At 71.0% G+C, this 57,063-nt stretch carries 51 protein-coding genes, 1 tRNA gene and 1 pseudogene (2 of these 53 running past the window's edge); 33 read left to right on the top strand and 20 right to left on the bottom strand.

Features of this window, described 5'->3' with window-relative positions; genetic code table 11:
• Positions 1-341 carry the 5' portion of an NUDIX domain-containing protein gene (locus tag D581_RS01000000137590; RefSeq protein ID WP_018959566.1) on the bottom strand. The gene continues 208 nt to the left of window position 1, outside the view, so 341 of the gene's 549 nt are visible here — the first part of the coding sequence; it begins with the start codon at positions 339-341; its stop codon lies beyond the left edge, outside the window.
• 143 nt (positions 342-484) lie between these two features.
• Between D581_RS01000000137590 and D581_RS0123090 the strand changes: the two genes are divergently transcribed.
• A complete protein-coding gene (locus D581_RS0123090; protein ID WP_018959565.1) occupies positions 485-2,140 on the top strand; it encodes an FAD-binding dehydrogenase in 1,656 nt (551 codons plus the stop codon).
• Between the two features lie 63 nt (positions 2,141-2,203).
• On the opposite strand, the gene D581_RS0123085 is transcribed toward D581_RS0123090, so the two are convergent.
• Positions 2,204-2,629, bottom strand: coding sequence for an ASCH domain-containing protein (locus tag D581_RS0123085; protein ID WP_018959564.1), 426 nt, complete (start codon positions 2,627-2,629; stop codon positions 2,204-2,206).
• A 203-nt stretch (positions 2,630-2,832) separates the two neighbouring features.
• Between D581_RS0123085 and D581_RS0123080 the strand changes: the two genes are divergently transcribed.
• A complete protein-coding gene (locus D581_RS0123080) occupies positions 2,833-3,804 on the top strand; it encodes a hypothetical protein (protein ID WP_018959563.1) in 972 nt (323 codons plus the stop codon).
• Between the two features lie 91 nt (positions 3,805-3,895).
• The gene (locus D581_RS0123075) at positions 3,896-5,467 is read left to right on the top strand and encodes an APC family permease (RefSeq protein WP_018959562.1); all 1,572 of its coding nucleotides are present in this window, start codon (positions 3,896-3,898) and stop codon (positions 5,465-5,467) included.
• Positions 5,468-5,553: 86 nt separating this feature from the next.
• Here D581_RS0123075 and D581_RS0123070 read toward each other — a convergent pair whose 3' ends face one another.
• Together D581_RS0123070 and D581_RS0123065 are read right to left on the bottom strand one after the other, a co-directional pair.
• Positions 5,554-6,951, bottom strand: coding sequence for a GntP family permease (locus tag D581_RS0123070; RefSeq protein ID WP_018959561.1), 1,398 nt, complete (start codon positions 6,949-6,951; stop codon positions 5,554-5,556).
• Positions 6,952-6,962: 11 nt separating this feature from the next.
• On the bottom strand, positions 6,963-7,493 hold the full coding sequence (locus tag D581_RS0123065) for a gluconokinase (protein WP_026290817.1): 531 nt from the start codon (positions 7,491-7,493) through the stop codon (positions 6,963-6,965).
• A gap of 132 nt (positions 7,494-7,625) precedes the next feature.
• On the opposite strand from D581_RS0123065, the gene D581_RS0123060 reads away from it, so the two are divergent.
• The 3 genes from D581_RS0123060 (at position 7,626) to D581_RS0123050 (ending at position 10,112) form a co-directional block, all read left to right on the top strand.
• The gene (locus D581_RS0123060) at positions 7,626-8,327 is read left to right on the top strand and encodes a FadR/GntR family transcriptional regulator (RefSeq protein WP_026290816.1); all 702 of its coding nucleotides are present in this window, start codon (positions 7,626-7,628) and stop codon (positions 8,325-8,327) included.
• 70 nt (positions 8,328-8,397) lie between these two features.
• Positions 8,398-9,483, top strand: a complete 1,086-nt coding sequence (locus D581_RS0123055) for an S-(hydroxymethyl)mycothiol dehydrogenase (RefSeq protein WP_018959558.1) — start codon at positions 8,398-8,400, stop codon at positions 9,481-9,483.
• Complete coding sequence (locus D581_RS0123050; protein WP_018959557.1) at positions 9,483-10,112, top strand: MBL fold metallo-hydrolase; 630 nt, start codon at positions 9,483-9,485, stop codon at positions 10,110-10,112. The genes D581_RS0123055 and D581_RS0123050 overlap by 1 nt, the downstream gene beginning before the upstream one ends.
• Before the next feature lie 12 nt (positions 10,113-10,124).
• Here the strand turns inward: D581_RS0123050 and D581_RS0123045 are convergent, their stop codons facing one another.
• On the bottom strand, positions 10,125-11,063 hold the full coding sequence (locus D581_RS0123045) for an RluA family pseudouridine synthase (protein ID WP_020679235.1): 939 nt from the start codon (positions 11,061-11,063) through the stop codon (positions 10,125-10,127).
• Positions 11,064-11,125: 62 nt separating this feature from the next.
• A tRNA-Leu gene (locus D581_RS0123040) sits at positions 11,126-11,213 on the bottom strand.
• Positions 11,214-11,396: 183 nt separating this feature from the next.
• Between D581_RS0123040 and D581_RS0123035 the strand changes: the two genes are divergently transcribed.
• The 3 genes from D581_RS0123035 to D581_RS0123025 all read left to right on the top strand — a co-directional run bounded on the left by D581_RS0123035 (position 11,397) and on the right by D581_RS0123025 (position 14,082).
• Entirely contained in the window at positions 11,397-12,731 is a 1,335-nt protein-coding gene (locus D581_RS0123035; protein ID WP_018959555.1) for a M20/M25/M40 family metallo-hydrolase, read from the top strand.
• Positions 12,732-12,884: 153 nt separating this feature from the next.
• Positions 12,885-13,118 (top strand): chaplin ChpH, encoded by a 234-nt coding sequence (chpH, locus tag D581_RS0123030; RefSeq protein WP_018959554.1) that lies wholly within the window; start codon positions 12,885-12,887, stop codon positions 13,116-13,118.
• Between the two features lie 139 nt (positions 13,119-13,257).
• Positions 13,258-14,082 (top strand): chaplin, encoded by an 825-nt coding sequence (locus D581_RS0123025; RefSeq protein ID WP_018959553.1) that lies wholly within the window; start codon positions 13,258-13,260, stop codon positions 14,080-14,082.
• Positions 14,083-14,153: 71 nt separating this feature from the next.
• Here the strand turns inward: D581_RS0123025 and D581_RS0123020 are convergent, their stop codons facing one another.
• On the bottom strand, positions 14,154-14,342 hold the full coding sequence (locus D581_RS0123020) for a DUF5703 family protein (protein WP_003970138.1): 189 nt from the start codon (positions 14,340-14,342) through the stop codon (positions 14,154-14,156).
• 47 nt (positions 14,343-14,389) lie between these two features.
• Here D581_RS0123020 and D581_RS0123015 point away from each other — a divergent pair, with 47 nt between their 5' ends.
• The gene (locus D581_RS0123015) at positions 14,390-15,055 is read left to right on the top strand and encodes a hypothetical protein (RefSeq protein ID WP_018959552.1); all 666 of its coding nucleotides are present in this window, start codon (positions 14,390-14,392) and stop codon (positions 15,053-15,055) included.
• A 92-nt stretch (positions 15,056-15,147) separates the two neighbouring features.
• On the opposite strand, the gene D581_RS0123010 is transcribed toward D581_RS0123015, so the two are convergent.
• Positions 15,148-17,496, bottom strand: a complete 2,349-nt coding sequence (locus D581_RS0123010) for a helix-hairpin-helix domain-containing protein (RefSeq protein ID WP_018959551.1) — start codon at positions 17,494-17,496, stop codon at positions 15,148-15,150.
• A complete protein-coding gene (locus tag D581_RS0123005; RefSeq protein ID WP_026290815.1) occupies positions 17,493-18,476 on the bottom strand; it encodes an aldo/keto reductase in 984 nt (327 codons plus the stop codon). The genes D581_RS0123010 and D581_RS0123005 overlap by 4 nt, the downstream gene beginning before the upstream one ends.
• 138 nt (positions 18,477-18,614) lie before the next feature.
• Here D581_RS0123005 and D581_RS0123000 point away from each other — a divergent pair, with 138 nt between their 5' ends.
• Together D581_RS0123000 and D581_RS0122995 are read left to right on the top strand one after the other, a co-directional pair.
• Positions 18,615-19,664, top strand: a complete 1,050-nt coding sequence (locus D581_RS0123000) for an LLM class F420-dependent oxidoreductase (RefSeq protein ID WP_018959549.1) — start codon at positions 18,615-18,617, stop codon at positions 19,662-19,664.
• 238 nt (positions 19,665-19,902) lie between these two features.
• On the top strand, positions 19,903-20,691 hold the full coding sequence (locus tag D581_RS0122995; RefSeq protein WP_018959548.1) for a hypothetical protein: 789 nt from the start codon (positions 19,903-19,905) through the stop codon (positions 20,689-20,691).
• A gap of 108 nt (positions 20,692-20,799) precedes the next feature.
• On the opposite strand, the gene corA is transcribed toward D581_RS0122995, so the two are convergent.
• Positions 20,800-21,792, bottom strand: coding sequence for a magnesium/cobalt transporter CorA (corA, locus tag D581_RS0122990; protein WP_018959547.1), 993 nt, complete (start codon positions 21,790-21,792; stop codon positions 20,800-20,802).
• Between the two features lie 55 nt (positions 21,793-21,847).
• On the opposite strand from corA, the gene D581_RS0122985 reads away from it, so the two are divergent.
• The 4 genes from D581_RS0122985 to mshC all read left to right on the top strand — a co-directional run bounded on the left by D581_RS0122985 (position 21,848) and on the right by mshC (position 25,385).
• Positions 21,848-22,570: a histidine phosphatase family protein gene (locus tag D581_RS0122985; RefSeq protein WP_026290814.1), complete on the top strand. Its 723-nt coding sequence runs from the start codon at positions 21,848-21,850 to the stop codon at positions 22,568-22,570.
• Positions 22,571-22,640: 70 nt separating this feature from the next.
• Entirely contained in the window at positions 22,641-23,231 is a 591-nt protein-coding gene (locus D581_RS0122980) for a DUF3090 domain-containing protein (protein WP_018959545.1), read from the top strand.
• Positions 23,195-24,034 (top strand): SCO1664 family protein, encoded by an 840-nt coding sequence (locus D581_RS0122975; RefSeq protein ID WP_018959544.1) that lies wholly within the window; start codon positions 23,195-23,197, stop codon positions 24,032-24,034. Before D581_RS0122980 ends, D581_RS0122975 begins: the two co-directional genes overlap by 37 nt.
• A 121-nt stretch (positions 24,035-24,155) precedes the next feature.
• Entirely contained in the window at positions 24,156-25,385 is a 1,230-nt protein-coding gene (gene mshC / locus D581_RS0122970; protein WP_018959543.1) for a cysteine--1-D-myo-inosityl 2-amino-2-deoxy-alpha-D-glucopyranoside ligase, read from the top strand.
• Between the two features lie 113 nt (positions 25,386-25,498).
• Here the strand turns inward: mshC and D581_RS01000000137585 are convergent, their stop codons facing one another.
• The 6 genes from D581_RS01000000137585 to D581_RS0122940 all read right to left on the bottom strand — a co-directional run bounded on the left by D581_RS01000000137585 (position 25,499) and on the right by D581_RS0122940 (position 33,008).
• Positions 25,499-26,551: a PAC2 family protein gene (locus D581_RS01000000137585; protein WP_018959542.1), complete on the bottom strand. Its 1,053-nt coding sequence runs from the start codon at positions 26,549-26,551 to the stop codon at positions 25,499-25,501.
• Positions 26,552-26,685: 134 nt separating this feature from the next.
• Positions 26,686-27,744 carry an LLM class flavin-dependent oxidoreductase gene (locus tag D581_RS0122960; RefSeq protein WP_026290813.1) on the bottom strand — a complete coding sequence of 353 codons (1,059 nt, stop codon included), beginning with the start codon at positions 27,742-27,744 and terminating at the stop codon, positions 26,686-26,688.
• Between the two features lie 143 nt (positions 27,745-27,887).
• Complete coding sequence (locus D581_RS0122955) at positions 27,888-29,498, bottom strand: glycerol-3-phosphate dehydrogenase/oxidase (RefSeq protein ID WP_018959540.1); 1,611 nt, start codon at positions 29,496-29,498, stop codon at positions 27,888-27,890.
• 14 nt (positions 29,499-29,512) lie between these two features.
• Positions 29,513-31,057: a glycerol kinase GlpK gene (gene glpK, locus D581_RS0122950; protein ID WP_018959539.1), complete on the bottom strand. Its 1,545-nt coding sequence runs from the start codon at positions 31,055-31,057 to the stop codon at positions 29,513-29,515.
• A 53-nt stretch (positions 31,058-31,110) separates the two neighbouring features.
• Complete coding sequence (locus D581_RS0122945; RefSeq protein WP_018959538.1) at positions 31,111-31,902, bottom strand: MIP/aquaporin family protein; 792 nt, start codon at positions 31,900-31,902, stop codon at positions 31,111-31,113.
• A 341-nt stretch (positions 31,903-32,243) separates the two neighbouring features.
• Entirely contained in the window at positions 32,244-33,008 is a 765-nt protein-coding gene (locus D581_RS0122940; RefSeq protein WP_032752890.1) for an IclR family transcriptional regulator, read from the bottom strand.
• A 240-nt stretch (positions 33,009-33,248) separates the two neighbouring features.
• On the opposite strand from D581_RS0122940, the gene metH reads away from it, so the two are divergent.
• The 3 genes from metH to D581_RS0122925 all read left to right on the top strand — a co-directional run bounded on the left by metH (position 33,249) and on the right by D581_RS0122925 (position 39,543).
• The gene (gene metH / locus D581_RS0122935; protein WP_018959536.1) at positions 33,249-36,767 is read left to right on the top strand and encodes a methionine synthase; all 3,519 of its coding nucleotides are present in this window, start codon (positions 33,249-33,251) and stop codon (positions 36,765-36,767) included.
• 143 nt (positions 36,768-36,910) lie between these two features.
• Entirely contained in the window at positions 36,911-37,621 is a 711-nt protein-coding gene (locus D581_RS0122930) for an HAD family hydrolase (protein ID WP_018959535.1), read from the top strand.
• A 323-nt stretch (positions 37,622-37,944) separates the two neighbouring features.
• Positions 37,945-39,543: an ABC transporter substrate-binding protein gene (locus D581_RS0122925; RefSeq protein ID WP_018959534.1), complete on the top strand. Its 1,599-nt coding sequence runs from the start codon at positions 37,945-37,947 to the stop codon at positions 39,541-39,543.
• A 121-nt stretch (positions 39,544-39,664) separates the two neighbouring features.
• Here D581_RS0122925 and D581_RS0122920 read toward each other — a convergent pair whose 3' ends face one another.
• Both D581_RS0122920 and D581_RS0122915 read right to left on the bottom strand, forming a co-directional pair.
• Complete coding sequence (locus D581_RS0122920; protein ID WP_018959533.1) at positions 39,665-40,336, bottom strand: response regulator transcription factor; 672 nt, start codon at positions 40,334-40,336, stop codon at positions 39,665-39,667.
• A 9-nt stretch (positions 40,337-40,345) separates the two neighbouring features.
• Positions 40,346-41,191, bottom strand: coding sequence for a RecB family exonuclease (locus tag D581_RS0122915; RefSeq protein ID WP_026290812.1), 846 nt, complete (start codon positions 41,189-41,191; stop codon positions 40,346-40,348).
• A 177-nt stretch (positions 41,192-41,368) separates the two neighbouring features.
• On the opposite strand from D581_RS0122915, the gene D581_RS0122910 reads away from it, so the two are divergent.
• From D581_RS0122910 to D581_RS0122900, 3 genes are all read left to right on the top strand, one after another.
• Positions 41,369-42,619, top strand: a complete 1,251-nt coding sequence (locus tag D581_RS0122910; protein WP_018959531.1) for a site-2 protease family protein — start codon at positions 41,369-41,371, stop codon at positions 42,617-42,619.
• 95 nt (positions 42,620-42,714) lie between these two features.
• Positions 42,715-43,632 carry a tRNA (adenine-N1)-methyltransferase gene (locus tag D581_RS0122905; protein WP_018959530.1) on the top strand — a complete coding sequence of 306 codons (918 nt, stop codon included), beginning with the start codon at positions 42,715-42,717 and terminating at the stop codon, positions 43,630-43,632.
• Between the two features lie 181 nt (positions 43,633-43,813).
• Entirely contained in the window at positions 43,814-44,395 is a 582-nt protein-coding gene (locus D581_RS0122900) for a hypothetical protein (RefSeq protein ID WP_018959529.1), read from the top strand.
• Positions 44,396-44,446: 51 nt separating this feature from the next.
• Here D581_RS0122900 and D581_RS0122895 read toward each other — a convergent pair whose 3' ends face one another.
• Complete coding sequence (locus D581_RS0122895) at positions 44,447-44,758, bottom strand: ferredoxin (RefSeq protein WP_018959528.1); 312 nt, start codon at positions 44,756-44,758, stop codon at positions 44,447-44,449.
• A gap of 240 nt (positions 44,759-44,998) precedes the next feature.
• Between D581_RS0122895 and arc the strand changes: the two genes are divergently transcribed.
• From arc to prcA, 6 genes and pseudogenes are all read left to right on the top strand, one after another.
• Positions 44,999-46,765, top strand: a complete 1,767-nt coding sequence (gene arc, locus D581_RS0122890) for a proteasome ATPase (RefSeq protein WP_026290811.1) — start codon at positions 44,999-45,001, stop codon at positions 46,763-46,765.
• 234 nt (positions 46,766-46,999) lie between these two features.
• Positions 47,000-48,511: a depupylase/deamidase Dop gene (gene dop / locus D581_RS0122885; protein WP_026290810.1), complete on the top strand. Its 1,512-nt coding sequence runs from the start codon at positions 47,000-47,002 to the stop codon at positions 48,509-48,511.
• Positions 48,512-48,641: 130 nt separating this feature from the next.
• Positions 48,642-48,860, top strand: a complete 219-nt coding sequence (locus tag D581_RS0122880; protein WP_003970166.1) for a ubiquitin-like protein Pup — start codon at positions 48,642-48,644, stop codon at positions 48,858-48,860.
• Positions 48,861-49,020: 160 nt separating this feature from the next.
• A pseudogene (locus tag D581_RS1000000142220) lies at positions 49,021-49,213 on the top strand (endonuclease domain-containing protein); the annotation flags it as partial.
• A complete protein-coding gene (prcB, locus tag D581_RS0122875; RefSeq protein WP_026290809.1) occupies positions 49,165-50,010 on the top strand; it encodes a proteasome subunit beta in 846 nt (281 codons plus the stop codon). The pseudogene D581_RS1000000142220 and the gene prcB, both read left to right, overlap by 49 nt.
• 56 nt (positions 50,011-50,066) lie before the next feature.
• Positions 50,067-50,888: a proteasome subunit alpha gene (prcA, locus tag D581_RS0122870; protein WP_018959525.1), complete on the top strand. Its 822-nt coding sequence runs from the start codon at positions 50,067-50,069 to the stop codon at positions 50,886-50,888.
• A 57-nt stretch (positions 50,889-50,945) separates the two neighbouring features.
• Here the strand turns inward: prcA and D581_RS0122865 are convergent, their stop codons facing one another.
• The gene (locus D581_RS0122865) at positions 50,946-51,980 is read right to left on the bottom strand and encodes a LacI family DNA-binding transcriptional regulator (protein WP_018959524.1); all 1,035 of its coding nucleotides are present in this window, start codon (positions 51,978-51,980) and stop codon (positions 50,946-50,948) included.
• Between the two features lie 135 nt (positions 51,981-52,115).
• Here D581_RS0122865 and D581_RS0122860 point away from each other — a divergent pair, with 135 nt between their 5' ends.
• The 5 genes from D581_RS0122860 to D581_RS0122840 form a co-directional block, all read left to right on the top strand.
• On the top strand, positions 52,116-53,375 hold the full coding sequence (locus tag D581_RS0122860; RefSeq protein WP_018959523.1) for an MFS transporter: 1,260 nt from the start codon (positions 52,116-52,118) through the stop codon (positions 53,373-53,375).
• A 9-nt stretch (positions 53,376-53,384) separates the two neighbouring features.
• A complete protein-coding gene (pafA, locus tag D581_RS0122855; protein WP_026290808.1) occupies positions 53,385-54,746 on the top strand; it encodes a Pup--protein ligase in 1,362 nt (453 codons plus the stop codon).
• A gap of 149 nt (positions 54,747-54,895) precedes the next feature.
• Positions 54,896-55,834 (top strand): FKBP-type peptidyl-prolyl cis-trans isomerase, encoded by a 939-nt coding sequence (locus D581_RS0122850; protein WP_018959521.1) that lies wholly within the window; start codon positions 54,896-54,898, stop codon positions 55,832-55,834.
• A 44-nt stretch (positions 55,835-55,878) separates the two neighbouring features.
• On the top strand, positions 55,879-56,253 hold the full coding sequence (locus D581_RS0122845) for an FKBP-type peptidyl-prolyl cis-trans isomerase (protein WP_018959520.1): 375 nt from the start codon (positions 55,879-55,881) through the stop codon (positions 56,251-56,253).
• Positions 56,254-56,416: 163 nt separating this feature from the next.
• Positions 56,417-57,063, top strand: partial view of a helix-turn-helix transcriptional regulator gene (locus D581_RS0122840; RefSeq protein WP_018959519.1) — the 5' portion only. 307 nt of this gene lie beyond the right edge of the window; only the first 647 of its 954 coding nucleotides appear in the window; the start codon lies at positions 56,417-56,419; the stop codon falls past the right edge of the window.

Below are 57,063 nucleotides of genomic sequence, written 5' to 3'. Positions count from 1 at the left end.
GACCACCAGGTGTGCTCGGCGCCGGTGTAGAGGAACCGGAACAGCGGCTCGGGCTGCGGCAGCCCCGAGACCCCCAGCTCCTCCTCCGCCTCGCGCAGCGCCGCCTCGTCGTAGGACTCGCCCGCGCCCACGACCCCGCCGACGAACATGTCGTAGCGGGAGGGGAAGAGCAGCTTCGTGGGTGTACGCCGGTGGACGAAGACCCGCCCGTCCGCATCGCGCGCCTCGATGAACACGCAGCGGTGGCGCAGCCCCCGTGCGGTCGCCTCGCCGCGCGGGGCCTGCCCGATGACCTCGTCGTTCTCGTCGACGATGTCCAGGATCTCGTCAGAGGGCGTCATACGTCTCATCCAACAGCACCCGGACGGTTGACGTGGCCCCGGCGGGTACCCAAGATCTGACGCACGGGTAACTTGAACGTTTCGCCGGTCCGGTGGGCCGACCTTCCCCGCCCGCCCCGAGCCACCCCGACAGGACGGAACCCATGGCGTACGACGCTGATGTGATCGTGATCGGGGCAGGACTCGCCGGGCTCGTGGCCACCGCCGAACTGGTCGACGCCGGCCGTTCCGTGATCCTCCTCGACCAGGAGCCCGAGCAGTCCATCGGCGGCCAGGCGCACTGGTCCTTCGGCGGCCTCTTCCTCGTGGACTCGCCCGAACAGCGCCGGCTGCGGATCAAGGACAGCCGGGAACTGGCCCTCCAGGACTGGTACGGCACGGCGGGCTTCGACCGGGAGACCGAGGACCGCTGGCCGCGGAAGTGGGCCGAGGCGTACGTCGACTTCGCCGCCGGCGAGAAGCGCTCCTGGCTGCACCAGCAGGGGCTGCGCATCTTCCCGGTCGTCGGCTGGGCGGAGCGCGGCGGCTACGACGCGATGGGCCACGGCAACTCCGTACCCCGCTTCCACATCACGTGGGGCACCGGCCCCGGCGTCGTCGCCCCCTTCGAACGGCGGGTCCGCGCGGGCGTCGCCAAGGGGCTCGTCCAGCTGAGGTTCCGCCACCGCGTCACCGGCCTCGCCCGCACCGCAGGGGCGCTCGACACGGTCACCGGCGAGATCCTGGAGCCCAGCGCGGCCGAGCGCGGAACCGCGAGCGGCCGAGCGGTCGCCGGCGCCTTCGAACTGAAGGCCCAAGCGGTGATCGTCACCTCCGGCGGCATCGGCGGCAACCACGACCTGGTCCGCGCCCAGTGGCCCGAGCGCCTGGGCATCCCGCCCGAGAAGATGCTGTCCGGGGTGCCCGCGCACGTCGACGGACTGATGCTCGGCATCGCCGAGAAGGCGGGCGCGCACCACATCAACCGCGACCGGATGTGGCACTACACCGAGGGCATCGAGAACTGGAACCCGATCTGGGCCCGGCACGGCATCCGGATCCTGCCCGGCCCCTCGTCGCTCTGGCTGGACGCGCGCGGCAAGCGCCTGCCGGTCCCGCTCTTCCCCGGCTTCGACACGCTCGGCACCCTCGAACACATCATGGGCTCCGGCCACGGCTACACCTGGTTCGTGCTCAACCAGCGAATCATCGGCAAGGAGTTCGCGCTCTCCGGCTCCGAGCAGAACCCGGACCTGACCGGCAAGTCGGTCCGCGACGTGATCGGCAGGGCCCGCGCGGACGTGCCCGCACCGGTCAGGGCGTTCATGGACCACGGCGTCGACTTCGTGGTCGAGAAGGACCTCGGCGCCCTGGTCCGGGGCATGAACGCGGTCACCGGCGACGACCTCATCGACGAGGCGAGCCTGCGCCGCGAGATCACCGCCCGTGACCGGGAGATCGCCAACCCCTTCAGCAAGGACCTCCAGGTCACCGCGGTCCACGGGGCCCGGGCTTACCTGGGCGACCGCCTCATCCGCACCGCGAAACCGCACCGCGTCCTGGACCCGGCGGCGGGCCCGCTGATCGCCGTCCGGCTCAACATCCTCACCCGCAAGTCCCTGGGCGGTCTGGAGACCGACCTGTCCTCCCGCGTCCTCGACTCCGAGGGCGCCCCGCTCCCCGGCCTGTACGCGGCGGGCGAGGCCGCGGGCTTCGGCGGCGGCGGAGTCCACGGCTACCGCTCCCTGGAGGGCACGTTCCTGGGCGGCTGCATCTTCTCCGGCAGGGCGGCGGGCCGGGCGGCGGCGCAGGCCCTGTAGGCGGGCCTGTATCCCAAGCCCCTCCGGCGATCGAGGAGCGGGGCCCGGGGCGGAGCCCCGAAGTCACCCCAACCGCTCCACCACCCGGAACCGCTCCGCGACGATCAGCGTCCCGTCGTTCACCGTGAACCCCGGATCCCCCAACGCCTCCCGCATCTCCTCGCTGTGCCAGAACCGCTCGTGCCCCGCCCGCCATTCGGCCACCGACCGGTATCCCTCGCCCTCGTCGAGCGCATGCTGGAGATCCACCTCCCCCAGGGGCAGTACCCGTACGTCGATCAGCTCCAGCACCGCCACCTCCCGCCCTTCCGAGTCGATCAGCGCGGACCGTTCGCCCACGGGGGGAAGCTCCTCCTGCTCCCGTTCGTACTCGGCCAACAGCCCGGATGTGGACACCTTCTCGCCGGAGAGGACCGCCGCCACCAGCTGGTCGCGCAACGGCCCCGGAAAGGCGAGAAGGAAAGGGCTGAGGGGTTCGCGAGGTTCCATGTCCTCAGTGTGTCAGGCGCCACTCCGCGCCCCCCGACCCCGCCGCACGCTGCGCGAACACCGCACCCGATGGGGCGCAATCCAGCCAAGTAGCGGAAAAGTGCACAGAGTTGACATCAAGCGCCCCTTGACGGGGAGCATTGCCTACCGCTTTGCTGTGCGCGATCATCCGCTCGCACACCGCATCGAAAGAAGCCTGCGGCATGCCCCCGCCTCCGCCGCCCCTGGGCCGCTCCCGCCGTCGGGGCAGCCGCTCGGACCACGTCTTCGACCTGGCCCTCGACGACGATGAACTCATCGCCGCGCGAGGCCGGTTCGTCCAGGGCAGATGGTCCGAGGCCCGCACCCTGCTCGTGGGCACCGGGCGGGACTGGGACCGCCGCGGACACCGCGTGCTGGCCCTCGCCGAGACCCCGTCCGCCGTTGACTGGGCCGGTGACTGGCTGCTCGTCGAACCCGAGAGCGCCGACGCCGCCACCCTCCTCGGCTGCGCCCGGGTCGCCCGCGCGCTGCGGCCCAAGGCCAAGGCGAACGACGCCGCCCGCGCCCGTGAAGCCTGCCTGGCCGCCGCCCGTCTCCTCCCCGACGACCCCACCCCCTGGCTCGCGCTGCTCCTCCTGGACCGGGGCCGCGACGACGGGGCGGACGAGACCGGCCGGCTCTTCGAGGAGGTGCGCTCCCGCCACCCCGACCACCATCACGCCCACCACGTGATGACCGCTCTGCTGGCCGAGAGCAACCCCGCCAGCGGCCACGACCCCCTCCACGAGGTGTACGACTTCGCCGCCTGGGCCGCCGAACTGGCCCCCGCCGACTCCCCGTTGTCCGTTCTCCCGGTCATCGCCCACGCCGAGCGCTACCGCGTCCTGGTCGCCGCCGGCATCGAGCCCGGCGACCCGGCGCTCTCCGGGCACTGGTCCGGACGGCGGGCCCGCCAGGTGATGAAGGCCGCCTTCGACTGGTGGCTGGAATGGGAGCGCGAGGACCATCCGCGTCACCGCCTCGACCTGAACTTCCTGGCCCACGCCAAGGTCTGCGAGGGCCGCCACGCCGAGGCCGCCGCCCTGTTCCACCGCATCGGCCCGTACGCCACCGCCGCGCCCTGGTCGTACTCCGGACGGGAGCCCCACGCCGCGTTCGTCGCCGCGCGCGCCTACGCGCTCGGCACCCCGTGAAGCACCCGCGAAGTACCCGCGAGGCGCCCGTGAAGCACCCCGTGATCCACGAAAGGCACCACCCCACCACGAAGAAGGGACCCATCCCGCCATGTCGAGGGGCAGTTCGATTTCCAGCGAGACCGGCAGCACGAGGGCGCCGGCCGATACCGGCGGGATCAACACCTACAAGGGCGAGGAACGAGCCCTGCGGGCGAACCGGCTCGGCACCCCCGGACTCCTGCTGTCGGTGATCGCGGCCAGCGCCCCCCTGATGGTGGTCGCCGGAGTGATGCCCACGGTCTTCGGCGTGATGGGCATCGTCGGCCAGCCGCTGCTCTACCTCATCCTGGGCGTCGTCCTGATGCTGTTCAGCGTCGGCTACGCGGAGATGAGCCGGCACGTCCACAACGCCGGCGCGTTCTACGCGTACATCGCCCGCGGGCTCGGCCCGACCGCCGGCGCCGGAGCCTCGTTGGTGGCGCTGGTCGCGTACAGCGCGATGCAGGTGGGCATCTACGGAATCCTCGGCTTCGAGGTCTCCGGCATCTTCGCCACGTATCTCGACATCGAGCTGGCGTGGTGGATACCCGCCCTGGTCGCGGCGGCCGTCGTCGGCGTCCTCGGCTGGCTGAAGATCGATCTCAACGCGAAGGTGCTCGGCGTCCTGCTGGTCATCGAGTGCGCCCTCGTCGTGATCTTCGACATCGCCGCCGTGAGCAAGCCCGGCCCCGAGGGCCTGTCGCTGCACGCGTTCAACCCCGAGACCCTCACCGGCGCCGGGCTCGGCACCGCGCTCTGCTTCTGCATCGCCGCGTTCGTCGGCTTCGAGCAGGCCCCCGTGTACGCGGAGGAGACCAGCCGCCCGCAGATCGTGGTCTCCCGGGTGATGTTCCTCGCGGTGGGCTACGCCGCGCTGTTCCTGGCGATCAGCTCCTGGGCCCTCACCGTCGCCGCCGGACCGGGCTCCATCGCCGACACCTCCCTCAAGGAAGGCCCCGGCATGCTGTTCGGCCTCACCGAGGCGCGGCTCGGCTCCACCTTCACCGACGTGCTGCACGTCCTCTTCGTCACCGGGATGTTCGCCGCGCTCCTCAGCTTCCACAACGTCGTCGCCCGCTACGCGTTCGCGATGGGCCGCGAGGGCCTGCTGCCCGCCCGCTTCGGCCGCACCAACCGGGCGAGCGGCGCCCCCGGCACCGGCTCGCTGCTCCAGACCGTCGTCTCCGTGGTGATCATCCTGGCGTTCGCGTTCACCGACGACAAGCCGGTCGGCGACCCCACCGCCCCCGTCCTGCGGCTGTTCACCTGGATGGGCAACGTCGGCGCGCTCGGCGTCATCCTGCTGATGGCCGCGGCCTCCTTCGCCGTCATCGCCTTCTTCGTCAAGCGCGGCGCCGGCCGCGCGCAGGCCCCCCGCCTGGTCGCCTCCGGCCTCGCCGGGCTCGCGCTCCTGACGATCGCCGTCTTCACCGTCCGCGACTTCGACGTCCTCGTCGGCTCCGGCCCCGGCTCGGCCCTCAGTTGGCTGCTGCCGGGCGTGATCGTCCTCGCGCTCGTCGGAGGCCTCGTGTACGGGGCGGTGCTGCGCTCGGTCAAACCCGAGGTGCACGCCCGGATCGGCCTCGGCAACGAGGCGTTCCAGCTGGAGAAGGCGGCCGAGAGCGAGTCGGCCCGCCGCTGACGACTCCCGTACGTACGTACGTACGCAAAACGCCCGCCCCGGAGCCGTACCGGGGCGGGCGTTTCGTCATCGCCGTACGGGAAGGGCTACAGCAACAGCGAGAGCAGCAGGATGAAGGCCATGGCCACCACGGAGATGATCGTCTCCATCACCGACCAGGTCTTCACGGTCTGGCCGACGTCCATGCCGAAGTACTCCTTCACCAGCCAGAACCCGGCGTCGTTGACGTGGCTGAAGAAGAGCGAACCGGCGCCGACGGCCAGCACCAGCAGGGCCGCGTGCGAGGTCGACATATCGGCGGCCAGCGGGGCGACCAGACCGGCGGCCGAGATGGTGGCGACGGTGGCCGAGCCGGTGGCGAGGCGGATCGCGACGGCGATCAGCCAGCCGAGCAGCAGGGCCGGGATCGACCAGTTCTCGGAGAACTCCAGGATCATCTGACCCACCCCGGCGTCGATCAGCGTCTGCTTGAAGCCGCCGCCCGCGCCGACGATGAGCAGGATTCCGGCGATCGGGGCGAGGGACTTCTCCACGGTGCCGGCGAGCCGGTCCCTGGTGAACCCGGCGGCCCGGCCGAGCGTGAACATCCCGACGAGGACAGCCGCGAGCAGGGCGATCAGCGGCGAGCCGATGACCGCGGTGACCTTCTGGAGACCGTTGTCGGGGTTGTCGACCACGATCTCGACGAGCGCGTTCAGCAGCATCAGGACGACCGGCAGCAGGATGGTCGCCAGGGTCGCGCCGAAGCTCGGCCGGCGGTCCAGGTCCTCGGAGGGGCGCTGCGGGATCATGTTCTCCGGCGGCTTGATGTCCACCCAGCGCGCGGCGTAACGGGAGAAGACCGGACCGGCGATGATCACCGTCGGGATGGCGACCAGCACGCCGAGCGCCAGCGTCACGCCGAGATTGGCGTCCAGGGCGTCGATCGCGACCAGCGGGCCGGGGTGCGGCGGGATCAGTCCGTGCATCACGGAGAGCCCGGCCAGCGCGGGGATGCCGATCCGCATCAGGGAGTAGTTGCCGCGCTTGGCGACGAGCAGCACGACCGGGATCATCAGAACGATCCCGACCTCGAAGAACAGCGGCAGACCGATGATCGAGGCGATCAGCACCATCGCCCAGGGCATGACCCGGCCGCTGGCCTTCGCGAGGATGGTGTCGACGACCTGGTCGGCCCCGCCCGAGTCGGCGAGCAGTTTGCCGAGGATCGCGCCGAGCGCGATCAGGACGCCCACGCCCGCGACGGTGGAGCCGAGGCCCGCGGTGAAGCTGAGGATCGTGTCGGCCGGGGCGGCTCCCGCGAAGGAGCCGAGCGCCAGCGAACCGATGGTCAGCGCCAGGAACGCGTGCATCTTGAGCTTGGTGATGAGGAGAACGATGACGGCGATGCCCGCCAGGACGGCGATGCCCAACTGAGCGTTGCCTGCCGAGGTGATCGGTTCGGCGGCTTCCGCTGCCAGCATCTCGACGCTGAGACTGGTCACGGTGATGGTCCTTAACTATCGAGCCGGCGCAGCGCGGCGACGGCTCGGCTGGTGATTTCCTCGGGAGTGCCGGACACGTCGACGCTCACCCCGGCCTCGTCGGCCTGGAGCGGCTGCAACGTCGCGAACTGCGAGTCGAGCAGCGCGGTGGGCATGAAGTGGCCCTTGCGGTCCGCCATCCGCTCCTCGATCAGCGCCCGGTCACCGGTCAGATGCAGGAAGACGGTGTCGGGCGCCCCGTCCCGCAGCCGGTCCCGGTAGACGCGCTTGAGCGCGGAGCTGGAGACGACCCCGCCGAGCCCCGCCCGCCCGTGCGCCCACGCGCCGATGGCGTCCAGCCAGGGCCACCGGTCGTCGTCGTCCAGGGGGGTACCGGCCGACATCTTGGCGATGTTCGCCGGGGGATGGAAGTCGTCGCCCTCGGCGTACGGAACGCCGAGCTCGGCGGCGAGCAGGGGACCGATCGTGGTCTTGCCGGTGCCTGCTACGCCCATCACCACGACGACGTGGGGGGTGGTGCTCATGGGGGGTGCCGTGTTCATGGAGGTGTCTCGCTGTCTTCTTCGACATCGGTCCGTCGCGCTACTGAAACCTATTAGGTACGACTTATTCAAGAGTCTGTGACGTAAACGTCGTACTTATTGTTCCCGAAGGGTGCCCCGTAGGCTTGACCCATGACCACACAGAGCCAGGGGCTGCATACACATGTGCTGGACACCCTGGGTCTGGAGATCTCCTCCGGCCAGTGCCCGCCCGGCAGCGTCCTACGCACCGACGAGCTCGCCCAGCGCTTCGACGTCTCCCGTACGGTCGTGCGCGAAGTGGTCCGGGTCCTGGAATCGATGCACCTGGTCGAATCACGCCGCCGCGTCGGCGTGACGGTCCGCCCCACCGAGACCTGGAACGTCTACGACCCCCAGGTCATCCGCTGGCGTCTCGCCGGCGCCGACCGCCCCCGCCAGCTGCGCTCGCTCACCGTGCTGCGCTCCGCGATCGAACCGGTCGCGGCGGGCCTCGCCGCCCGCCACGCCACCGCCGCCCAGTGCGCCGAGCTCACCGAACGCGCCCTCGGCATGGTCGCCACCTCGCGCGGCCAGCAGCTGGAGGGCTACCTCGAACACGACATCGCCTTCCACCGGATCGTCCTCAACGCCTCCGGCAACGAGATGTTCGCCCGGCTCGGGGACGTCGTCGCCGAGGTCCTCGCGGGCCGCACCCACCACCAGGTGATGTTCGAGGACCCCGACCCGGCCGCCGTCACCCTCCACGTCCGCCTCGCCGAGGCGGTCCGCGAGGGCGAGGCGGAGGCCGCCGAACGGATCACCAAGGAGATCGCCGTCGGAGCCCTGCACGAACTGGACGTCCTCGCGCCGTAGCGGACCGCCCAAGGCGTACGGTGGTCCGCGATCGATCTTCGCGAAGCGCGGGAGCAGGGAGAGCAGGGCTATGGCACAGCAGGTGCAAGCAGTCATCGCACCGGGAAAGAACGAGCCGGTCAGGGTCGAGACGATCCGGATCCCGGACCCCGGCCCCGGCGAGGCGGTCGTGAAGATCCAGGCGTGCGGCGTCTGCCACACCGACCTGCACTACAAGCAGGGCGGCATCAACGACGAGTTCCCCTTCCTCCTCGGTCACGAGGCCGCGGGCGTCGTGGAGTCGGTCGGCGAGGGCGTCACGGACGTCGCCCCCGGCGACTTCGTCGTCCTCAACTGGCGTGCCGTGTGCGGCCAGTGCCGCGCCTGTCTGCGCGGCCGCCCCTGGTACTGCTTCGACACCCACAACGCCAAGCAGAAGATGACCCTGCTCGACGGCACGGAGCTGTCGCCCGCGCTCGGCATCGGCGCGTTCGCCGAGAAGACCCTCGTCGCCGCCGGCCAGTGCACCAAGGTCGACCCCGAGGTCTCCCCGGCCGTAGCCGGGCTGCTCGGCTGCGGCGTCATGGCGGGCATCGGCGCCGCCATCAACACCGGCCAGGTAGGCCGGGGCGACTCCGTCGCCGTCATCGGGTGCGGCGGCGTCGGCGACGCGGCGATCGCCGGGTCCCGGCTGGCCGGCGCGGCGAAGATCATCGCGGTCGACATCGACGACCGCAAGCTGGAGACGGCGAAGAAGATGGGCGCCACCCACACCGTCAACTCCCGCTCCACCGACCCGGTCGAGGCCATCCGTGCCCTCACCGACGGCAACGGCGCCGACGTCGTCATCGAGGCAGTCGGCCGCCCGGAGACCTATCAGCAGGCCTTCTACGCCCGCGACCTCGCCGGAACGGTCGTCCTCGTCGGCGTCCCCACCCCGGAGATGAAGCTCGAACTGCCGCTCCTGGACGTCTTCGGCCGCGGCGGCTCGCTCAAGTCTTCCTGGTACGGCGACTGCCTGCCCTCCCGCGACTTCCCGATGCTCGTCGACCTCCACCAGCAGGGCCGCCTCGACCTCGCCGCCTTCGTCACCGAGACCATCGGCCTGGGCGACATCGAGCAGGCCTTCGCCCGGATGCACGACGGTGACGTCCTCCGCTCGGTGGTGGTCCTCTGATGTCCGCCCGCATCGACCACCTGGTCACCTCCGGCACCTTCGCCCTCGACGGCGGCGAGTGGGACGTCGACAACAACGTCTGGATCGTCGGTGACGACACCGAGGCGATCGTCATCGACGCCGCCCACGACGCCGCCGCCATCGAGGCCGCGCTCGGCGGCCGGACGCTGCGCGCCATCGTCTGCACCCACGCGCACAACGACCACATCGACGCCGCCCCCACCCTCGCGGCAGCCACCGGCGCCCCGATCCTGCTCCACCCGGACGACCTGCCGCTCTGGCAGCAGACCCACCCGGACCGGGCCCCCGACGGCACCCTGGCCGACGGCCAGGAACTGGAGGTGGCGGGCACCACCCTCAAGGTTCTCCACACCCCGGGCCACGCCCCCGGCGCGGTCTGCCTGTACGCCCCCGAGCTGGGAACGGTCTTCACCGGCGACACCCTCTTCCAGGGCGGCCCCGGCGCCACCGGCCGGTCCTTCTCGTCGTTCCCGACGATCATCGACTCGATCCGGGACCGGCTGCTCACCCTGCCCGGCGACACCGCCGTCCGCACCGGCCACGGAGACCCCACCTCCATCGGCGCGGAGGCCCCGGGGCTCGACGAGTGGATCAAGCGCGGCCACTGAGCGCCGCGCGCCTCACCCCTCCGGCCAGGCGGAGAGCCGCAGGCCGCTCTCGAAGCGGCGCGGCTCCCCGCCGACCGGATCGGTGAACTCCAGCACCCGGGCCAGCAACTGCAACGGCCGCGAGAAGTCGTCGGCGGCCCCTTCCTCCTCCACCACCGGATACAGCGGATCGTCGACGATGGGCACCCCCAGCGCGTTCATGTGGACGCGCAGCTGATGCGTGCGCCCGGTAGCGGGCAGCAGCCGGTAACGCCCGGTCCCGCCCCGGTGCTCCACCAGCTCCACCCGGCTCTCGCTGTTCGCCTCACCCGGCTCCTCGCGGGCGGCGAGCACCCCGCGCTCCTTCACGATCCGGCTCCGCACGGTCCGGGGCAGGACGAGCTCCGGGTCGTACGGGGCCACCGCCTCGTACTCCTTGCGCACCAGCCGGTCCCGGAACAGCGTCTGGTACGCGCCCCGGTCCCCGGGCCGCACCACGAACAGCACGAGCCCCGCGGTCAGCCGGTCCAGCCGGTGCGCCGGTTGCAGGGCGGGCAGGTCCAGCTCCCGCCGCAGCCGCGCCACCGCGGTCTCGGTGATGTGCCGCCCCCGGGGCATGGTCGCCAGGAAGTGCGGCTTGTCGGCGACCACGAGCCGCTCGTCCCGGTACACGACGCCGACCGGGAAGGGCACCGTCTCCTCCGGCGCGAAGTCCCGGTGGAACCAGAGACACCGCCCCGCGGCATACGGCTCGTCGCCCCGCACGGCGACCCCGTCGGCCCCCACGAACCGCCCGGCCTCCACCATCTCCGCCACCCGGGCCGCCCCGATCGCCCCGCCGAACCGCCCGGCCAGATGGTCCCCGACGCGGCCCCAGAGCCCTTCGGGATCCTCCGGCAACCGCACCCGCACCGCGTCGATCCCGTTCCGCTGGGGGAGCGGCGCGGGAGGCGGCTTCCTGCGCCCTCGCATCGTCGCCCCTCTCCGTGGTCGCCCGGTGACGCAAAAGAGCCCCACCGAAGTGGGGCTCCTGCTGGTGTCCGAGGGGGGACTTGAACCCCCACGCCCGATAAAGGGCACTAGCACCTCAAGCTAGCGCGTCTGCCATTCCGCCACCCGGACAAGGTGTCTGTCTCGCGGGCCGTGCCCGTTCCGACGTGGAAAACCATAGCAAACATTCGAGGGTGCTCGATCACGCCCCGATCGCTGTGAACGGTGCGTGACGGGGGGTGCGCGGCCTTGGGCGCGGGCCGTGGGCGCGGGAGGATGAGGGGGAGCACCACAGCGACAGTGGAAGGAACCAGCGTGAGCGAGAGCAGCACGGGCAAGGCCGTCACCGGCGGCAACGCCGAGAGGGAGGTCGTCGACCTCTGTCGTGACCTGATCCGGATCGACACGAGCAACTACGGCGACCACTCCGGCCCCGGCGAGCGGCTCGCGGCCGAGTACGTCGCGGAGAAGCTCGCGGAGGTCGGCCTGGAGCCGAAGATCTTCGAGTCGCACAAGGGGCGGGCCTCCACGGTCGCCCGGATCGAGGGCGAGGACCCCTCCCGCCCGGCGCTCCTGATCCACGGGCACACCGACGTCGTCCCGGCCAACGCGGCGGACTGGACCCACGACCCGTTCTCCGGGGAGATCGCGGACGGCTGCGTCTGGGGCCGGGGCGCGGTCGACATGAAGGACATGGACGCGATGACCCTCGCGGTCGTCCGCGAGCGCATGCGCACCGGCCGCAAGCCCCCGCGCGACATCGTGCTCGCCTTCCTCGCGGACGAGGAGGCCGGCGGGACGTACGGGGCGCGCTACCTCGTCGACAACCACCCGGGGCTCTTCGAGGGCGTCACCGAGGCGATCAGCGAGGTCGGCGGCTTCTCCTTCACCGTCAACGAGAACCTGCGGCTGTATCTGGTGGAGACGGCCCAGAAGGGCATGCACTGGATGAAGCTGACCGTGGACGGCACCGCCGGACACGGTTCGATGATCCACAAGGACAACGCCATCACGGAGCTGTCCGAGGCGGTCGGCCGGCTGGGCCGGCACAAGTTCCCGGTGCGGGTCACCAAGACGCTGCGGCACTTCCTGGACGAGCTCTCCGACGCGCTGGGCACCGAGCTGGACCCGGAGAACATGGACGAGACGCTCGCCAAGCTCGGCGGCATCGCCAAGCTCATCGGCGCCTCCCTCCAGAACACCGCCAACCCCACGCAGCTCGGCGCCGGCTACAAGGTCAACGTCATCCCGGGCCAGGCGACCGCCCACGTCGACGGCCGGTACCTCCCCGGGTACGAGGAGGAGTTCCTCGCGGACCTGGACCGGATCCTCGGGCCCAACGTCCGGCGCGAGGACGTGCACGCGGACAAGGCCCTGGAGACCACGTTCGACGGCGCGCTGGTCGACGCCATGCAGACCGCGCTGGTCGCCGAGGACCCCATCGCCCGTGCCGTGCCGTACATGCTCTCGGCCGGCACCGACGCCAAGTCCTTCGACGACCTCGGCATCCGGGGCTTCGGGTTCGCCCCGCTGAAGCTGCCGCCGGAGCTGGACTTCGCGGGGATGTTCCACGGCGTCGACGAGCGGGTCCCGGTCGACGGTCTGCAGTTCGGCGTGCGGGTGCTCGACCGGTTCATCGACCACTCCTGACCGCTCCCTGACCGATTCACCATTGATTCGTCCACCTGTACGGACATGTCCGAACGAGTGAAACGAGCCGTTCACACGTAGCCCCGCCACATTCTCCTCGTTACAAGGTTTGCGGTCCGCGGCTGGGACCGCATTTTCCAACTAGGAGGAATCATGATCAAGAAGGTCGTCGCAGTTGCGGCTGCTACGGGTGGCCTCGTTCTCGCGGGTGCGGGCATGGCTTCCGCCGACGCGGGCGCCCAGGGTGCTGCCATCGGCAGCCCCGGCGTGCTCTCCGGCAACGTCGTCCAGGTTCCGGTCCACGTGCCGATCAACGTGTGCGGCAACACGATCTCCGTGATCGGTCTGCTGAACCCCGCCTTCGGCAACACCTGCGTCAACGCCTGACGTTGAAGGTCGACCCGTAAGGGTTTGAGCTCGACCGGTCCCGGAGTGCACTCCATGCGCTCCGGGACCGTTCGGCATTCGGCTCCCGCACGGTCATGTCCGGGGGTTTTTCGGAAGCCAGAAGGCAGGAAACGAACCTATGCGACAGGTCACTCGTAAAGGCCTGATCACCATGGCGGCTGCGGGCGGAGTGCTCGCGCTGAGTGGCGGATACGCCCACGCCGACTCGGGGGCGGCCGGTACCGCCTCCGGCTCACCGGGCGTGCTGTCCGGCAACTCGGTCAGCGTCCCGATCGACATCCCGGTCAACGTCTGCGGCAACTCCGTCACCGTCGGCGGACTCATCAACCCGGTGTTCGGAAACGACTGCGAGAACGGATCGGCAGAGTCCGACCGCTCCGGAGACCGCTCGGCAGCTCCCCAGGAGCGCTCGGCCCCGGGCGGCTCCGGAAACGGCGCCCGGGCCGGCGACACCACCGCATCGGACGGGCACACCGACACGTCGGACCGGCACTCCGAGCCCGGCACCGGCCGTCACCGGGCCCCGGGCGGCGGCGCCGCGGCCGAGGGGACCGCCCAGGGCTCGCCCGGCATCCTCTCCGGTAACACGATCCAGGCTCCGATCAGCGTCCCCGTGAACATCTGCGGCAACAGCGTCTCCGTGATCGGGCTGCTGAATCCGACCTTCGGCAACAGCTGCTCCAACGACGCCGAGGTTCCGCCCCCGCCGCCCGAGCAGCCGGTGAAGCCCCCGGTCACGCCGGAGAAGCCGGTCGCCCCACCGGTCACCCCGCCGGCCAACCAGCCGCCCGAGCCGAACGCTCCCGAGACCCGGCACATCCCCGGGGAGCAGCTCGCGCAGACCGGTGGCGGCGGGCTCGAACTGCTCATCCCGGCCGGCGCCGGACTGCTGCTCGCCGGTGCGGGATCGGTTCTCTACCGCCGCTCGCGCAGCGCCGCCTGATCCGGGCGAGCGCAGCACGGCGTAGCCCGGACAGGAGAGCGGGCCCCGCGACCGCGGGGCCCGCTCTCCTGTCACCAGGTGGCCCGTAGCTGACGGATGATCCGTCTGCGCAGCCGCACCCTGCGGCTGCCGTCCCTGCGGAGCGTCAGGCGGTCCAGTTCCCAGTGTCCGTACTCGGCGTGGTCGGTCAGGAGTCGGGCCGCTTCCTTGCGGGAGACCCCGCGCGGCACGTACACGTCGACGAATTCGTATTCCGGCATCGCATCTATTGTGCGGGCAGAGCCCCGGTACGGATAGCGTCTGCACTATGTCTGATGCTGCGCAGCCCACCGCTGCCGAGGTACGTGCCGCCGCCGAGGCGGTCAAAGCCGCGATCGACCGTCACCTCGACGCGGTCGAACGCCGCACCGGGGACGACGACCCCGCCGTCTACGACGCGTTCAACGCCCTTGCCGCTGCCGCCGAGGTCTACGACGAACTCCTCTACGAGCGCTACGACGAAGTCACCCCCTTCGAGATCCCGGGCGCCGACGACTCCCTGCCTCCCTATGCCGGTCCCGCCGAGCCCAGCGCGCTCAGCGTCCTGATCCGGCGCGACTACCTGGTCGCGGAGCCCCCGCGGCTGCTCGCACAGGCGCAGCGCCTCGCCGACCTCGACGCGGGTCCGGGCGACGGACAGGACACGGCCCCGGTGGTCGGCACCAGCGTCCACGCCGCGCTCGGTGTGCTCTTCGGCGAGTACGAACCGGACGAGATCGCCTCCCGGCACAAGGAGTTCGGCCTGGAGGAGGGCGACTCCACCCTCTGGGTCTCGGCCGCGGAAGCGCCGCCGGAGCCGGGGGAGTGGCTCGGGAGCCCGTTCGAGGACGCCGACCCCGAACTGGTGGTCTGCCGCTTCGACGTCAGCGCGGTCTTCGACGAGGAGGACGAGTCGGACGAGGACTTCGCCGGCCCCTCGGCGGGCGGCCTCTGACCCCTCTCCCTCCTCCCGCACCGGACGTGACGGTGGGGCCCCGGCGCACAGCGCACCGGGGCCCCACCGTCACGTCCGGGTCAGCTCAACGCTCAGGGCGACGCGTCGGGCGTCGGGAGCGTCTCCAGCAGCGCGCGCAGCCGTGTCGTCCGCTCCTGGGCCGGAACCTGCGCCACCGCCTGCGGGAGCGCCTGGTCCACCCCGTGCACCACGGACAGATGCCGCTCGCCCCGGCCGAACGCGGTGTACACCCAGGGTCTGCTCAGCCCCTGCGCGGCGTCGCCCGGCAGCACCACGACCGCGGCGGGCCAGCGCATCCCGGCCGCCTGATGGGCGCTGAGGGCCCAGCCGTGCCGCACCGACGACTCCACCCGATCCTGCGGTACGAGGACGGGGACGCCCCCGCAGTCCAGCCGCAGCCCCTCGGCGTCGGCCGAGCGCACCACCCCGGGCACCGCCCGGCCGGGCGCGGGCACATGGACCACGCGGTCGCCCGGGTCGAAGCCACCGAACCGGCCGGGGCCCGGGTTGAGCCGCTGCTTCAGCGCCTCGTTCAGCGCCCTGGTCCCGGCGGCCCCGCCGTGGCCCACGGTGATCACCTGGGTCTCCTCGGCGGGGATGGAGAACGCCCGGGGCACCGAGTCGGCGACCAGCTGCACGGTGCGGTGGACGGCCTCGCCCGCCTCGCGGACCGGGACGATCACCACCTCCTTGCCCGGAGCGTCGACCTGATGCAGCTCGCCGATGCCGATACCGGAGACCAGCTCGCCGATCGGCCCGGGGTCCGGGGTGCGGGAGACGACCTGCGGGCAGGCGTGGGACGCCAGCACATCGGCGAACACCCGCCCGGCGCCCGCCGAGCCCAGCACGCCCGGGTCGCCGCTCAGCACCAGCCGGGCACCGTCGGCCAGCGCCTCGACCAGGACCGCCGCACCCTCCACGTCCAGCTGCGGGGCGTCCAGCACGACCAGCAGATCCAGGGCGAGCGCCCCGTCCTCGTCCCGGCCGGGGCCCTGCCCACCGGAGAGCAGGCCGGCCAGCGTGACCGCCGTGTCCGGATCACCGGTGGCCGCCGCGAGCCTCCGGCGGCCGTCCTCGCTGTGGGTGGCGCCCAGGGCCCGCAGCCCCAGGCCGCGCGCCGCCGCGATCAGGGCGGCGGGCTCGGCCCTGGCCGCCTCGCCGCCGCTGTGCGCGACCAGTCCGGCCGCGGCGGTCGTACGGATCAGCTCGGCGGCCGACGGGCTCGGGGCGGAGGCGGCCGCCTCCGTCCAGTCGGCGGCCTTCTCGCAGGCGTTGACCAGCCGGGCCAGGCCGTCGGCGAGGCTCTCCTCGGCCAGGGCGTAGCGGTCCAGGCCGAGCAGCACCTGGACCGGCTCCCGTACGACGTCGGTCTCCTCCGCGAGGCCCGCTCCGTCCGCTTCGCCGTCCGCCGGGCCGGCGTCGTCCTGCGCCGGCTCGTCGGCTTCCCCGAAGACCAGGGCGACGCCCTCCTCGACGGCGTCCCGCACCGCCGCGTCCGGGTCGCCGACCGCACGTTCGGCGAGCGCCGCCCGTACGGTCCGGGCGTCCAGGGCCGTGTGGCCCTGGAGGGCGGCACGCTCCAGCAGCCAGCCGACCAGCGCCGACGTCCTGCGGCCGTCGTCCGGGCCGCATGCGGCGCCCAGCAGGGCCCGCGCGAAGCCGTCGGCCTGTTCGGGTCGCACACCGGGCACCGTCAGCAGCTGCCAGGGGTCGGTGCGCAGCAGCTCGGCGGCCTGCTCGCCCAGCGCGCCGACGGCCGGGCGGGCCAGCGCCTCGGGGGCCCCGCCTTCCATGAGCACCGCGCGCACCGCGTCCAGCGCTTCGGGAGACGCGGTCTGTGCCGTCGGTGCGGCGGCGGGCGCGGGGGACCGGGGCGGCTGTGCGGCGGCCGGTGCGGGGCGTCGGGCGGCCGGGGCCGGGGCGGGCGCGTCGAAGAACGCGGTGCCCGCCTTCTCGCCGCTCTCCACGGCGCGGACGGCCGCGAGCAGCTCGGCGGCCGTGCCGCTCAGTCCCGTGCCGGCGGGGATGGGCGCGGCCTTCTCCGCCTTGCGCTTCTCGATCCGCTCCCGCAGTTCGCGCTGGGCGGCCAGCTCGGCCTGCGCCTCCGAGAGCTCGGCGGCGGGAGCCGCTTCGGCGGGCGCGGCGTCAGCGGTCGCCTCGGCCTCCCCGTCCTCCGCGTCGCCCTCCGCGTCCTTGCGCGCGCCCTCCTCGACATCCGCCGAAGTGCCCGACGGACCGGTGCCTCCGGACGCCTCAGGAGCGTCGGGCCCATCGGGTGCATGGGGCGCATCGGGTACGTCAGACGCATCGGGCGCTTCGGGGTGCTCGGGGCCGTCGGCACCGGCCTCCGGCGGGGACACGGTGTCCTGTGGTGTGTCCGTGCCGACGGTGCCGGGGGTCTCCCCGGGAAGCGCAGTCACAGCGTGCTCCAGTCCTGGTCGGGATAGCGGTGCACGGGCGCCGACACATCGTCGAGCGCCTGGCAGATCTCGTAGGGAAGACTAAGCGCCTCCACTGACAAAGCCTCCGCGAGCTGCCCGGCGTTGCGCGCACCGACGATCGGCGCGGCCACCCCGGGCCGGTCCCGGACCCAGGCGAGCGCCACCTGGAGCGGGCTCGTCGCCAGTCCGTCCGCCGCCGTCGCCACCGCGTCGGTGATGCGGGCCGCGGCGTCGTCGAGATACGGCTCGACGAACGGGGCGAGCCGTGTCGACGCGCCCCGGGAGTCGGACGGGGTGCCCTGGCGGTACTTGCCGGTGAGCACACCGCGCCCCAGCGGCGAGGACGGCAGCAGCCCGATCCCGAGGTCCAGCGCGGCGGGCAGCACCTCGCGCTCGATGCCCCGCTGGAGCAGCGAGTACTCCATCTGCGTACTGGCCAGCCGGGTGCGCACCCCGGGCGCGGCGAGCTGCCAGGTGGCGGCCTTCGCCAGCTGCCAGCCGCAGAAGTTCGACACGCCCGCGTACCGCACGCGGCCGGAGGACACGGCGAGGTCCACCGCCTGGAGGGTCTCCTCCAACGGGGTCCCGGGGTCGAAGGCGTGGATCTGCCACAGGTCCACGTAATCCGTGCCGAGCCGCTCCAGGGACGCGTCCAGAGCGGCCAGGAGGTGCCCGCGCGACCCGTTGAAGCGGCGGTAGGGGTCCGGGACGTTGCCCGCCTTCGTGGCGAGGACCAGATCCTGACGGGAGACCAGGCTCCCGACGAGCCGCCCGAGCAGATATTCGGCCTCGCCGCCCCCGTACACATCGGCGGTGTCCACCAGGGTGCCGCCCGCGTCCCAGAAGGCCTTGAGCTGGTCGGCGGCGTCGTGTTCGTCCGTGTCCCGGCCCCAGGTGAGGGTGCCGAGCCCGATCCGGGACACGCGAAGGCCGGTACGGCCGAGATGCCTCTGCTCCATGGGCGCTGAGATTACTGGCCACGACCCCACCGGGTGGAGGCCTGTGGACAACCGGAGGTCCGCCGGGCCTGCCGGATCTCCGTCACCCGCGCTAGAGTCCGGAGAAAGGGACGTTACTGATCAGTAAGGGGAGCGGCTATGCGGCTCGGCATCAATCTCGGTTACTGGGGCGCCGGCATGGACGGCGACAACCTCGCCGTCGCGCAGGAGGCCGACCGGCTCGGCTACGACGTCTGCTGGGCGGCCGAGGCGTACGGCTCCGACGCCCCGACCGTGCTGACCTGGGTCGCGGCCCAGACCGAGTCGATCGACGTCGGCTCCGCGATCATGCAGATCCCGGCGCGCCAGCCCACCATGACGGCGATGACCGCCGCCACCCTCGACTCGCTCTCCGGCGGCCGCTTCCGCCTCGGCCTCGGGGTCTCGGGCCCCCAGGTCTCCGAGGGCTGGTACGGCGTGAAGTTCGACAAGCCGCTGGCCCGCACCCGGGAGTACGTGGAGATCGTCCGCAAGGCGATGACCCGCGAGCGCGTGTCGTACGAGGGGGCGCACTGGACGCTGCCGCTCCCCGACGGTCCGGGCAAGCCGATCAAGCTCACCGTGCACCCCCAGCGCGAGCACATCCCGCTCTACATCGCCGCGATCGGCCCCAAGAACCTGGAGCAGACCGGCGAGATCGCCGACGGCGCCCTGCTGATCTTCCCCTCCGCCGAGCACCTGGAGGAGACCGCGATCCAGCCGCTGCGCGCGGGCCGGGAGAAGGCCGGGAAGACGATGGAGGGCTTCGACGTCAGCCCGACGCTGCCGCTCGCCGTCGGCGACGACGTGACCGGCCTCGCCGACATGTTCCGCCCGTACACCGCGCTGTACGTCGGCGGGATGGGCAGCCGGAAGCAGAACTTCTACAACCAGCTCGCCCAGCGCATGGGGTACGAGAAGGAGGCCGCCGAGATCCAGGACAAGTACCTCGGCGGGGACAAGGCGGGGGCCGCCGCGGCCGTCCCGCACCAGCTGATCGACCAGACCGCGCTGCTCGGCCCCGTCGAGCGGATCGCCGAGCGGATGCAGGCCTACGCCGCCGCCGGGGTCACCACGCTCAACCTCGCCCCGGCCGGCTTCACGCTGGAGGAGCGGCTCACCGCCCTGCGCGCCGGCACGGACGCCCTGGAGCGCTCCGGGCTCGCCTGACGGACGGCACCGGTACAACCGGGACAGCGCTACGGCCGTGGTGGGGGCTCGGGGGTCCTCCCCGCCACGGCCGTCACCCGGAACAACGCGCCGAGCGCCCCAGGGTTACGCCGCCGCGCCGGGCGCCGCCTGCCGGCCGCCCCGGTTGCCGACCGCCCCGCGGCGCATTTGACTCTTCCTGCGCACTACTGCTCCGCGGACCTCGATTCCGCGGGCAACGGGTACGGAGGTGGCCGTCATGCTCTCAGCGCAGACTCTGTTCCAGGAGATTCTGGACAACGACGAGTCCTACCGGCTCTTCTGTTCCATCGCCGCGAGCGGTGAGGCCCAGGGCGGCTGGGAGAACGCCCGCATCGCCGCACTCGTCCCGGAGAGCTGCCGCGACCTGGCTTCCAAGATCGTCCGGCACGGCGCCGACGAGGACAAGCACGGCCGGATCTTCCACGCGCTCCTGAAGAAGCGCGGACTGCCACCCGTCCAGGTCCCGCCGGAGACCGACTACACGATGCTCCTGGAACAGCAGGGCATCGGGCTCGCGCACTCACGGTTGCGCGGCGAGCAGCGGCTCACCGAGCGCGACATCATCACCTATCTGGCCCACAGCCGCGTCACCGAGCAGCGCGCCTCCGAGCAGATGCGCCTGCTGCGCCGGTACTTCGCCGACCACCCCGACATCGGCCGCGCGGTGAAGATGATCTCCCACGACGAGGACAACCACCTCGCCTACTGCCACGAGGAACTCCTCGGGCTCGCCCGCGCCGGGCACGGCCGCACCATCCAGCGGACCATGCGCGAGTGCGCCCTGGCCGAGATCCGCGTCTACCGCGACGTCAGCCTCGCCGTGATGGCCGCCATGGGCCGGGTGCTCGGCTGGCCGCGGCCCAAGGCGGCCGTTCTCGCCGCGGGCATCCACGCGGTGTACGCGTACGAGCGCCTCGTCGGCTGGCGGCGGATGGTGAGCCTGGAGATGCCGCGGCGGCGCGACGCGCTGGGCCGCTCCGCCGCACCGGAACGCGAGTACGCCTGAGGGCACAGGGCACAGGGCACAGGGCACAGGGCACAGGGCACAGGGCACACGGCGCAGGGCACAGGGCAAACGGCGCACGCCTCGCGGGCGGCGCCGTGCGCCGTGCGCTCAGAGCCAGCCGCGCCGCTTGAACAGCCGGTAGAGACCGAACACGGCGCAGCCCATCGCCGCGACCACCGCCGGGTACGTCCACACCCAGTGCAGCTCCGGCATGTGGTCGAAGTTCATGCCGTAGACGCCCGCCACCATCGTCGGGACGGCGGCCATGGCCGCCCAGGCGGAGATCTTGCGCATGTCGTCGTTCTGCCGCACGCCCATCTGGGCCAGATGCGCCGACAGAATGTCCGAAAGTAGCCGGTCCAACCCCTCCACCTGCTCGTTGGCGCGCGTCAGGTGGTCGGCCACGTCCCGGAAGAACGGCTGCGCGTGCTCGTGGACGAACGGCACGCCCGCCCCCGAGAGCCGGGCCATCGGAGCGGTGAGCGGCCCGGCCGCCCGGCGGAACTCCAGCACCTGTCGCTTGAAGGTGTAGATCCGCGCCGCGGTGTTCTTCGAGTCGCCGCCGCTTGGGGCGAACACCTGCGCCTCCAGCTCCTCCAGGTCGAGCTGGAGCTCACCGGAGACGTCCATGTAGTGGTCCACGACGGCGTCGCTGACCGCGTACAGCACCGCCGTCGGGCCGTGCTTCAGCACCTCGGGCTCGGCCTCCAGCCGGCGGCGCACGGCCGCCAGCGGGGCTCCCTCGCCGTGCCGGACCGTCACCACGAACGAGTCGCCTATGAAGACCATCAGCTCGTCGGCGCTGACCTTGTCGCTCTCCGGCTCGTAGACGACCGGCTTGAGGACCGCGAACAGGGAGTCGTCGTACACCTCCAGCTTGGGCCGCTGATGAGCCCGCAGCGCGTCCTCCACGGCCAGCGGGTGCAGCCCGAACTCGTCCCGTACGAGGTCGAACTCCTCCTCCGTCGGCTCGTGCAGCCCGATCCACAGGAACGCGTCCTGTGCGTTCCGCGCCTCGTCCAGGGCATCGGAGAAGTCGTCGGGCCGTTCGGTGCGGCGCCCGTCCCGGTAGATGGCACAGTCCACGATCACGGCGGGCATTCTTCCCTCCGAACCGCCCATCACGCACCTTTCCCGTCCCTCTACCCTGGCGGGTATGCCCACCCTGATCCTCGTACGCCACGGACGCTCGACCGCCAACACCGCTGGAGTGCTCGCGGGCCGCACCCCCGGTGTCTCCCTCGACGAACGCGGCGCCGAACAGGCCGCGGCCCTCCCCGCGCGGCTTTCCGCGGTGGTCCCGGTCCTCGCGGTCAGCAGCCCCCTGGAGCGCTGTCGGCAGACGCTCCAGCCGCTCCTCGACGCCCGCCCCGGCCTGTCCCTGCACACCGAGGACCGCATCAGCGAGTGCGACTACGGCGACTGGTCGGGACGGAAGCTGGCCGAACTGTCCGACGAGCCCCTGATGTCCGTCGTCCAGCAGCACCCCTCCGCCGCGGCCTTCCCGGGCGGCGAGTCGATGCGCGCGATGCAGGCCCGCGCCGTCGACGCCGTACGCGACTGGAACGACCGGGTCGAGGCGGAGCACGGTGAGGACGCCACCTACGTCATGTGCTCGCACGGCGACATCATCAAGTCCCTCGTCGCCGACGCGCTGGGCATGCACCTGGACCTCTTCCAGCGTGTCCACGTCGACCCCTGCTCGGTCACCGCGATCCGCTACACCAGGCTGCGCCCTTTCGTCCTGAGGCTCGGCGACACCGGCGACCTCGCCTCCCTGGCCCCCCGCGAGCAGTCCGTCGGGGCGGACGCCGCCGCGTCCCCCACGGACGACGGCTCGGCGGACGCGACGGTCGGGGGCGGTGCGGGCGCGCCGTGATCGCTCCGGGCAGTAGGGTGGACGCGCCGTAGCGCCGCTCAACCACCATCGAAGCTCAAGGGAGCAGGACGTGTCCCGTCAGGTGTTCCTCTACGACCCACCGGACCGATTCGTGGCCGGTACGGTCGGGTTGCCTGGCCGCCGTACGTTTTTCCTCCAGGCGTCCTCCCAGGGCAGGGTCACGAGCGTCGCCCTGGAGAAGGCCCAGGTCACCGCTCTCGCCGAGCGGATCGACGAACTGCTCGACGAGGTCGTACGCCGCACCGGGGGCAACTCCCCGGTGCCCGCGGTGGCCCCGACCGACGTCTCCGACACCGCGCCGCTCGACGTGCCCGTCGAGGAGGAGTTCCGGGTCGGCACCATGGCCCTGGCCTGGGACGGCGAGGAGCAGCGCATGATCGTCGAGGCGCAGGCCCTCGTCGAACTCGACGCCGGCTCCGAGGACGACCTCGCGGAGGCCGAGGAGAAGCTCCTCCAGGACGAGGAGAACGGCCCGCCGATGCTCCGGGTCCGGCTCAGCGGCGCCCAGGCCCGCGCCTTCGCCAAGCGGGCCCTGGACGTCGTCAACGCCGGCCGCCCGCCGTGTCCGCTGTGCAGCCTGCCCCTCGATCCGGAAGGACACGTATGCCCGCGCCAGAACGGATACCGTCGCGGAGCCTGACGGACACGGACCTGCTCACCCTGCTCACCGAGGGCACGATCACCGTCCTCGGGCAGGTCGGCGGGGCGTCCAACGCGGTGCTGCACTGCACGGTGGCGTACGAGGGCGAGGCGCGCCCCTGCGCCTACAAGCCGGTCGCGGGGGAGCAGCCGCTGTGGGACTTCCCCGACGGGACCCTCGCCCAGCGGGAGGTCGCCGCGTACGAGATCTCCCGGGCGACCGGCTGGGACCTCGTGCCGCCGACCGTGCTGCGGGACGGCCCGTACGGACAGGGCATGTGCCAGCTCTGGATCGACGGCCCCCCGTCCGACGAGGACGCCCCCGAGCTGCTGGCACTCGTCGAGGACGAGGAGCCCGGTGACGGCTGGAAGGCCGTGGGCTTCGCGGACGTGGGGGAGGGGAAGACCGCGCTGCTGGTGCACGCCGACGACGTCCGGCTGCGTCGGCTCGCCGTGCTGGACGCGGTGATCAACAACGGCGACCGCAAGGGCGGACACCTGCTGCCCGCCCACGGCGGACGGCTCTTCGGCATCGACCACGGCGTCACCTTCAACGCGGACGACAAGCTGCGGACCCTGCTCTGGGGCTGGGCGGGCGAGCCGCTGACCGAGGAGGCGCTGGCCGTGCTGGGCCGGCTCACCGGCGAGCTGGCGCCGGGGACCGCCCTCGCCACCCGGATGGCCGAACTCATCACACCGGCCGAACTGGAGGCCCTGCGGCAGCGGGTCGCGGGGCTGGTCAGGAGCGCCGTGCACCCGCGGCCGAGCGGCCAGTGGCCGCCCATTCCCTGGCCGCCGGTGTAAGAGCTCCGCGCGTCCGGGCCAGGCCGTACCGCCTGCCCCGGGTTTCACGCAAGAGGGCCTCTTCGGACAGGTTTCCGATGCCGGTTCGTATCCGGAAGCATCGTCCGGTTACGCTCATGACATGCATGCCTGGCCCGCTTCTGAGGTCCCCGCCCTGCCTGGCAAGGGCCGCGACCTTCGGATCCACGACACCGCGACCGGCGGACGGATCACCCTTGACCCCGGTCCCGTCGCCCGCATCTATGTCTGCGGCATCACGCCGTACGACGCGACCCATATGGGTCATGCGGCGACCTACAACGCGTTCGACCTCGTTCAGCGCGTGTGGCTCGACACCAAGCGGCAGGTCCACTACGTCCAGAACGTGACCGACGTGGACGATCCGCTGCTGGAGCGGGCCGTGCGCGACGGTCAGGACTGGACCGAGCTCGCGGAGCGCGAGACGGCGCTCTTCCGCGAGGACATGACCGCCCTGCGGATGCTGCCCCCGCAGCACTACATCGGAGCGGTCGAGGCGATACCGGGCATCGTGCCCCTCGTCGAACGCCTCCGGGACGCGGGCGCCGCCTACGACCTGGACGGCGACGTCTACTTCTCCGTCGACGCCGACCCGCACTTCGGCGAGGTCTCCGGCCTCGACGCCGAGGCGATGCGCCTGCTCTCCGCCGAACGCGGCGGCGACCCGGAGCGCCCCGGCAAGAAGAACCCCCTCGACCCGATGCTCTGGATGGCCGCCCGCCCGGGCGAGCCGAGCTGGGACGGGGCCTCCCTGGGCGAGGGTCGCCCGGGCTGGCACATCGAGTGCGTCGCCATCGCGCTCGACCACCTCGGCATGGGCTTCGACATCCAGGGCGGCGGCTCCGACCTCGCCTTCCCGCACCACGAGATGGGCGCCTCCCATGCCCAGGCGCTGACCGGCGAGCACCCGTTCGCCAAGGCGTACGTCCACGCCGGAATGGTCGGCCTGGACGGCGAGAAGATGTCCAAGTCGCGCGGCAATCTGGTCTTCGTCTCGACGCTGCGCCGCGACGGCGTGGACCCGGCGGCCCTCCGGCTCGCCCTGCTCTCCCGCCACTACCGGTCCGACTGGGAGTGGACCGACCAGGTGCTGGCCGACGCCGTCGAGCGCCTCGCGCGCTGGCGGGCCGCCGTCTCGCGCCCCGACGGACCGTCCGCCGACGTGCTGGTCGAAGAGGTCCGCGAGGCCCTCGCGGACGACCTGGACAGCCCCGCGGCGCTCGCCGCGGTGGACCGCTGGGCCGCGCTCCAGGGCGCGGAGGGCGGCACGGACGAGGGTGCGCCCGGCGTCGTCTCGCGTACGGTCGACGCCCTGCTGGGCGTCGCGCTGTAGGACGGAGCGCGGCTCCGGACACATGAACGGAGCGCCGCACGGGATCGTCTCCCGTGCGGCGCTCCGCTGTTCCTGGGCGTCAACCAGCCCGCGCGCGGGCTGCCGCCGCCCGGTCAGTCCTCGCCGGGTGTGTCCCCGGAGCCTTCGCCCGGGTCGTTCCCCGGTGCCTCGTCAGGGCCCTTGGCGCCCTGGTCGTCGGCGGCCTTCCCCCGCCCCGGCTCCGGACGCGGCGGCTTCGGCGGGCGGGTCCGGCCGCCGGAGGGGTCGCGCAGATACGGCACGTCCCCGGACTCCGTCGCATGGCCGCCCGGCCCCTGCCCGGGGCCGCCGTCCCGCCGTCGCAGATAGCGCTCGAACTCCCGGGCGATGGCCTCGCCGGACGCCTCGGGAAGCTCCGCGGTGTCCCGCGCCTCCTCCAGCGTCTGCACGTACTCGGCGACCTCGCTGTCCTCCGAGGCGAGCTGGTCCACCCCGAGCTGCCAGGCCCGTGCGTCCTCGGGCAGTTCGCCCAGCGGGATCCGCAGCCCGATCAGGTCCTCAAGACGGTTCAGCAGGGCCAGCGTCGCCTTCGGGTTCGGCGGCTGCGACACATAGTGCGGTACCGCGGCCCACAGGCTGACCGCGGGGACGCCGGCGTGGGTGCACGCCTCCTGGAGGACCCCGACGATGCCCGTGGGCCCCTCGTACCGCGTCTCCTCCAGGTCCATCGTCCGCGCCAGGTCCGCGTCCGAGGTGACCCCGCTCACCGGCACCGGCCGGGTGTGCGGGGTGTCGCCGAGCAACGCGCCCAGGATGACGACCATTTCGACGCCCAGCTCATGGGCGAAGCCGAGGATCTCGTTGCAGAACGACCGCCAGCGCATGGATGGTTCGATGCCGCGCACCAGGACCAGGTCCCGGGGCTTCTCCCCGCCCACCCGCACCACGGACAGCCGCGTCGTCGGCCAGGTGATCTTCCGCGTACCGCCGTCCAGCCACACCGTGGGCCGGTTGACCTGGAAGTCGTAGTAGTCCTCGGCGTCCAGCGCCGCGAACACCTCGCCCTTCCACTCCCGGTCCAGATGACCGACCGCTGTGGAGGCGGCGTCCCCGGCGTCGTTCCAGCCTTCGAACGCGGCCACCATGACCGGGTCGATCAGCTCGGGCACCGACTCGAGCTCGATCACCCGGGCCTCCTTCCGATGTCTCCATACGTACGGAGCAACCTTACGGCTTCCGGGGGGCCCCGCCGCAGCCCTCTTGCACGGCCGGGTGAACCTTGCCAGCAGGAGTGGATCATCGGGCCGAACAGTGCATCAGCTCACTGCCAGAGCGTGGAAGGCGCCTCCCGGCGCACCACCGGGGCGATCTCCTCCGCGAACCGCTGGAGCGTCTCCGACTGCTCCGGCCGGCCCAGGCCGAAGCCGTCCACGGTGATCGACTGGAGGTCGTGGCGGTAGACCTCGTGCCAGCCGAGGATCTTGTCGATGATCTGCTGCGGGGAGCCGATCAGCTGCGGTCCGCCCGCGATCGCCTCCTCGATCGTGCGGAACGGGGTGTTGTAGCCGGCCTTGCCCTCCAGACCCGGCTTGAAGACCTGCCGCACCCGCGCCTCGTACACCTCCTTGTACCGGTCGACGGCCGCCTGGGAGCTGTCGGCGATGAGGAGTCCGCCCGATCCCGCCGCCACCTCGGCGTCCGCCGGATCGTGCCCGTACGCCTCGAACCGCTCCCGGTAGTGGGCGATGAGCTTCGCGTACGCCTCACGCGGCTGGATGGCGTTGGCGGTGAAGAGCGGGTCGCCGTGTTTCGCCGCCAGCTCCGGGGAGCTGAGGCTGGTGGCCGAGCCGTGCCAGATGCGCGGAAGACCGTCGTACGGACGTGGCACCGTGGTCACGTTCTTCAGCGGCGGCCGGAACTCGCCTTCCCAGTCGACGCCTTCCTCGGTCCAGAGGCGGCGCAGCAGCTCGTACTTCTCCTTCTGGATGTCCCACTGCCGTGCCTCGTCGAGCCCGAACAGGTCGAAGTGGCCCGCCTCCGCGCCCTTGCCGACGACCAGTTCGACCCGGCCCCGGGATATCTGGTCGAGCGTCGCGAAGTCCTCCGCCACCCGGACCGGGTCGAGGATCGCGACGACGGTCACCCCGGTGAGCAGCCGGATGGTGCTCGTACGGGCCGCGATCGCGCCGAGCACCACGTTCGGACTGGAGGAGAGGAAGGCCCCGGCGTGCCGCTCGCCGACGGAGTACGCGTCGAAGCCGAGCCGCTCCGCCACCGCTGCCGCGTCGATCACCTCCTCGAACCGGTCGGCGGCCGGGAGGAGTTCACCGGTGAGCGGGTGCGGTTCGTGGCTGATCAGGGAGAGCACGGAGAATCTCATGAACTCCACTGTCCCCGGGGCACGTTGCGAGCGTGTGGCGGGAGTGTGGCGCGTGCGCCGGGGCGATCGCGCACGCCGGAGGGGGGCGGCTCCCGCGGGAGCCGCCCCCCGTCGCCCGTCCACGCGGGACGGGGGGAAGCAGGTCAGTCCTTCTCGGCCAGCAGCCTCTCGACGCCGGCGCGGACGTCGTCCGTCGCCAGGCCCCGGATCGTCAGCGTGGTCCGGCGGCGCAGCACGTCGTCCGCCGTCTCGGCCCACTCGTGGTCCCGCGCGTAGGCGACCTGGGCCCAGATCTCCGGGGCGTCCGGGTGGACGCGCTCGGCCAGCTCCGGGCTCTCGTTCGCCAGCCGGGCGATGTCGAAGGCGAGCGAACCGTAGTGCGTGGCCAGGTGCCGGGCGGTGTCCGGCGCCATCCGGGGGCCGGGTGTCCCGCCGTCGATCAGCAGCCGGTGCGCCACCGCGTCCGGGTTGGCGATGCCGGGCAGCGGGAGTTTCCGCGGCAGCCGGTTCATCGGCTCCATGTCCTCGGCCAGCGGGTGCCCGGGCAGGGCGGCCAGCTTGTTCATGACGGTGCGGCCGATGTGACGGAAGGTCGTCCACTTGCCGCCGGCGACCGACAGCATCCCGCCGCGGCCCTCCGTGACGACCGTCTCGCGCTTGGCCTTGGAGGTGTCGCCGGGACCGCCGGGCAGCACCCGAAGACCGGCGAAGGAGTACGTGATCAGATCGCGCGACAGCTGCTGGTCCTTGATGGAGAACGCCGCCTCGTCGAGGATCTGCGCGGTGTCCGCCTCGGTCACCGCGACGTCCGCCGGGTCGCCCTCGTACTCCTCGTCCGTCGTGCCGAGCAGCAGCATGTCCTCCCAGGGCAGGGCGAACGTGATCCGGTACTTGTCGATCGGGGTGGCCAGCGCCGCCCGCCACGGCCGGGTCCGCTTGAGGACCAGGTGCGCGCCCTTGGACAGCCGGATGGAGGGGACCGCGTTCGGGTCCTCCATCTTCCGCAGGTGGTCGACCCAGGGGCCGGTGGCGTTCAGCACGAGCCGGGCGGTGACGCCGAACTCGGTGCCGTCCGTGCTGTCCTTCAGGTCGGCGCCGGTGACCCGGCCCCGGGTGAACCGCAGCCCGGTGACCGCCGCGTGGTTCAGGACGGCCGCGCCCGCGTCGACGGCCGCGCGGACCGTCATCAGGGCCATGCGGGCGTCGTTCATCTGGTCGTCGCCGTAGACCGCGACGGCCTTCAGGTTGTCGGTGCGCAGCTCGGGGACGTCGCGCTGCGCCTTGGCCGGGCTGATCACATGGCCGACGCCGTCGCCGAACGCGGAGAGCGCGGAGTAGGCGAAGACGCCCGCGCCGAGCTTGGCCGCGCCGTGCGGGCCGCCCTTGTAGACCGGCAGGTAGAAGGTGAGCGGGTTGGCCAGGTGCGGGGCCACCTCGCGGGAGACCGCGCGGCGCTCGAAGTGGTTCTCCGCGACCAGCTTGACCGCACCGGTCTGGAGGTAGCGCAGACCGCCGTGGAGGAGCTTGGAGGAGGCGGAGGAGGTGGCGCCGGCGAAGTCGCCGGCGTCCACCAGAGCCACCCGCAGCCCGGACTGCGCGGCGTGCCAGGCGGTGGAGATGCCCAGGATGCCGCCGCCGATGACCAGGAGGTCGTACGTGGCCCGGGACAGCTGCTCCCGGGTCTCGGCGCGGCTCGGCAGCGAGCCGGAGGCCGGGTGCGTTCCGAGGGCGGGAACGCTCTGCAGGGTGGTCATGGTGATGCTCCTCGTCAGCTTTCTTCGTCCTCGATCCAGCTCATGGTCCGTTCGACGGCCTTGAGCCAGCTCTTGTACTCGCGGGCACGGGTGTCCGCGTCCATGCGGGGTGTCCACTCGGCGGCCCGGCGCCAGTTGGCGCGCAGCGCGTCGGTGTCCGGCCAGAAGCCGACGGCGAGACCGGCGGCGTAGGCGGCGCCGAGGCAGGTGGTCTCGGCGACCATGGGGCGCACCACCGGCGCGTCCAGGAAGTCGGCGAGCGTCTGCATCAGCAGGTTGTTGGACGTCATGCCGCCGTCGACCTTGAGCGCGGCCAGCTCGACGCCGGAGTCCTTCGTCATGGCGTCGCTGATCTCGCGGGTCTGCCAGGCGGTGGCCTCCAGGACGGCACGGGCGATGTGCGCCTTGGTGACGTAACGGGTAAGACCGGCGATCACCCCGCGGGCGTCGGGGCGCCAGTAGGGGGCGAAGAGGCCGGAGAAGGCGGGCACGAAGTACGCGCCGCCGTTGTCCTCGACCGAGGAGGCCAGCGTCTCGATCTCGGCGGCCGACTTGATCAGGCCCATCTGGTCGCGCATCCACTGCACCAGCGAGCCGGTGACCGCGATGGAGCCTTCAAGGGCGTACACCGGGGGCTTGTCGCCGATCTGGTAGCCGACGGTGGTGAGCAGCCCGTTGTACGAGTTCACCGGAGTGGAGCCGGTGTTCATCAGCATGAAGGTGCCGGTGCCGTACGTGGACTTGGCCTCGCCCTCGGCGAAACAGGTCTGGCCGAAGAGCGCCGCCTGCTGGTCGCCGAGCGCGGAGGCGACGGGGATGCCGTCGAGGATGCCGCCCTTGGCGTGGCCGTACACCTCGGCGGAGGAGCGGATCTCGGGGAGCACCGCGGCCGGGATGCCGATGGAGGAGAGGATCTTCTCGTCCCACTCCATCCGGTGCAGGTTCATCAGGAGGGTGCGTGAGGCGTTGGTGACGTCGGTGACGTGCACCCCGCCGTCGGTGCCGCCGGTCAGGTTCCAGATGACCCAGGAGTCCATGGTGCCGAAGAGGATGTCGCCGGCCTCGGCGCGCTCGCGCAGCCCCTCGACGTTGTCGAGCAGCCAGCGGACCTTGGGGCCGGCGAAGTACGAGGCGAGCGGCAGCCCGGTCTCGCGGCGGAACCGGTCCTGGCCCACGTTGCGGCCGAGCTCCTTGCAGAGCGCGTCGGTGCGGGTGTCCTGCCAGACCAGCGCGTTGTGGACCGGCTCGCCGGTGTGCTTGTCCCACATCAGCGTGGTCTCGCGCTGGTTGGTGATGCCGATCGCCTTGACGTCGGCGGAGGTGATGCCCGCTTTGACGATGGCGCCGGCGACGACCTCCTGGACGTTCTCCCAGATCTCGGTCGCGTCGTGCTCGACCCAGCCCGGCTTCGGGAAGATCTGCTCGTGCTCCTTCTGGTCGACGGAGACGATCCGGCCGTCCTTGTCGAAGACGATGCAGCGGCTGGAGGTGGTGCCCTGGTCGATGGCCGCGATGAACGGCCCGGTGCCGTGGGTGCCGGTGGTGTGTGCGTCGGTCACGGTGTGCTCCCGGAAGTCTGTGAGGTGAAGAGATGCGGCTGGGACTGGGGTGTCTACGCGAAGGCGAGGTTGTAGAGCCCGCCGGCGAGTGCGCCACCGATGAGCGGACCCACGATGGGTACCCACGCGTAGCCCCAGTCCGAACCACCCTTGTTCGGCAGCGGCAGCAGGGAGTGCACGATGCGCGGACCGAGGTCGCGGACCGGGTTGATGGCGTAGCCGGTCGGGCCGCCGAGCGAGAGGCCGATGGAGACGACGACCAGGGCGGTGATCAGCGCGCCGAGCGGGCCGAGGCCGTTGCCCGCGTCGTTGAGGCCCTGGGTCAGGATCGCCAGGACCAGCACGACGGTCGCGATGATCTCGGTGATGACGTTCTGGACGCCGTTGCGGATCTCCGGACCGGTGGAGAAGATCCCGAGCACCGGGCCGGCCTTCGGGGCGGCGGCCCGGTCGACCATGCCTTCGTCGGTGGACTTGGTCCCGATGATCTCCGGGTCGGTCAGATGCGCGTGGAACTGGCCGTAGTAGACCGCCCAGACGAGCAGGGCGCCGATCATCGCGCCGAGCAGCTGCGAGAAGAGGTACAGGGGGACGTCGCCCCACGCGGTGCCGCCCTCGATGGCGAGGCCGACCGTGACCGCGGGATTGAGATGGGCGCCCGATACGCCGCCGGCGAGGTAGGCGCCGGTCAGCACGGCGAAACCCCACCCGAAGGTGATGGCCAGCCAGCCCGCGTCCCGGGCCTTCGAGCTCTTCAGCGTGACGGCGGCACAGACACCGCCGCCGAGCAGGATGAGTACGGCGGTACCTATGGTCTCGCCGATGAAAATGTCGGAGCTGGACACCCGCGACTCCTTTGTCCTTCGTCCAGGGGAGAGCGGAGCACCGGTCCCGCCGGTGATCCGCGCCCCAGATGGGCGTCCACGAAGCGTGGGCAGCCCACCTGTAAGGGCTTGACCGGCCCTTGGCACCGTCACACCCTAACGCGTATTGCCGTTAGGCGTTCGACAATGCCGACCGCTGAACGGCAGTGTTTCCCCCGAGTGAAGGAAGCGTCAAGGGTTCTGTGGTCCACGACTCGGTGCGCGACGCGATCGTTACCCCGAGGGGCCGGGACGGCCCCGGGCGTGGGCGGGCGCAGGTCGGTACGGAGCGCGGGGAGGGGTGGGACGGGCCGCGCGGACCCTCAGAAGCGGCCGGCGCCCAGATCCCGGGAGACCGCGCGGGCGCAGTCGCGCACGGCCGCGATCAGCTCGGGGCGCAGCGTCCCGCCCGGGGCCACCCGCTCCACCGCGCCCGTCACGGCGACCGCCCCGACGGGCATCCTGCGCCGGTCGTGGATCGGGGCGGCCACCGCGGCCACGCCCTCCCAGGTCTCCTCGGCGTCGGCGGCCCAGCCCTGGGCCCGGATCAGGTCGAGCATCGACTCGAAGGCGTCGGCGGCGGTGACGGTGCGCCCGGTGAAGGAGCGGCGCTCCGCCTCCATGACCTCGCTGTGGGCCACCGGGTCGTACGCGGACAGCACCTTGCCCAGCGCCGTGGAGTGCAGCGGCTGCATGGCTCCGACCTCCAGTACCTGGCGGCTGTCGTCGGGCCGGAAGACGTGGTGGACGATCAGTACGCCGTGCTGGTGCAGCACCCCGAGGTGCACGCTCTCGCCGCTGGAGCGGGCCAGGTCATCCGTCCAGACCAGGGCGCGTGCCCGCAGCTCGTGGACGTCCAGATAGCTGTTGCCCAGCCGCAGCAGCTCCGCGCCCAGCTGGTAGCGGCCCGACGCCGCGTCCTGCTCGACGAAGCCCTCCAGCTGGAGCGTGCGCAGAATGCCGTGCGCGGTGCCCTTGGCCAGCCCCAGCGAGGAGGCGATGTCGGAGAGCCCGAGCCGGCGCTCGCCGCCCGCCAGCAGGCGCAGCATCGCGGCCGCCCGCTCCAGCGACTGGATGTTCTTGGCCATCGCGCCGTACTCCTCCACCTCGGTTCGACAATGCTGAACACTATCGGTCGATGCCGACCTGCGCCGGACTCCGGGGGAAAGTCTCCGCCACCGGGCCGCACCCGCCGCACCCGCACAGCATGCAGTCCGTCCCATGGACGCCCCCTACGGTCCCGGGCGGTGTCCGGCTAGGCTGGCGAGGTGCGCCTTCCCCAAGAAGGACGCAAAGCCGACAGCCGTCGCATCCCTGGGAGATCATCCATGGCCTCGTTGCCGACATCCGCCGCCGACAGCCGGACCCGCGCAGACGCACTCCGCGAGGCACTCGCCACCCGTGTGGTGGTGGCCGACGGGGCGATGGGCACCATGCTCCAGGCACAGGACCCCACGCTGGAGGACTTCGAGAACCTCGAAGGCTGCAACGAGATCCTGAACGTCACCCGGCCCGACATCGTGCGTTCGGTCCACGAGGAGTACTTCGCGGTCGGTGTCGACTGCGTCGAGACGAACACCTTCGGCGCGAACCACTCCGCCGCGAACGAGTACGAGATCGCCGACCGGATCTTCGAGCTCTCCGAGTCCGGCGCCCGGATCGCCCGCGAGGTCGCCGACGAGTTCGGCGCCAAGGACGGACGCCAGCGCTGGGTCCTCGGCTCGATCGGCCCCGGCACCAAGCTGCCCTCGCTCGGCCACATCACCTACGACGTCCTGCGCGACGGCTACCAGAAGAACGCCGAAGGCCTCCTCACGGGCGGCTCCGACGCCCTGATCGTCGAGACCACCCAGGACCTGCTGCAGACCAAGTCCAGCATCATCGGCGCGCGCCGGGCGATGGACGCCCTCGGCGTCCACGTGCCCCTGATCTGCTCCCTCGCCTTCGAGACGACCGGCGTCATGCTGCTGGGCTCCGAGATCGGCGCCGCCCTGACCGCCCTGGAGCCGTTGGGCATCGACCTGATCGGGCTGAACTGCTCGACCGGCCCGGACGAGATGAGCGAGCACCTGCGCTATCTCGCCCGCCACTCCCGTACGCCCCTGATGTGCATGCCCAACGCCGGCCTGCCCGTCCTCACCAAGGACGGCGCGCACTTCCCGCTCGGCCCCGACGGTCTCGCCGACTCCCAGGAGAACTTCGTCCGGGACTACGGTCTCTCCCTCATCGGCGGCTGCTGCGGTACGACGCCCGAGCACCTGCGGGCCGTCGTCGAGCGGGCCCGGGGGCTCACGCCGACCGAGCGGGACCCGCGCCCCGAGCCCGGCGCGGCCTCGCTCTACCAGACCGTCCCCTTCCGGCAGGACACCGCCTACCTGGCGATCGGGGAGCGCACCAACGCCAACGGCTCCAAGAAGTTCCGCGAGGCCATGCTGGAGGCCCGCTGGGACGACTGCGTGGAGATGGCCCGCGACCAGATCCGCGAGGGCGCGCACATGCTCGACCTCTGCGTCGACTACGTGGGCCGTGACGGCGTCGCGGACATGGCGGAGCTGGCCGGCCGCTTCGCGACCGCCTCCACCCTGCCGATCGTGCTGGACTCCACCGAACTGCCCGTGCTCCGCGCCGGCCTGGAGAAGCTCGGCGGCCGGGCCGTGCTGAACTCGGTGAACTACGAGGACGGCGACGGCCCCGAATCCCGCTTCGCGCAGGTCAGCGCCCTGGCCTCCGAGCACGGCGCCGCCCTGATCGCGCTGACGATCGACGAGGAGGGCCAGGCCCGTACGGTCGAGCACAAGGTCGCCATCGCCGAGCGGCTGATCGAGGACCTCACCACCAACTGGGGCCTCCACGAGTCGGACATCCTCATCGACACCCTGACCTTCACCATCTGCACCGGACAGGAGGAGTCCCGGGGCGACGGCATCGCCACGATCGGGGCGATCCGTGAGCTGAAGCGGCGTCACCCCGACGTCCAGACCACGCTGGGCCTCTCCAACATCTCCTTCGGTCTGAACCCGGCCGCCCGGACCGTCCTGAACTCCGTCTTCCTCGACGAGTGCGTCAAGGCGGGCCTGGACTCCGCGATCGTGCACGCCTCGAAGATCCTGCCGATCGCCCGGCTGGAGGAGGAGCAGGTCAAGGTCGCCCTCGACCTGATCTACGACCGCCGCGCCGAGGGCTACGACCCCCTCCAGAAGCTCATGGAGCTGTTCGAGGGCGTCAACATGAAGTCGATGAAGGCGGGCCGGGCCGAGGAGCTGATGGCTCTCCCGCTGGACGAGCGCCTCCAGCGCCGCATCATCGACGGCGAGAAGAACGGCCTGGAGGCCGACCTGGACGAGGCCCTCCAGGACACCCCGGCCCTCGACATCGTCAACAACACGCTGCTGGAAGGCATGAAGGTGGTCGGCGAGCTGTTCGGCTCCGGCCAGATGCAGCTGCCGTTCGTCCTCCAGTCGGCCGAGGTCATGAAGACCGCGGTGGCCCATCTGGAGCCGCACATGGAGAAGACGGACGACGACGGCAAGGGCACGATCGTGCTCGCCACCGTCCGCGGCGACGTCCACGACATCGGCAAGAACCTCGTCGACATCATCCTCTCCAACAACGGCTACACCGTCGTCAACCTCGGTATCAAGCAGCCCGTCTCCGCCATCCTGGAAGCAGCCGAGGAGCACCGCGCGGACGTGATCGGCATGTCCGGCCTCCTGGTGAAGTCGACGGTGATCATGAAGGAGAACCTCCAGGAGCTCAACCAGCGCAAGATGGCCGCCGACTTCCCGGTGATCCTCGGCGGCGCCGCGCTGACCCGGGCCTACGTCGAGCAGGACCTGCACGAGATCTACGAGGGCGAGGTCCGCTACGCCCGCGATGCCTTCGAGGGCCTGCGCCTCATGGACGCGCTCATCGGCGTCAAGCGCGGCGTGCCGGGCGCGGTCCTGCCCGAGCTCAAGCAGCGCAGGGTCCCCAAGAAGGACGTCGACACCGCAATCCTGGAGGTCGAGGAGCCCGAGGGCTCGGTGCGCTCGGACGTCTCCACCACCAACCCCATCCCCGAGCCGCCGTTCCGGGGCACTCGCGTCATCAAGGGCATCCCGCTCAAGGACTACGCCTCCTGGCTCGACGAGGGGGCGCTCTTCAAGGGCCAGTGGGGCCTCAAGCAGGCCCGGACCGGCGATGGACCGACGTACGAGGAACTGGTGGAGACCGAGGGGCGCCCGCACCTGCGCGGCTGGCTCGACCACCTCCAGTCCAACAACCTCCTGGAAGCGGCCGTCGTCTACGGCTACTTCCCCTGCGTCTCCAAGGGCGACGACCTGGTCCTCCTCCACGAGGACGGCTCCGAGCGCACCCGCTTCACCTTCCCGCGTCAGCGCCGTGGCCGCCGCCTCTGCCTCGCCGACTTCTTCCGCCCCGAGGAATCCGGCGAGACCGACGTCATCGGCCTCCAGATCGTCACCGTCGGCTCCCGGATCGGCGAGGCCACCGCCGAACTGTTCGCCGCCAACTCCTACCGCGACTACCTGGAGCTGCACGGCCTCTCCGTCCAGCTCGCCGAGGCGCTCGCCGAGTACTGGCACGCGCGGGTCCGCAGCGAGCTCGGCTTCGCCGGGGAGGACCCGGCGGCCGTCGAGGACATGTTCGCGCTGAAGTACCGCGGCGCACGATTCTCGCTCGGTTACGGGGCGTGCCCGGACCTGGAGGACCGGGCCAAGATCGCCGATCTCCTCCAGCCGGAACGCATCGGCGTGCACCTCTCCGAGGAGTTCCAGCTCCACCCGGAGCAGTCCACCGACGCCATCGTCATCCACCACCCCGAGGCGAAGTACTTCAACGCGCGGTAACCCCGTATTCCGCCGCGGCCTCGCGCCCTTCGCGCGCCGCGGCCGGACACGTCGTACACTGGTCGGTCCAGTGCAGGCCGGTCGCCCTCCCGTTCTCCGGGAATGGCGGCCGGCCTTCTCGTCCCTTACGGAAGGTGTGCCGGATGACCAGTACGGTCCCCGCGTCCTTGACCCGCACGGCCGAAGGCGCCGCCCTGCAGGCGGTCCTTCTCGACATGGACGGAACCCTGGTCGATACCGAGGGCTTCTGGTGGGACGTCGAGAAGGAGGTCTTCGCAGGCCTCGGGCACCAGCTCGACGAGGCCTGGCGGGACGTGGTCGTCGGCGGTCCGATGACCCGCAGCGCCGGCTACCTCATCGACGTCACCGGCGCCGACGTCCGGCTGGACGAGCTGACGGTGCTGCTCAACGACGGATTCGAGAAGCGCATCGAGCGCGGGGTGCCGCTGATGCCGGGCGCCGAGCGGCTGCTCGCCGAACTGGCCGCGTACGAGGTGCCCACCGCGCTCGTCTCCGCCTCCCACCGCCGGATCATCGACCGGGTGCTGGAATCGGTGGGCCGCCACCACTTCGCGCTCACCGTCGCCGGGGACGAGGTCGCCCGGACCAAGCCCCACCCCGAGCCCTACCTCACCGCGGCCGCGGGCTTCGGGGCCGACCCCTGGCGCTGTGCCGTCATCGAGGACACGGCGACCGGAGTGGCCGCAGCCGAGGCCGCTGGCTGCCGGGTCGTTGCCGTGCCCTCCGTCGCCCCGATCGCGCCCGCGGCCGGACGTGTGGTCGTCGGCTCCCTCGAAGAGGTCGACCTCGCCTTCCTGCGCAAGCTCATCACCCAGGCGGGCGGAACGGGCTGACCCGCGCCGGGCGTGCACCCGCGCCCGCCGCGCACTTGTGAACGAACAGTGGATTTCCTGGTCGTCCTCGTGTGCGTTCCGGCAACGTTCCGTGGATGTGGATCAGTTGCGGGGTGCCCCTGTGAAGAGGTCCGACAGGTGACCTTCCTCACCTGGGGGTCTGCGGAGGGCTGCCGGGATCGGATGAGCTGTCCGTAATCGTGGGTGTATGTCATCCCATCCGGTCGCCGGAGGCGTGGGAGCCGCCCGCCGGGCGGTCGGAGGCGCCACCCGCGGCTACTAGCTTGGATTCCTCACCTGCCGGGATGAGGGAGAACGTCCAGATGAACCGCAAGACCCTGGTGCTGCCGGCCGTCGTCGGCCTGCTCGCCCCCGTGCTCGCCGCCTGCGGCAGCACGGACAGCGGCGCCGGTGGCGACGGAGCCATCGTCGTCGGCACCACGGACCAGCTCGTGGCCTCCAAGGAGAACCCCGCGCCGCTCGACCCGGCCATCGGCTACGAGGCGGGCGTCTGGAACGTCCTGCGGCAGACCGTGCAGACCCTGACCACGGTGCCGGGCGGCGGTGGCGAGCCGGTGCCCGAGGCCGCCCGCAGCTGCACCTTCACCGACACCGCGAACGAGAGCTACCGCTGCACCCTGCGGGCGGGCCTCACCTTCGCCGACGGGGCGCCCGTCACCGCCGAGGACGTCAAGCACTCCATCCAGCGCGTCATCGACATCGACGCGGACAGCGGGCCGGTCGGACTCCTCGCCAACATCGACATGATCGAGACCAAGGGCGACGACCAGGTGATCTTCCACCTGAACGCGCCCGACGCGACCTTCCCGTACAAACTCGCCACCCCCGCCGCCGGCATCGTCCCGAAGGCGCAGTACCCGGCGAAGAAGGGCCGCACCGGCTTCCAGGTGAACGGCTCCGGCCCGTACACCATGGAGCCGCGGGTCGAGGACGGCCGGGTCGTCGAGATCGCCTTCACCAAGAACCCCTCGTACAAGGGCGAGCTGAAGGTCCTCAACGACAAGGTAGAGATGGAACTGTTCCCCGACGCCGAGGCCATGGGCAAGGCGCTCGACGAGGAGAAGATCCACATGATGACCCGGGCGATGTCGCCCCAGCAGGCCCGCGACATGCTCGTGGAGCCGGAGGAGGGCATCGAGCTCACCGAGCTGCCCGGCCTGGCCATCAGCTACCTCGGGTTCGACACCAAGGACCCCGCGGTCAGCAAGCCCGTCCGGCAGGCCATCGCGCAGCTCGTCGACCGGGGCGCGATCGCGGGCAAGGTGTACGGCACCACCGCCGAACCGCTGTACTCGCTGATCCCGTCCAGCATCGCCGGGCACACCAACGCCTTCTTCAACAAGTACGGCGAGCCCAGCGCCGCCAAGGCCCGGGCGATCCTCGACGACGCCGGGATCAAGACGCCGGTGAAGTTCACCCTGCACTACACCAGCGACCACTACGGCCCGGCCACCGCCGAGGAGTTCAAGGCGATCCAGCAGCAGCTGAACAGCTCGGGCCTCTTCGACGTCTCCGTCCAGGGCAAGGAGTGGTCGCAGTACCGCCCCGAGCAGAAGCGCGGCGACTACGCCGCCTACGGCATGGGCTGGTTCCCCGACTTCCCGGACCCGGACAACTACACCGCGCCCTTCCTGGACGAGAACAACTTCCTCAACTCGCCCTACCGCTCGCGCGAGGCGCAGAAGGTCCTCATCCCGCAGTCCCGCCGCGAGACCGACCGCACCGCCGCCGGCCCCACCTACGAGAAGCTCCAGGACATCGTCGCCACCGATGTTCCGGTGCTGCCGATCTGGCAGGGCAAGCAGTACGTGGCCTCCCGCGACGGGATCGCCGGTGTGGAGCGCTCCGTCAGCGCCACCTCCGAACTCCAGCTCTGGGAGCTCAACCGGCCCAACGTCTGAGACCTTGACCGGAAAGCCGTCCGGCCCGCCCCCTCCTGTTTCCAGGACGGGGGCGGGCCGGACGGCTTCGTCGTGTGCGTGTGCGTGTGCGTGTGTGTTGTGGTGCGGGTGTGCGGGGCCGCTACTGTGCGCCGGGACGCACCAGCCCGCTCTCGTACGCGTACACCGCGGCCTGCACCCGGTCGCGCAGGCCCAGCTTCGTCAGCACATGGCCCACATGCGTCTTGACCGTCGTCTCGCTGACGAACAGATCCGCCGCGATCTCCGCGTTGGACAGGCCCCGCGCCACCAGCTTCAGCACCTCGACCTCACGGTCCGTCAGCGTGTGCAGGGCGTCCGGCACCGGGTCCTCACCGGACGGCAGGTGATCCGCGTACTTGTCCAGCAGACGGCGCGTGATGCTCGGCGCGAGCATCGCCTCCCCTGCCGCCACCACCCGGATCGCCTGGACCAGCTCCGCCGCCGGAGCGTCCTTCAGCAGGAAGCCGCTCGCCCCGGCGCGCAGCGCCTCCACCACGTACTCGTCGAGATCGAAGGTGGTCAGCACCAGCACCTTCGCCGGGCCGTCCTTCCCGGGGCCGGTGATCTGACGCGTGGCCTCCACGCCGTCCATCCGCGGCATCCGGATGTCCATCAGCACCACATCGGGCTGCAGCGCCCGCACCTGCTCGATGGCCTGCAGACCGTCACCGGCCTCACCGACCACCGCCAGATCGCCTTCGGCCTCCAGAATCATCCGGAAACCGGTGCGCAGCAGAGGCTGGTCATCGACCAGAAGGACGCGGATCGCCACAGGAACTCCTTAAGGGCCCTCAAGGGCCACGGCACGGCCGGCCTCGGCCTGGACCGGTCCCATTCTGCCCTGGCCATCCTCACCCGAATCCGCCGGGCGGACCGACAGCGGGTATACCGGGGGAGTCCCGCCGAATTCCGGACACACCGCCTGGTGGTCGCACCAGCCGCACAGTTTCGTCGGCCGGGGCCGCCAGTCACCGGTCTCCGTCGCCAGCGAGATCGCCTCCCACAGCGCCAGCAGCTTGCGCTCCACCCGCTCCAGGTCCGCCACCACCGGGTCGTACGTCAGCACGTCCCCGCTGCCCAGATAGACCAGCTGGAGGCGGCGCGGCACCACGCCCTTCAGCCGCCAGATCACCAGCGCGTAGAACGTCATCTGGAACAGCGGACCGTCGGAATACTCCGGCCGCGGCGCCTTCCCCGTCTTGTAGTCGACGATCCGGACCTCGCCGCTCGGTGCGACGTCCACCCGGTCGATCACCCCGCGCAGCCGCAGCCCCGACTCCAGCTCCGTCTCGACGAACAGCTCACGCTCCGCCGGCTCAAGACGCGTCGGGTCCTCCAGCGAGAACCACCGGTCCACCAACCGCTCCGCCTCACCCAGCCAGCGCGTCAGGCGCTCCCCCTCGGTGTCCCCGGCGAACAGCCCGGTCAGCTCCGGCTTCGACTCCAGCAGCCGGTCCCACTGGCCGGGAATCAGCGCTCGCGCCCGCGGCGCCGTCCGGTCGGCCGCCGGTGCGTCGAAGAGCCGCTCCAGCACCGCATGGACCAGCGTGCCGCGGGTAGCCGCCTCGCTGGGCTTCTCCGGCAGCTTGTCGATGACCCGGAAGCGGTAGAGCAAGGGACACTGCATGAAATCGCTCGCCCGCGACGGCGACAGGGACGAAGGCGGCTGGGGCGGCCGCGGCACGGAAGTCATGTCTCCAGACCCTACGGCCCGCCACTGACAGCGAGCGGCTTACCATCGACGGCAGACCCTCGCACACTGCATGATCGTGGCAAACGCCACTCACCGAACCGAAGGGACCCCGTGGACGACAGCGGCGACAGCGGGCGGCCGCAGCCCGGCGCAGGGGGAACGGCCCCCGGCGCCGATCCCGACAACGGCAAGCCGAAACGTCCCGCCGAGCCGGGCGGCGGCCTGCTCATGGGCCGGCCCTTCGGCGTGCCCGTCTACGTCGCCCCCAGCTGGTTCGTCGTCGCCGCGCTGATCACCTGGGTGTTCGGCGGCCAGCTCGACCGTGTGCTGCCCGAGCTGGGCGCCGCCCGCTACCTCGTCGCCCTGTTCTTCGCCATCGCCTTCTACGCCTCCGTGCTCGTCCACGAACTGGCCCACACGGTCGCCGCGCTGCGCTACAAGCTCCCCGTCCGCCGCATCCAGCTCCAGTTCTTCGGCGGCGTCTCGGAGATCGAGAAGGAGAGCGAGACACCCGGCCGCGAGTTCGTCCTGGCCTTCGTCGGACCGCTCCTGTCCCTGGTCCTCGGCGGCGTCTTCTACGGCGCGATGCAGTTCGTCGAGCCCGGCACGGTCCCCGGCGTCCTGGTCGCGGGCCTGATGATCTCCAACCTCATCGTGGCCGCCTTCAACCTGCTGCCCGGCCTGCCGCTGGACGGCGGCCGGATGCTCCGCGCCGTCGTCTGGAAGATCACCGGCAAGCCCATGAGCGGCACGATCGCCGCCGCCTGGGTCGGCCGCGGCCTCGCCGTCGTCGTCCTCGTCGGACTGCCGCTGCTCACCCACACCGGAGCACTCGGCGGCACCGCCCAGAACATCGGCGGCGTCGAGACCGTCATGGACGCGCTGCTCGCCGCGATCCTCGCGGGCATCATCTGGACCGGCGCCGGGAACAGCCTGCGCATGGCCCGCCTCCGCGAGCACCTGCCCGACCTCCGGGCCCGCACCCTGACCCGCCGCGCCGTCCCCGTCGAGTCCGCCACCCCGCTCTCCGAAGCGCTGCGCCGGGCCAACGAGGCGGGCGCCCGCGCCCTCGTCGTCGTCGACGGACAGGGCAACCCCAAGGGCGTCGTCCGCGAGGCCGCCATCGTCGGAGTCCCCGAACACCGCCGCCCCTGGGTCGCCGTCAGCGGCCTCGCCCAGGACCTCACCGACGGCATGAAGGTCCCCGCGGAACTGGCCGGCGAAGCCCTCCTGGACCGGCTCAAGGCCACCCCCGCCACCGAGTACCTGGTCGTCGAGGAGACCGGCGAGATCTACGGAGTCCTCTCCACCGCCGACGTGGAGCGCGCCTTCGTCAAGGCCATGGCCCGCCCCGGCGCCTGACGGCCCTCCCGGACGGTCGGCGGCCGCGGCCCGGGCGGTCGGCGGCTGCGGGCCTGCGCGGTCGGCGGCCCGGGAATCACCGGTAGGCTGGTCACATGTCTGAACCGACCGGTGCCGCCCGCCGACGTGGGCCCTTCAAGGTCGGGGACCAGGTACAGCTCACCGACCCCAAGGGCCGCCACTACACCTTCACGCTCGAAGCCGGAAAGAACTTCCACACCCACAAGGGTTCTTTCCCGCACGACGAGCTGATCGGTGCTCCCGAGGGCAGTGTTGTCCGCACCACGGGAAACGTCGCCTATCTCGCGCTGCGCCCCCTGCTCCCCGACTACGTCCTGTCCATGCCCCGCGGCGCCGCCGTGGTCTACCCCAAGGACGCCGGCCAGATCCTGGCCTTCGCCGACATCTTCCCCGGCGCCCGCGTCGTGGAGGCCGGGGTCGGATCCGGCTCGCTCAGCACCTTCCTGCTGCGCGCCATCGGCGAGCAGGGCATGCTGCACTCCTACGAGCGCCGCGAGGACTTCGCCGAGATCGCGCAGCAGAACGTCGAGCGCTACTTCGGCTCCCCGCACCCGGCCTGGCAGCTGACCGTCGGCGACCTCCAGGACAACCTCTCCGACACCGACGTCGACCGCGTCGTGCTGGACATGCTCGCCCCCTGGGAGTGCCTGGAGGCCGTCTCCAAGGCCCTGGTGCCCGGCGGCATCCTCTGCGCCTACGTGGCCACCACCACCCAGCTCTCGCGCACCGTCGAGTCCATCCGCGAGATCGGCTGCTTCGCCGAACCGCAGCCCTGGGAGTCGATGATCCGCAACTGGCACGTGGAGGGTCTCGCCGTCCGCCCCGACCACCGGATGATCGGCCACACCGGCTTCCTGGTCACCGCCCGCCGCCTCGCGGACGGCGTCGAGCCGCCGCTGCGCCGCCGCCGCCCGTCCAAGGGCGCCTACGGCGACGACTACGACGGACCCGGCAGCCAGAGCCGCGGAGGCTCCGCCGCCGACCGCGGCTGACCCGTCCAACGTACCGGCGCCGCCGCGCAGTTCCCCGACCGACCGGGGAACTGCGCGGCGGCGCCTTTTCGTTGCCCCCGCCGTTCCGCCCCGGTGTGAGGTGTGGCACGATGCCGGCAACCCCTCGGAGGTGTCCCCACCCCCTCACCGGGCTTCCAGGAACCATCAGGAGACATACCGCGTGCAGACCCCCGCGCTCCCGGATCTCGCCCACACCGCCGCCAAGCCGATGCACTGGCTCGCCACGGCCGCGGCGATGGCCGGGGTCGTCGCACTGGCCGGGCTGCTCCAGCCCCGTACGGCCACCGCGACCGCGACGGCCCCCGAGCAGCGGGCCACCACGCAGCACGGCGCCCCCGTGCCCGCTCCCGACCCGGCCGGCGCGGAGTTCCCGCTGGAGTGCGGCGGCGCCGGGACGACCGTCGCGAAGAAGGCCTCCGGGGACCTCGACGGCGACGGACGGCCGGAAACCGTCGCCGTGGTGCACTGCGACGCCGGATCGGGGACCCCGCCCGGCGGCATCTACGTCCTGACACGGAGCAGCGGGGCCGCACCCAGGGTCGTGGCGACCCTGGTGGACCCCGCTGACAGGAAGACCGTCGGCGACTTCGCCGTACGTGACGGCCTCGTCTCGGCGACCCTGCTCGGCTACTCCTCGCTCGACGTGCCCCGCTGCTGCCCCGACCAGGAGGAACAGGCCTCCTGGCGGTGGAAGGGGAAGGCGTTCGTCCGCACCTCCGGGGACCTCGCACGCAGCGTCTGAGCGCGCACCGCGAGGCTCCGGCCGGCTCGGGGCGCGAGCCCCCCGTACCGGCTAGTCGGCGTCGGGTCCGTACACCTCGACGCTGTCCTTGACGCGCCGCACGTGGATGCAGTCCCCGGGGCACTCCTTGGCCGAATCGACGACGTCCTGGAGGAGCGGCAGCGGCACCGGCGTGGTCGCCCCCGGGCTCTGCAGGAGCTCGTCGTCGCCGCTCTTCACATAGGCCAGGCCGTCGATGTCCAGCTCGAAGACGTCGGGGGCGTACTGCACACAGATGCCGTCGCCCGTACAGAGGTCCTGGTCGATCCAGACCTCCAGGTCCTGCGTGTCACTGTCGCCCGGCGAGTCCTGCTGCACGGTCATGTGTCCTGCCGTTCCTGCGTATCTGAACCAATTGGAGCCAGCCCTGACGGGTGTTGAACAGTTCGACGATACAACCGGCGGCTTTCCGGTGGCGAAGGGTGGGTATTCCCTTGACGTGAGGGAGAGCGCAAGGGTGAAGATCGGACACACCCCGCAGTCTTTGTGATCTAGGGGTTTCAATCACCACCCACCCAGGTAGGGTCAGGAAGCGTCCAGCTCCCCATGGAGGAGGTGAGGACCGTGGCAGCCCACGACGACGACATCAACCGCGGCATCCGGCCCGCGCGAGGGTCAGAGGACCCAGCCGGCCAGGTTGCCTATCTCGAGCAGGAGATCGCCGTCCTGCGACGTAAGCTCGCCGACTCTCCGCGTCACTCGAGGATTCTCGAAGAGCGGATCGTCGAGTTGCAGACGAACCTGGCAGGCGTGTCCGCACAGAACGAGCGGCTCGCCAACACGCTCCGTGAGGCGCGTGACCAGATCGTGGCCCTCAAGGAGGAGGTCGACCGGCTGGCGCAGCCGCCGGCCGGCTTCGGCGTCTTCCTGCAGGCCAACGAGGACGGCACCTGCGACATCTTCACCGGGGGCCGCAAGCTCCGGGTGAACGTGAGCCCCAGTGTCGAGCTCGACGACCTCCGGCGTGGCCAGGAGGTCATGCTCAACGAAGCGCTCAACGTGGTCGAGGCCATGCAGTTCGAGCGCGCCGGGGACATCGTCACCCTCAAGGAGATCCTTGAGGACGGCGAGCGCGCCCTGGTGGTCGGGCACACCGACGAGGAGAGGGTGGTGCGGCTCGCCGAGCCGTTGCTGGACATCACCATCCGCTCCGGCGACGCCCTGCTCCTGGACTCCAGGTCGGGTTACGTCTACGAGGTGGTCCCCAAGAGCGAGGTCGAGGAGCTGGTCCTCGAAGAGGTCCCGGACATCGACTACGACAAGATCGGCGGCCTGGGCGACCAGATCGAGCTGATCCGCGACGCGGTCGAGCTTCCGTACCTGCACCCCGACCTCTTCAAGGAGCACGAGCTCCGCCCGCCGAAGGGCATCCTGCTCTACGGTCCGCCCGGCTGTGGCAAGACGCTCATCGCCAAGGCCGTCGCCAATTCGCTCGCCAAGAAGGTCGCCGAGGTCACCGGGCAGCCCGCGGGGAAGAGCTACTTCCTCAATATCAAGGGCCCCGAGCTCCTCAACAAGTACGTCGGCGAGACCGAGCGGCACATCCGCCTGGTCTTCCAGCGTGCGAGGGAGAAGGCGAGCGAGGGCACCCCCGTCATCGTCTTCTTCGACGAGATGGAGTCCCTCTTCCGTACCCGCGGCAGCGGCGTCAGCTCCGACGTGGAGAACACCATCGTCCCGCAGCTGCTCGCCGAGATCGACGGTGTGGAGGGCCTGGAGAACGTCATCGTCATCGGCGCCTCCAACCGCGAGGACATGATCGACCCCGCCATCCTGCGACCCGGCCGTCTCGATGTGAAGATCAAGATCGAGCGTCCGGACGCCGAGGCGGCGAAGGACATCTTCGCGAAGTACCTCACCCCGGGGCTCCCGCTACACGCGGACGATCTGGCCGAGCACACCGGCTCCCGGCCGGCCGCCGCCCACGCCATGATCCAGTCCGTCGTGGAGCGGATGTACACGGAGTCCGAGGAGAACCGCTTCCTGGAGGTCACGTACGCCAACGGCGACAAGGAAGTCCTCTACTTCAAGGACTTCAACTCCGGCGCGATGATTCAGAACATCGTCGACCGGGCGAAGAAAATGGCCATCAAGGCATTCCTGGAACAGGGCCAGAAGGGGCTGCGGGTCGCTCATCTCCTGCAGGCCTGCGTGGACGAGTTCAAGGAGAACGAGGACCTGCCGAACACGACCAACCCGGACGACTGGGCCAGGATTTCCGGCAAGAAGGGTGAGCGGATCGTCTTCATCCGCACACTCGTCACCGGAAAGCAGGGTGCGGACACCGGCCGTTCCATCGATACGGTGGCCAATACCGGCCAATACCTGTAATACGCGGACCGGCTGCGGAAGCCCCCAGGGGCCTCCGCAGCCGGTTTCATTCCCCCGTTCCGGCCGAGCCGGAGCAATGTCGTAATGGAGCTCCCCACCGGCGCAGAGGCGCTCTAGGCTCTGCGGTACCGCCGAGTCGCGCAGTGCGGTGACGGGCACCGCACACGCACCGGACACAGCAGCGGTACTTGAGCGTCGTCCCCGGAGGGGCCGACGCCGGGCAAGGAGGGCCGCATGACCGTACGGCGAGTAATGGGCATCGAGACCGAGTACGGGATCTCCGTCCCCGGCCACCCCAACGCCAATGCCATGCTCACCTCGTCCCAGATCGTCAACGCCTACGCGGCGGCGATGCACCGGGCGCGCCGCGCCCGCTGGGACTTCGAGGAGGAGAACCCGCTGCGTGACGCGCGAGGCTTCGACCTCGCCCGCGAGACCGCCGACTCCAGTCAGCTGACCGACGAGGACATCGGCCTGGCCAATGTCATCCTCACCAACGGCGCCCGGCTGTACGTCGACCACGCACACCCCGAATACAGCTCCCCGGAGATCACCAATCCGCGCGACGCGGTGCTCTGGGACAAGGCCGGCGAACGGATCATGGCGGAGGCGGCCGAGCGGGCGGCCGCCATCCCGGGCGCGCAGCCGATCCACCTCTACAAGAACAACACCGACAACAAGGGCGCCTCCTACGGCACGCACGAGAACTACCTCATGCAGCGGGAGACGCCGTTCTCGGACATCGTGCGCCATCTGACGCCGTTCTTCGTCTCGCGCCAGGTCGTCACGGGCGCGGGCCGGGTCGGCATCGGCCAGGACGGCAACGAGCACGGCTTCCAGATCAGTCAGCGCGCCGACTACTTCGAGGTCGAGGTCGGGCTGGAGACCACGCTCAAGCGCCCCATCATCAACACCCGGGACGAGCCGCACTCCGACGCCGAGAAGTACCGCCGGCTCCATGTGATCATCGGCGACGCCAACCTCTCGGAGATCTCCACCTATCTCAAGCTCGGCACCACGTCCCTGGTGCTGTCCATGATCGAGGACGCCTTCATCAACGTCGACCTCGCGGTCGACCAGCCCGTGCGCACCCTGCACCAGGTCTCCCACGACCCGGACCTGCGGCAGCTGATCACGCTCCGCAGCGGCCGGACGCTCACCGCGGTCCAGCTCCAGATGGAGTACTTCGAGCTGGCCCGCAAGTACGTCGACGAGCGGTACGGCGCGGACGCCGACGAGCAGACCAAGGACATCCTGGTCCGCTGGGAGGACACCCTCAACCGGCTGGAGACCGATCCGATGAGCCTGTCGGGCGAGCTGGACTGGATCGCCAAGCGGGAGCTCATGGAGGGCTACCGCCGCCGCGACGCGCTGGACTGGGACGCGCCCCGGCTGCATCTGGTGGACCTCCAGTACGCGGACGTACGGCCTGACAAGGGCCTCTACAACCGCCTGGCGGCCCGCGGGAAGATGAAGCGCCTCCTGGAGGAGGACGACGTCACCAGGGCCCGTACGAAGCCCCCGGAGGACACCAGGGCCTACTTCCGCGGGCGCTGCCTGGAGCAGTACGCCGACGACGTCGCGGCGGCCTCGTGGGACTCGGTGATCTTCGACCTGCCGGACCGCGACTCGCTGCAGCGGGTGCCCACCCTGGAACCGCTGCGCGGCACGAAGGAACACGTCAAGGACCTGCTGGACCGCTGCCGGACGGCGGAGGAGCTGGTCCGGGTGCTGTCGGGCGGCTGAAAGGCCTCCGGGCTGGGAATCAATCACCTGAGGCGCGGGCGTTGCATCAACTACCGGGTCAAATGTCGGACCCCGTGGGTAGGGTCTGATCGAGAGCTTCGATTGCTTCGAACCGAGCGGGGTGAGCTAGATGGCGACCAAGGACACCGGCGGCGGACAGCAGAAGGCGACACGTTCCACCGAGGAGGTCGAGGAGCAGGCGCAGGACGCGCAGGCGTCCGAGGACCTCGCGGAGCGTCAGGAGAAGCTGAGTGACGACGTCGACTCGGTCCTGGACGAGATCGACGACGTCCTGGAGGAGAACGCCGAAGACTTCGTTCGGTCCTTCGTTCAAAAGGGTGGACAGTAGTTCACCCCTGTGAACCCCCGGAGGTGTTCCGGGTGCTCACGCGGATATGCGCGCGGACAACGGGGGAGGGGGTGACGGCGTTCGCCAGGGCGTGCGTCGTCACCCCCCGCCCGCCGATCCGGGGCCGTTTCCCGGTCTCGCCGGATCGGTGCGGATAACCCCCTCCGAACATGTGGATCACTCCCGCCGGGCGGGTAGGGTCCGTGACGTACGTACTTGCTTCAACGGCAATTCGGCCATCGGCAAGTCGGGGGATGATCCTGACTCTCCTGCGCAGGGCCATCGCATACCTGGAGGGAAACGCGTGGAAGCCAACACTCGTAGCACCGGGCGTCTACCAGCTGCCTTCCTGACGCCGGGTTCGTCCTCGTTCATGGACTTCCTGTCCGACCAGTCGCCCGAGATGCTCCCGGGCAACCGGAGTCTGCCGCCGCTCCAGGGGGCCATCGAGGCGCCGCACGGGACGACCATCGTCTCGGCGTCCTTCCCCGGTGGCGTGGTCCTGGCCGGCGACCGGCGCGCCACCATGGGCAACATGATCGCGTCGCGCGACATGCAGAAGGTCTTCCCGGCCGACGAGTACTCCGCGGTGGGCATCGCCGGCACCGCCGGACTGGCCGTGGAGATGGTCAAGCTGTTCCAGCTGGAGCTGGAGCACTTCGAGAAGGTCGAGGGCGCCCAGCTCTCCCTGGAGGGGAAGGCCAACCGCCTCTCCACCATGATCCGCAGCAACCTCGCCATGGCCATGCAGGGCCTCGCCGTGGTGCCGCTCTTCGCCGGCTACGACGTCGACCGCGAGAAGGGCCGCATCTTCTCCTACGACGTCACCGGCGGCCGTACCGAGGAGAGCGGCTACGCGGCCACCGGCTCCGGGTCGATCTTCGCCCGCAACGCGATGAAGAAGCTCTACCGCGAGGACCTGACGGAGCAGCAGGCCCTCACCCTGGTCGTGCAGGCGCTGTACGACGCGGCGGACGACGACTCGGCGACCGGCGGCCCCGACGTGGCCCGCCGCATCTACCCGATCGTCACCGTCATCACCGACGAAGGCTTCCGGAGGCTGAACGACCAGGAGTCCTCCGAGATCGCGCGCTCCATCCTGGAACGCCGACTCGAGCAGCCCGACGGCCCGCGCGCCGCGCTGCTCTGATCCGGACCTCCAGCCTCCAGACGCACTCGTCACTGACAGAAAGGGACGGATAGCCGGTGTCGACGCCGTTCTATGTCTCACCCCAGCAGGCCATGGCCGACCGGGCGGAATACGCCCGCAAGGGCATCGCCCGTGGTCGCAGCCTCGTTGTGCTGCAGTATGCCGACGGCATTGTGTTCGTCGGCGAGAACCCGTCCCGCGCTCTGCACAAGTTCAGCGAGATCTATGACCGGATCGGCTTCGCGGCCGCCGGCAAGTACAACGAGTACGAGAACCTCCGCATCGGCGGCGTGCGCTACGCCGACCTGCGTGGATACACCTACGACCGGGACGATGTGACGGCCCGTGGGCTGGCCAACGTCTACGCCCAGACGCTCGGCACCATCTTCTCCAGCGCGGCCGAGAAGCCGTACGAGGTGGAGCTGGTGGTCGCCGAGGTCGGCAGCGCCGCCGAGGGCGACCAGATCTACCGGCTGCCGCACGACGGTTCGATCGTGGACGAGCACGGCTCGGTCGCGGTCGGCGGCAACTCCGAACAGATCAGCACCTTCCTCGATCAGCGCCACCGCGACGGGATGACGCTGGCCGAGGCGCTCAAGCTGGCCGTCCAGGCGCTCTCGCGGGAGCCGGGCGGCGGCGAGCGGGAGATCCCGGCGGAACGGCTGGAGGTCGCGGTCCTGGACCGCACCCGTCCGCAGCAGCGCAAGTTCAAGCGGATCGTCGGCCGTCAGCTGGCCCGGCTGCTGGACACGGAGACCGCCGGCAGCACGCCGACGGACGCCCCGTCCGACACCGAGGACACCGACATCACGGACGGTGCCGACGGCGCGGACCGTGCCGACAGCACTCCCGACTCCACGGAGGAGACGGACAAGTAGGGGACGAGCGGTGCCCCTCGGGGCGCTCTGCCCCCGGGTCCCGGCCCGGGGGCACCGTCATGTCCGGGCGGCGGGCGGCTGCGCCGTGGAGCCGCGTACGACGAGCCGGACCGGCAGACCGCCCCGCTCGACGGGGCGGCCGTCCAGCACCGCGAGCAGCGCCTCCATGCCCCGCTCCCCGACCTGCTCCGCCGGCAGCCGCACCGTGGTCAGCTCCGGCTCCAGCGCGGTGGCCAGCGCCAGATCGTCGAATCCGGTGACCGACAGTTCGTCCGGCACCCGCAGCCCGAGCCTGCGGGCCGCCTTGCAGGCCCCGGCGGCCAGTATGTCGTCGTCGCAGATGATCGCGGTGGGCCGGTCCCCGGAGGCCGACAGAGCCTGTTCGGCCGCCTCGCGCCCCGCCCGGACCTCCAGCGGGGCGCGCACCGTGCGCACCGTCACGTCCCCCGCCGCTCCCAGCGCGTCGTGCAGCGCCTCGGCGCGCACGGCGAACGTCCAGGTGTCCACGGCGGACGCCAGATGCAGGAAGCGGCGGTGGCCGAGCCCCAGCAGGTGGCCCGTCACCTGCCGCATCCCGTCGGTGATGTCGAGGTTCACACGGGCGGCGGGTCCGGTGTCCGAGGGGTCGCTGTCCAGCATCACCAGCGGCAGATCCGCCCCGTGCAGCGCGCCCAGCGCGTCGGCTGCCATCGAGGACGCGATGACCCCGTCGAGCGCGGCGCGGGCCGAGGCGAACGGGTCCCGGGCCGGGCCCGTGCCGTCGGGCGAGGGGTAGAGCACCACGCCGAAGTCGTGCTCGGCGGCGAGCGCCGCGGCCCCGGCGTACACCCGCGCGAAGAACTCGTTGGTGAGCGCGGGAACCACCAGGAGCGCGGTCCTGGTGCGGCCGAGCCGCAGACTGCGCGCCGCCAGATTGGGCCGGTAGCCGATCTCCGCCGCGGTGTGCCGGACCCGCTGGGCCGTGGCCTCCGACACCCTGCCCGGCCACTTCCCGCCGAGCACCAGGGAGACCGTCGCCTGGGAGACGCCCGCCGCACGGGCCACGTCGCGGCTGGTGGGCCGGGCGGGCCCGGGCTGCTGCGCGCTGGTCACTCGTGCCTCCGTGCGGGATGTTTCCGTAACGCCGCGAGGTGGACCCGCGAACTGCGCACATGGTACGTATGAACCTCGACGTTATACGTAACACCTCGGGTGCGGCGCAGCCGGCCGGGGCGGAGAGGGGCGGACATGGCCGCGGGATATCTGGACATCCTCCGGGCGCGGCATGCCGCCCGGCTGCTGACGGGCACCCTCGTGGGGCGGCTGCCCAACGGCACCGCGCACATCGCGATCGTGCTGTTCACCCGGGCGGAGGGCGGCAGCTACACCCTGGCCGGCGTGCTCGCCGCCGCCTACGGACTGGCCACCGCCGTCGGGCAGCCTTTGCTCGGCCGGGCGGTCGACCTCTACGGGCAGCCCCGCGTCCAGCTCCCGGCCGCCGTGGTCTCCGCGCTCGGCATGACGCTGCTGGCCGTCACCGGCCTCTCCTCGCTCCCGCTGGCCTACCTCGCCGTCATCATCGCCGGAGTCGCCACACCGCCGCTGGAGGGCGGCCTGCGGGCCCTGTGGCCCAGCGTCCTCAAGGGGGAGGGCCAGGTGCACCGGGCCTACGCCCTGGACGCCGTGGCGCAGGAGATCATGTTCACCGTCGGCCCGCTCCTGGTGACGCTGCTCGTATCGCTCTGGTCGCCTGCCGCCGCGCTGCTCGTCATCAACGCCATCGGGGTCCTCGGCGCCCTCTCGGTCGTCCTGTCCGCGCCCTCGCGCACCTGGCGCTCCGCGCCCCGTGAGGCGCACTGGCTCGGCGCCCTGCGCGCGCCCGGGCTCCTCGCCCTGCTCGGCGCGTTCTTCTTCGTCGGGCTCGCCCTCGGCTCCATCACGGTGGCCGGGGTGGCGTACGCGGACGACCACGGCCGGGAATCGGTGTACGGGTGGCTGATGGCCGCACTCGGGCTCGGCGCGCTGATCGGCGGACTCGGCTACGGGGCGCGGCAGTGGGCCGGCGCCCCCGAGAAGCGGCTGCGGGTCATCGTCGGGCTGCTGGCACTGGGCTATCTGCCGCTGACGCTCACCCCCTCGGTGCCCGTCATGACCGCCCTCGCCGCCCTGGCCGGAGTGTTCCTCGCACCGGCCATCGCCTGCTCCTTCATCGTCGTCGACCGGCACGCCCCGCGCGGCACGGTGACCGAGGCGTTCTCCTGGCTCGTCACCACGTTCGGCGTGGGCGCGGCGGCCGGCACGGCCGTCGCGGGACCGGCCGTCGAACTCGGCTCGACGGCCTGGAGCTTCGCCGTCGCCGGGGCCGGGGGAGTGGCCGCCCTGGTGGTCCTCCTGGCCACCGGAAACGTCCTCGCGCCCCCCTCCCGTACGCCCGTCGTCGTGACGGGATCGGAAAATGATCGAAACGGAGCCGTCGAACCCGGTTTCAGCTCAGGCCATAAGGCGTAATGTTCAGTCATGGACCGCCGCATTTTCGGGCTGGAGAACGAGTACGGCGTCACGTGCACGTTCAGGGGACAGCGCCGACTGTCACCTGACGAAGTGGCGCGCTACCTCTTCCGCCGTGTTGTGTCATGGGGCCGCAGCAGCAATGTCTTTCTGCGGAACGGCGCCCGCCTCTACCTCGACGTGGGATCGCATCCGGAATATGCAACCCCCGAATGCGACAACGTGACCGAACTGGTCACGCACGACAAGGCGGGCGAGCGCATTCTCGAAGGCCTGCTCGTCGACGCCGAACGCCGCCTGCACGAGGAGGGAATCGCGGGCGACGTCTATCTCTTCAAGAACAACACCGACTCGGCGGGCAACTCCTACGGCTGCCACGAGAACTACCTCGTCGCCCGCCACGGAGAATTCTCCCGGCTCGCGGACATCCTCATTCCGTTCCTCGTCACCAGGCAGCTGATCTGCGGCGCGGGCAAGGTGCTCCAGACCCCGCGCGGCGCGGTCTACTGCGTCAGCCAGCGTGCCGAGCACATCTGGGAGGGCGTCAGCTCCGCGACCACCCGCTCCCGGCCGATCATCAACACCCGCGACGAACCCCACGCCGACGCCGAGCGGTACCGCCGCCTCCACGTCATCGTCGGTGACTCGAACATGTCCGAGACGACCATGCTGCTCAAGGTCGGCGCCACCGACCTGGTGCTCCGCATGATCGAGGCGGGCACGGTGATGCGCGACCTGACCCTGGAGAACCCGATCCGGGCGATCCGCGAGGTCAGCCACGACCTCACCGGGCAGCGCAAGGTACGCCTGGCCAGCGGCCGGGAGGCCTCGGCCATCGAGGTCCAGCGGGAGTACTACGAGAAGGCCGTGGACTTCGTCGAGCGCCGGGGCATCCGCACCGGCACCGTCGACCAGGTCCTGGAGCTGTGGGGCCGCACCCTGGACGCGATCGAGGCCGAGGACCTCGACCGGATCGACACCGAGATCGACTGGGTCATGAAGTACAAGCTCATCGAGCGGTACCGGGCCAAGCACAACATGACCATGTCGAATCCGCGGGTCGCCCAGATAGACCTCGCCTACCACGACATCCACCGCCGCCGAGGCCTCTTCTACCTCCTGGAGCGCAAGGGGCAGACCGCCCGCATCTGCAACGACCTGAAGATCTTCGAGGGCAAGTCGGTGCCCCCGCAGACCACCCGGGCGCGGCTGCGCGGCGACTTCATCCGCAGGGCCCAGGAGCAGCGGCGGGACTTCACCGTCGACTGGGTCCACCTCAAGCTCAACGACCAGGCGCAGCGCACGGTGTTGTGCAAGGACCCGTTCCGCTCCGTGGACGAACGGGTGGAGAAGCTGATCGCCGGCATGTGAGCCGACGTCACCGCGGCACGGCCCCGGCCCCCAGGACCCACCGGTTCTGGGGGCCGGGGCCGTCCGTGCGGGGTCCGGCCCCCACCGGATCAAAGGGCCTAGAGTGTTGCGGGACCGATTCACCGTGCCCCCTGAGATCTGAGGAACCAGTGCGCCGAATTGCCGGCCTTCTTCTCGCCCCCCTCCTGCTGCTGTCGGCAGTGGCGTGCGGCAGCGACGACAAGGCCTCCGACTCCGCCTCGTCCAAGAACGGCGTCCCCGCGATCACCGCGGGCGCCAAGTTCGGCGAGAAGCCCACCCTCTCCAAGGGGGAGGGTGACCCGCCCAAGGAGCTGAAGACCGAGGTCCTCAGCGAGGGGGACGGCGCGAAGCTCAAGAACGGCGACGCGATCCAGGTCAACTACCTCGGCCAGGCGTGGGACTCCACCAAGCCGTTCGACAACAGCTTCGACCGCAAGCAGCCCTTCGACCTCACGCTGGGTGCGGGCATGGTCATCCAGGGCTGGGACAAGGGCCTGGTCGGCCAGAAGGTCGGCAGCCGCGTCGAGCTGGTCATTCCGCCGGAGCTCGGCTACGGCGAGCAGGGCCAGGGCGACATCAAGCCCAACGCCACGCTCGTGTTCGTCGTCGACATCCTGAAGGCCACCCAGATCCCGGCCTCCGCCAAGGGCACCGAGGTCGCCCAGGACAACGTCGACCTGCCCAAGGTCGGAGTCAAGACCGACGGCAAGGCCCCGACGGTCACCATCCCCAAGGGCGACCCGCCGAAGAAGCTCGTCTCCAACTACGTCCTGGAGTCCGACGGCGAGGTCGTCAAGGAGTCCGACAGCGTCGTCGTGAACTACGTCGGCATGATCTGGAAGGGCGCCAAGGAGTTCGACAACACGTACACCACGGGCAAGACCCAGACCTTCCCGCTCTCCCAGGTCACCCTCAAGGGCCTGAAGAACGGCCTGGTCGACAAGAAGGTCGGCAGCCGGGTGCTGCTCGTCATCCCGCCGGACCAGGCCTTCGGAGACCAGCAGCAGCAGGCCATCCCGAAGAACTCCACCCTGGTCTTCGCCGTGGACGTCCTCGCCAAGGTGTAAGACTGTCCCGGTTGTCCAGTTCATCATTTAGAGGAGCAGTTTCCGTGAGCATCGAGAAGCCCGAGGTCGACTTCCCGGGTGGCGAGCCGCCGGCCGACCTGCAGATCAAGGACATCTGGGAGGGCGACGGCCCGGTGGCCCAGGCCGGCCAGACCGTCTCCGTCCACTACGTGGGCGTGGCCTTCTCCACCGGCGAGGAGTTCGACGCCTCCTGGAACCGCGGCACCCCGCTTCAGTTCCAGCTCGGCGCCGGCCAGGTCATCTCCGGCTGGGACCAGGGCGTGCAGGGCATGAAGGTCGGCGGTCGCCGCGAGCTGATCATCCCCGCGCACCTCGCCTACGGCGAGCGCGGTGCCGGCGGCGGCAAGATCGCCCCGGGCGAGACGCTGATCTTCGTCTGCGACCTGGTAGCGGTCTGATCCGTTCCGGTTGTGCGCATGAGGGCCTCCGCCGCACGGCGGGGGCCCTCACCGCTCTCCGGCGGGTCCCGTCACCGTTCTCCGGTCGGCGGCCCGCCTTTTGGTCCCCACACCCCGGGGCGGTACGGTCGACGGTCGTAGAGCAACAAGAGAAAGGGCGTCGATGGCGATTGCCAAGGCCGAGCGGTTGATGAACCTCGCGCTGTGCCTGCTGGGGACCCGGCGCCCACTCAGCAAACGCGAACTCCGCGGATCCATCGAGGCCTACCTCGAAGCGGGTTCCGACGACTCCTTCAACCGGATGTTCGAGCGCGACAAGGACGATCTGCGTGAGCTCGGCCTCGTCATCGAGACCGTCGAGAACCTCGACGGCGACACCGGATACCTGGCCCGCCGCGACAGCAACCGGCTGCCTCCCATCACCCTGGACGCCGAGGAGGCCGCGGCCCTCGGCCTCGCCGCCAAGGTCTGGCAGCAGGCCCGCCTCGCCGGAGCCGCCAGCGGCGCCCTCCAGAAGCTGCGGGCCGCCGGAATGCCGGAGGCCGAGGACGCCTACGAGGTCCACAGCGCCCTCGAACCCCGCATCCCCGTCCACGAGGCAGCGTTCGAGCCCCTGATGCTGGCCTGCCGCGACCGGCGCCCCGTCACCTTCGACTACCGCAAGGCCAACTCCGCCCGCCCCGAGCAGCGCCAGGTCGAACCCTGGACCCTCGAGTGCTGGCGCGGCCACTGGTACCTGGCGGGCTGGGACCGCGAGCGCGGCGCCGAACGTGTCTTCCGGCTCTCCCGCATCACCGGCAAGGTCCGCTC

This window comes from Streptomyces sp. CNB091 (assembly GCF_000377965.1).
This window is presented reverse-complemented; position numbering and strand designations above follow the sequence as displayed.

What these genes read in the sequence shown, in the direction of transcription:
- D581_RS0123090 (WP_018959565.1), top strand. Translation starts at nt 485, where the DNA reads ATGGCGTACGACGCTGATGTGATCGTGATCGGGGCAGGACTCGCCGGG.
- D581_RS0123085 (WP_018959564.1), bottom strand. Translation starts at nt 2,629, where the DNA reads ATGGAACCTCGCGAACCCCTCAGCCCTTTCCTTCTCGCCTTTCCGGGG.
- D581_RS0123080 (WP_018959563.1), top strand. Translation starts at nt 2,833, where the DNA reads ATGCCCCCGCCTCCGCCGCCCCTGGGCCGCTCCCGCCGTCGGGGCAGC.
- D581_RS0123075 (WP_018959562.1), top strand. Translation starts at nt 3,896, where the DNA reads ATGTCGAGGGGCAGTTCGATTTCCAGCGAGACCGGCAGCACGAGGGCG.
- D581_RS0123065 (WP_026290817.1), bottom strand. Translation starts at nt 7,493, where the DNA reads ATGAACACGGCACCCCCCATGAGCACCACCCCCCACGTCGTCGTGGTG.
- D581_RS0123060 (WP_026290816.1), top strand. Translation starts at nt 7,626, where the DNA reads ATGACCACACAGAGCCAGGGGCTGCATACACATGTGCTGGACACCCTG.
- D581_RS0123055 (WP_018959558.1), top strand. Translation starts at nt 8,398, where the DNA reads ATGGCACAGCAGGTGCAAGCAGTCATCGCACCGGGAAAGAACGAGCCG.
- D581_RS0123050 (WP_018959557.1), top strand. Translation starts at nt 9,483, where the DNA reads ATGTCCGCCCGCATCGACCACCTGGTCACCTCCGGCACCTTCGCCCTC.
- D581_RS0123045 (WP_020679235.1), bottom strand. Translation starts at nt 11,063, where the DNA reads ATGCGAGGGCGCAGGAAGCCGCCTCCCGCGCCGCTCCCCCAGCGGAAC.
- chpH (WP_018959554.1), top strand. Translation starts at nt 12,885, where the DNA reads ATGATCAAGAAGGTCGTCGCAGTTGCGGCTGCTACGGGTGGCCTCGTT.
- D581_RS0123025 (WP_018959553.1), top strand. Translation starts at nt 13,258, where the DNA reads ATGCGACAGGTCACTCGTAAAGGCCTGATCACCATGGCGGCTGCGGGC.
- D581_RS0123020 (WP_003970138.1), bottom strand. Translation starts at nt 14,342, where the DNA reads ATGCCGGAATACGAATTCGTCGACGTGTACGTGCCGCGCGGGGTCTCC.
- D581_RS0123015 (WP_018959552.1), top strand. Translation starts at nt 14,390, where the DNA reads ATGTCTGATGCTGCGCAGCCCACCGCTGCCGAGGTACGTGCCGCCGCC.
- D581_RS0123005 (WP_026290815.1), bottom strand. Translation starts at nt 18,476, where the DNA reads ATGGAGCAGAGGCATCTCGGCCGTACCGGCCTTCGCGTGTCCCGGATC.
- D581_RS0123000 (WP_018959549.1), top strand. Translation starts at nt 18,615, where the DNA reads ATGCGGCTCGGCATCAATCTCGGTTACTGGGGCGCCGGCATGGACGGC.
- D581_RS0122995 (WP_018959548.1), top strand. Translation starts at nt 19,903, where the DNA reads ATGCTCTCAGCGCAGACTCTGTTCCAGGAGATTCTGGACAACGACGAG.
- corA (WP_018959547.1), bottom strand. Translation starts at nt 21,792, where the DNA reads ATGCCCGCCGTGATCGTGGACTGTGCCATCTACCGGGACGGGCGCCGC.
- D581_RS0122985 (WP_026290814.1), top strand. Translation starts at nt 21,848, where the DNA reads ATGCCCACCCTGATCCTCGTACGCCACGGACGCTCGACCGCCAACACC.
- D581_RS0122975 (WP_018959544.1), top strand. Translation starts at nt 23,195, where the DNA reads ATGCCCGCGCCAGAACGGATACCGTCGCGGAGCCTGACGGACACGGAC.
- mshC (WP_018959543.1), top strand. Translation starts at nt 24,156, where the DNA reads ATGCATGCCTGGCCCGCTTCTGAGGTCCCCGCCCTGCCTGGCAAGGGC.
- D581_RS0122960 (WP_026290813.1), bottom strand. Translation starts at nt 27,744, where the DNA reads ATGAGATTCTCCGTGCTCTCCCTGATCAGCCACGAACCGCACCCGCTC.
- D581_RS0122955 (WP_018959540.1), bottom strand. Translation starts at nt 29,498, where the DNA reads ATGACCACCCTGCAGAGCGTTCCCGCCCTCGGAACGCACCCGGCCTCC.
- D581_RS0122940 (WP_032752890.1), bottom strand. Translation starts at nt 33,008, where the DNA reads ATGGCCAAGAACATCCAGTCGCTGGAGCGGGCGGCCGCGATGCTGCGC.
- metH (WP_018959536.1), top strand. Translation starts at nt 33,249, where the DNA reads ATGGCCTCGTTGCCGACATCCGCCGCCGACAGCCGGACCCGCGCAGAC.
- D581_RS0122930 (WP_018959535.1), top strand. Translation starts at nt 36,911, where the DNA reads ATGACCAGTACGGTCCCCGCGTCCTTGACCCGCACGGCCGAAGGCGCC.
- D581_RS0122925 (WP_018959534.1), top strand. Translation starts at nt 37,945, where the DNA reads ATGAACCGCAAGACCCTGGTGCTGCCGGCCGTCGTCGGCCTGCTCGCC.
- D581_RS0122915 (WP_026290812.1), bottom strand. Translation starts at nt 41,191, where the DNA reads ATGCAGTGTCCCTTGCTCTACCGCTTCCGGGTCATCGACAAGCTGCCG.
- D581_RS0122905 (WP_018959530.1), top strand. Translation starts at nt 42,715, where the DNA reads ATGTCTGAACCGACCGGTGCCGCCCGCCGACGTGGGCCCTTCAAGGTC.
- D581_RS0122895 (WP_018959528.1), bottom strand. Translation starts at nt 44,758, where the DNA reads ATGACCGTGCAGCAGGACTCGCCGGGCGACAGTGACACGCAGGACCTG.
- dop (WP_026290810.1), top strand. Translation starts at nt 47,000, where the DNA reads ATGACCGTACGGCGAGTAATGGGCATCGAGACCGAGTACGGGATCTCC.
- D581_RS0122880 (WP_003970166.1), top strand. Translation starts at nt 48,642, where the DNA reads ATGGCGACCAAGGACACCGGCGGCGGACAGCAGAAGGCGACACGTTCC.
- D581_RS0122860 (WP_018959523.1), top strand. Translation starts at nt 52,116, where the DNA reads ATGGCCGCGGGATATCTGGACATCCTCCGGGCGCGGCATGCCGCCCGG.
- pafA (WP_026290808.1), top strand. Translation starts at nt 53,385, where the DNA reads ATGGACCGCCGCATTTTCGGGCTGGAGAACGAGTACGGCGTCACGTGC.